The organism is Stenotrophomonas sp. GD03654 (assembly GCF_029845105.1).
Taxonomy (GTDB): domain Bacteria; phylum Pseudomonadota; class Gammaproteobacteria; order Xanthomonadales; family Xanthomonadaceae; genus Stenotrophomonas; species Stenotrophomonas africana.
The window spans coordinates 55,757-101,415 of record NZ_JAOCLC010000009.1; the positions used below are offsets into that span (position 1 = coordinate 55,757).

General features: G+C 64.4%; 39 protein-coding genes and 1 pseudogene (1 of these 40 cut by a window edge). 18 read left to right on the plus strand and 22 right to left on the minus strand.

Annotated features, from left to right (window positions below):
• Positions 1-219, plus strand: the 3' end of a protein-coding gene (locus tag N5J73_RS05745) for a retropepsin-like aspartic protease (protein WP_204315334.1). 639 nt of this gene lie to the left of the window's left edge; the window shows 219 of its 858 coding nt (coding positions 640-858); the start codon falls outside the window, past its left edge; its stop codon occupies positions 217-219.
• Between the two features lie 17 nt (positions 220-236).
• Here N5J73_RS05745 and N5J73_RS05750 read toward each other — a convergent pair whose 3' ends face one another.
• From N5J73_RS05750 to N5J73_RS05775, 6 genes are read right to left on the minus strand one after another with little or no spacing between them, the layout of a single operon-like run.
• Positions 237-1,256 carry a sugar kinase gene (locus N5J73_RS05750; RefSeq protein WP_164078470.1) on the minus strand — a complete coding sequence of 340 codons (1,020 nt, stop codon included), beginning with the start codon at positions 1,254-1,256 and terminating at the stop codon, positions 237-239.
• A gap of 10 nt (positions 1,257-1,266) precedes the next feature.
• Complete coding sequence (locus tag N5J73_RS05755) at positions 1,267-2,454, minus strand: GDSL-type esterase/lipase family protein (protein ID WP_164078469.1); 1,188 nt, start codon at positions 2,452-2,454, stop codon at positions 1,267-1,269.
• 18 nt (positions 2,455-2,472) lie between these two features.
• Positions 2,473-3,225, minus strand: a complete 753-nt coding sequence (locus N5J73_RS05760) for a glucose 1-dehydrogenase (RefSeq protein WP_164078468.1) — start codon at positions 3,223-3,225, stop codon at positions 2,473-2,475.
• A gap of 46 nt (positions 3,226-3,271) precedes the next feature.
• Positions 3,272-4,576, minus strand: a complete 1,305-nt coding sequence (locus N5J73_RS05765) for an MFS transporter (RefSeq protein ID WP_088479256.1) — start codon at positions 4,574-4,576, stop codon at positions 3,272-3,274.
• Positions 4,573-6,801 carry an oligoalginate lyase gene (locus N5J73_RS05770; protein WP_164078467.1) on the minus strand — a complete coding sequence of 743 codons (2,229 nt, stop codon included), beginning with the start codon at positions 6,799-6,801 and terminating at the stop codon, positions 4,573-4,575. Before N5J73_RS05770 ends, N5J73_RS05765 begins: the two co-directional genes overlap by 4 nt.
• Positions 6,798-8,237 (minus strand): polysaccharide lyase 6 family protein, encoded by a 1,440-nt coding sequence (locus N5J73_RS05775; protein WP_164078466.1) that lies wholly within the window; start codon positions 8,235-8,237, stop codon positions 6,798-6,800. Before N5J73_RS05775 ends, N5J73_RS05770 begins: the two co-directional genes overlap by 4 nt.
• 241 nt (positions 8,238-8,478) lie before the next feature.
• Here N5J73_RS05775 and N5J73_RS05780 point away from each other — a divergent pair, with 241 nt between their 5' ends.
• The 3 genes from N5J73_RS05780 to N5J73_RS05790 all read left to right on the plus strand — a co-directional run bounded on the left by N5J73_RS05780 (position 8,479) and on the right by N5J73_RS05790 (position 12,886).
• Positions 8,479-11,370 (plus strand): TonB-dependent receptor, encoded by a 2,892-nt coding sequence (locus tag N5J73_RS05780; RefSeq protein ID WP_088479337.1) that lies wholly within the window; start codon positions 8,479-8,481, stop codon positions 11,368-11,370.
• Between the two features lie 102 nt (positions 11,371-11,472).
• Positions 11,473-12,216, plus strand: coding sequence for a FadR/GntR family transcriptional regulator (locus tag N5J73_RS05785; RefSeq protein WP_099589581.1), 744 nt, complete (start codon positions 11,473-11,475; stop codon positions 12,214-12,216).
• 178 nt (positions 12,217-12,394) lie between these two features.
• Positions 12,395-12,886 carry a hypothetical protein gene (locus N5J73_RS05790; RefSeq protein ID WP_099589582.1) on the plus strand — a complete coding sequence of 164 codons (492 nt, stop codon included), beginning with the start codon at positions 12,395-12,397 and terminating at the stop codon, positions 12,884-12,886.
• 127 nt (positions 12,887-13,013) lie between these two features.
• Here N5J73_RS05790 and N5J73_RS05795 read toward each other — a convergent pair whose 3' ends face one another.
• Positions 13,014-14,660 (minus strand): fatty acid--CoA ligase, encoded by a 1,647-nt coding sequence (locus N5J73_RS05795; RefSeq protein ID WP_164078465.1) that lies wholly within the window; start codon positions 14,658-14,660, stop codon positions 13,014-13,016.
• Positions 14,661-14,789: 129 nt separating this feature from the next.
• On the opposite strand from N5J73_RS05795, the gene N5J73_RS05800 reads away from it, so the two are divergent.
• Positions 14,790-15,464 carry a response regulator transcription factor gene (locus N5J73_RS05800; RefSeq protein WP_107379648.1) on the plus strand — a complete coding sequence of 225 codons (675 nt, stop codon included), beginning with the start codon at positions 14,790-14,792 and terminating at the stop codon, positions 15,462-15,464.
• Positions 15,465-15,468: 4 nt separating this feature from the next.
• On the opposite strand, the gene N5J73_RS05805 is transcribed toward N5J73_RS05800, so the two are convergent.
• The 4 genes from N5J73_RS05805 to N5J73_RS05820 are packed head-to-tail and all read right to left on the minus strand — an operon-like array spanning position 15,469 to position 22,393.
• A complete protein-coding gene (locus tag N5J73_RS05805) occupies positions 15,469-18,798 on the minus strand; it encodes a PAS-domain containing protein (RefSeq protein ID WP_164078464.1) in 3,330 nt (1,109 codons plus the stop codon).
• A 36-nt stretch (positions 18,799-18,834) separates the two neighbouring features.
• Positions 18,835-19,311 carry a MaoC family dehydratase gene (locus N5J73_RS05810; protein WP_049448092.1) on the minus strand — a complete coding sequence of 159 codons (477 nt, stop codon included), beginning with the start codon at positions 19,309-19,311 and terminating at the stop codon, positions 18,835-18,837.
• Positions 19,308-20,186, minus strand: a complete 879-nt coding sequence (locus tag N5J73_RS05815) for an alpha/beta hydrolase (protein WP_010485642.1) — start codon at positions 20,184-20,186, stop codon at positions 19,308-19,310. Before N5J73_RS05815 ends, N5J73_RS05810 begins: the two co-directional genes overlap by 4 nt.
• A 32-nt stretch (positions 20,187-20,218) precedes the next feature.
• Positions 20,219-22,393, minus strand: coding sequence for a TonB-dependent receptor (locus tag N5J73_RS05820; protein WP_049448094.1), 2,175 nt, complete (start codon positions 22,391-22,393; stop codon positions 20,219-20,221).
• 221 nt (positions 22,394-22,614) lie between these two features.
• Between N5J73_RS05820 and N5J73_RS05825 the strand changes: the two genes are divergently transcribed.
• From N5J73_RS05825 to N5J73_RS05840, 4 genes and pseudogenes are all read left to right on the plus strand, one after another.
• Positions 22,615-23,619, plus strand: coding sequence for a PHB depolymerase family esterase (locus N5J73_RS05825; RefSeq protein ID WP_043395915.1), 1,005 nt, complete (start codon positions 22,615-22,617; stop codon positions 23,617-23,619).
• Between the two features lie 130 nt (positions 23,620-23,749).
• Positions 23,750-24,061, plus strand: a complete 312-nt coding sequence (locus N5J73_RS05830; protein WP_080354917.1) for an excalibur calcium-binding domain-containing protein — start codon at positions 23,750-23,752, stop codon at positions 24,059-24,061.
• Between the two features lie 134 nt (positions 24,062-24,195).
• Positions 24,196-25,010, plus strand: a pseudogene (locus N5J73_RS05835) (trypsin-like serine protease).
• Positions 25,011-25,088: 78 nt separating this feature from the next.
• Complete coding sequence (locus N5J73_RS05840; protein WP_226053474.1) at positions 25,089-25,661, plus strand: hypothetical protein; 573 nt, start codon at positions 25,089-25,091, stop codon at positions 25,659-25,661.
• Here N5J73_RS05840 and N5J73_RS05845 read toward each other — a convergent pair.
• Genes N5J73_RS05845 through msuE form a run of 3 tightly spaced genes read right to left on the minus strand, consistent with a single transcriptional unit; the run spans position 25,618 to position 28,313 of the window.
• Entirely contained in the window at positions 25,618-26,652 is a 1,035-nt protein-coding gene (locus tag N5J73_RS05845) for a methionine synthase (protein ID WP_049447899.1), read from the minus strand. The two genes, N5J73_RS05840 and N5J73_RS05845, sit on opposite strands and share 44 nt — an antisense overlap.
• Positions 26,653-26,691: 39 nt before the next feature.
• The gene (locus N5J73_RS05850) at positions 26,692-27,669 is read right to left on the minus strand and encodes a DUF1852 domain-containing protein (protein WP_279940719.1); all 978 of its coding nucleotides are present in this window, start codon (positions 27,667-27,669) and stop codon (positions 26,692-26,694) included.
• 56 nt (positions 27,670-27,725) lie between these two features.
• Positions 27,726-28,313, minus strand: a complete 588-nt coding sequence (gene msuE / locus N5J73_RS05855; RefSeq protein WP_049447901.1) for an FMN reductase — start codon at positions 28,311-28,313, stop codon at positions 27,726-27,728.
• Between the two features lie 75 nt (positions 28,314-28,388).
• Here msuE and N5J73_RS05860 point away from each other — a divergent pair, with 75 nt between their 5' ends.
• From N5J73_RS05860 to N5J73_RS05875, 4 genes are all read left to right on the plus strand, one after another.
• The gene (locus N5J73_RS05860) at positions 28,389-29,303 is read left to right on the plus strand and encodes a LysR family transcriptional regulator (protein ID WP_049447902.1); all 915 of its coding nucleotides are present in this window, start codon (positions 28,389-28,391) and stop codon (positions 29,301-29,303) included.
• Complete coding sequence (locus N5J73_RS05865) at positions 29,303-30,178, plus strand: methylenetetrahydrofolate reductase (RefSeq protein WP_164078463.1); 876 nt, start codon at positions 29,303-29,305, stop codon at positions 30,176-30,178. The genes N5J73_RS05860 and N5J73_RS05865 overlap by 1 nt, the downstream gene beginning before the upstream one ends.
• An 83-nt stretch (positions 30,179-30,261) precedes the next feature.
• Complete coding sequence (locus N5J73_RS05870; protein ID WP_049447904.1) at positions 30,262-31,095, plus strand: trypsin-like serine protease; 834 nt, start codon at positions 30,262-30,264, stop codon at positions 31,093-31,095.
• Between the two features lie 99 nt (positions 31,096-31,194).
• On the plus strand, positions 31,195-31,728 hold the full coding sequence (locus tag N5J73_RS05875) for a DUF6622 family protein (RefSeq protein WP_049447905.1): 534 nt from the start codon (positions 31,195-31,197) through the stop codon (positions 31,726-31,728).
• A gap of 2 nt (positions 31,729-31,730) precedes the next feature.
• On the opposite strand, the gene N5J73_RS05880 is transcribed toward N5J73_RS05875, so the two are convergent.
• The 7 genes from N5J73_RS05880 to N5J73_RS05910 form a co-directional block, all read right to left on the minus strand.
• Positions 31,731-32,435: a hypothetical protein gene (locus N5J73_RS05880; RefSeq protein WP_049447906.1), complete on the minus strand. Its 705-nt coding sequence runs from the start codon at positions 32,433-32,435 to the stop codon at positions 31,731-31,733.
• A 74-nt stretch (positions 32,436-32,509) separates the two neighbouring features.
• Entirely contained in the window at positions 32,510-32,701 is a 192-nt protein-coding gene (locus tag N5J73_RS05885; RefSeq protein ID WP_141097635.1) for a hypothetical protein, read from the minus strand.
• A 131-nt stretch (positions 32,702-32,832) separates the two neighbouring features.
• A complete protein-coding gene (locus tag N5J73_RS05890) occupies positions 32,833-33,996 on the minus strand; it encodes an MvdC/MvdD family ATP grasp protein (RefSeq protein WP_141097634.1) in 1,164 nt (387 codons plus the stop codon).
• Entirely contained in the window at positions 33,932-36,082 is a 2,151-nt protein-coding gene (locus tag N5J73_RS05895) for a peptidase domain-containing ABC transporter (RefSeq protein ID WP_049447908.1), read from the minus strand. The genes N5J73_RS05890 and N5J73_RS05895 overlap by 65 nt, the downstream gene beginning before the upstream one ends.
• Before the next feature lie 2 nt (positions 36,083-36,084).
• The gene (locus N5J73_RS05900; protein WP_049447909.1) at positions 36,085-37,371 is read right to left on the minus strand and encodes an HlyD family efflux transporter periplasmic adaptor subunit; all 1,287 of its coding nucleotides are present in this window, start codon (positions 37,369-37,371) and stop codon (positions 36,085-36,087) included.
• Between the two features lie 241 nt (positions 37,372-37,612).
• Entirely contained in the window at positions 37,613-37,813 is a 201-nt protein-coding gene (locus N5J73_RS05905; protein WP_143568500.1) for a hypothetical protein, read from the minus strand.
• A 233-nt stretch (positions 37,814-38,046) separates the two neighbouring features.
• Positions 38,047-39,603 (minus strand): MFS transporter, encoded by a 1,557-nt coding sequence (locus N5J73_RS05910; RefSeq protein WP_049447910.1) that lies wholly within the window; start codon positions 39,601-39,603, stop codon positions 38,047-38,049.
• A gap of 151 nt (positions 39,604-39,754) precedes the next feature.
• Here N5J73_RS05910 and N5J73_RS05915 point away from each other — a divergent pair, with 151 nt between their 5' ends.
• Positions 39,755-40,399: a LysR family transcriptional regulator gene (locus N5J73_RS05915; protein ID WP_239508830.1), complete on the plus strand. Its 645-nt coding sequence runs from the start codon at positions 39,755-39,757 to the stop codon at positions 40,397-40,399.
• Positions 40,400-40,789: 390 nt separating this feature from the next.
• On the opposite strand, the gene N5J73_RS05920 is transcribed toward N5J73_RS05915, so the two are convergent.
• A complete protein-coding gene (locus N5J73_RS05920) occupies positions 40,790-41,692 on the minus strand; it encodes a LysR family transcriptional regulator (RefSeq protein ID WP_010485668.1) in 903 nt (300 codons plus the stop codon).
• A 109-nt stretch (positions 41,693-41,801) separates the two neighbouring features.
• On the opposite strand from N5J73_RS05920, the gene N5J73_RS05925 reads away from it, so the two are divergent.
• From N5J73_RS05925 to N5J73_RS05940, 4 genes are all read left to right on the plus strand, one after another.
• On the plus strand, positions 41,802-42,923 hold the full coding sequence (locus tag N5J73_RS05925) for a 4-oxalomesaconate tautomerase (RefSeq protein ID WP_049447911.1): 1,122 nt from the start codon (positions 41,802-41,804) through the stop codon (positions 42,921-42,923).
• A 75-nt stretch (positions 42,924-42,998) separates the two neighbouring features.
• Complete coding sequence (locus N5J73_RS05930) at positions 42,999-44,057, plus strand: ABC transporter substrate-binding protein (RefSeq protein WP_049447990.1); 1,059 nt, start codon at positions 42,999-43,001, stop codon at positions 44,055-44,057.
• Positions 44,058-44,071: 14 nt separating this feature from the next.
• Positions 44,072-44,905, plus strand: coding sequence for an ABC transporter ATP-binding protein (locus N5J73_RS05935; protein WP_049447912.1), 834 nt, complete (start codon positions 44,072-44,074; stop codon positions 44,903-44,905).
• On the plus strand, positions 44,889-45,659 hold a 771-nt coding region (locus N5J73_RS05940), incomplete at its 3' end, for an ABC transporter permease (RefSeq protein ID WP_279940723.1). The genes N5J73_RS05935 and N5J73_RS05940, both read left to right, overlap by 17 nt.

Genomic DNA, 45,659 nt, shown 5'->3' on the forward strand with positions numbered 1-45,659 from the left:
AAGATCCGCGCGGTGGACGTGCGCGTGCCCGTGGCCAGCATCTCGACCCTGCAACTGAAGGGGCCGAAAGCCTCGATCACCGTCGATGACGATGGCTCCACGGACGACGGGACGCTTGGCAGCGAAGTCCTGCAGCAGTTCAATATCCTGCTGGATGCCCGTTCCGGCAGCATCTATCTGCGTCCCAACCGTCGCTTCGTCGCCACCCCGGCGGGGTGACCGTGCGCGCTCGGCATTCAGCGCTGGACATCCGCACCTCCATTGCCCAGCAGAGCCAGCACCTGCGCCTCAGCTACCGGGCTGAAGTCGCCGGGAATGGCGTGCTTCAACGCGCCCGCAGCCAGTCCGAAGCGCACGGTGCTTTCTGCGTCGAGCCCGGACAGCAATCCGTGCAGGATGCCGGCGGCAAAGGCATCGCCGCCCCCGATGCGATCAACGATACCGGGCAGCGGGCGCGGTGGTGCCTGCGCCCGCGTGCCGTCGCGGCCGAGCAGCAGCGCGCCCAGGATGTGATGGTCTGCACTCACCACATCGCGCTGGGTGCACGCCAGCCACTGCAGATGCGGGAATGCGGCAAAGGCGGCGGCCGCAGCGGCTTCGGTTCGGGCGACCGCATCGTCGTGCGGGAAGTGCAGCCCCAGCACCAGTTCGATGTCCCGATGATCGGCAAAGGCAATGTCGGCCTCGGCGAACAGCTCGCGCAGGATCGCCGCTGCGTCGCCATCCCAGCGTCGCCACAATGAGCGACGGTAATTGCCGTCGAAGGACACCTGCACACCGGCCGCGCGAGCCGCACGCGCGGCCCCCAGCACCGACTCGGCCACGTTGGCGCCCAGCGCCGGGCTGACGCCGGAGACATGCAGCAGGCGCGCGCCGGACAGCAGGGCGGGCCACGCATGGTCACTGGTATTGGTGTTTGCGAATGCAGAACCGGCCCGGTCATACACCACTTCACTGGCGCGCTGCACCGCACCGGTCGCCAGGAAGTACAGACCCATGCGGTCACCCTCCACTTCACGCACGCCGGCCACCCCTACGCCATGCCGCCGCAGCTCCGCCACGGCATGCCGGCCCAGCGCGTTGCCGGGTACCGTGCTGACCATCTGCACATCGTGGCCCAGGCAGGCCAGCGAGACCGCAACATTGGCCTCGGCGCCTCCCACATGGACCTGCAGCTGCGGCGTCTGCAGCAGCAGTTCACGACCGGGCGCACCCAGGCGCAGCAGCAACTCACCGAAACAAACGACGCGGCTCATCGGTTCTCTCTCACTCGGGGGTGGTGCAGCCCAGCATGCGCAGATCGATGGCATCGGCCATGCGCCGGTAGCCCTCGTCGTTGGGATGCAGATGGTCGCGGGTGATGTCATTGGGCAACGATTCGGCTGCCTTCGGGTCACGCAGCGCGGCATCGAAATCGATGATGCCATCGAACCCGGTCTTCCCACCGCGTGCCCACTGGTTGATCGTGGTGCGAGTGGCTGCGGAGACGGGCTCGTAGCGCTCGGAACCGCCGAATGGGGTCAACGTACCCAGCCAGGCGCGGATGCCGTGCGCATGCAGTCGTGCCGCAACCTGCTGATAGCCCAGCAGCATGTCCGCCGCATTGCGCCCGGGCAGCGGCTGCGCACCCCCTCCGTGGCGGATGTCGTTGATGCCTTCAAACAGGATCACCTGATCGGCATCGGCCACCGCGATCACGTCGCGATCCAATCGTGACAGGGCGCTGTGGCTGCGGCCATGGTCAAGCAGCTTGTTGCCGCTGATGCCCTGGTTGAGCACCACGAACCGGTTCGGGCAGGCCTGCTGCAGGCGCTGCGCCAATCGCTCCGGCCATTGGTTGAAGGTGCCGCGACGGGCGGTGGCGCCTTCCGTGATGGAGTCACCCAGCGCCACGATCACCTGTGGCCGATCTGCGCGCCGCACCATCACTGCCGAGAACACGTTCTGCTGGTAGCCCAGGCGCACGCTGTCGGCGACGGTTGTCTGCCTGCCGTCCGCTACCCGAAGCTCGGTGCGGCGCACGGCGGGGCGGGTGGGCTGCGGGAAATACGCACTCACGCTGATTTCCTGCAGCGCCACCAAGGGCATCGGCACCGGGTCGCTCAGCAGCGCGGCGCCCACCGGCACCTCAATGACCGCGCGGCCATCCACCGTTACCGGCAGTGGTGCAACCTTGCCATTCTTCAAGCCTACGCGCAGGTCTTCGACCCGCAAGGGCGACGTGCCGAGCTCGTTGCTGATGCGCAGCCGCAGCGCATCACCACGGCTGCCGATACGCATGTCCTGGCGCACGGTCTGCGCCGCGAACTGTACGGGTGCCTCGGCGGTGCCATCCTTGCGATCCGGTGCCGGCGAGGCGGTCCAGGCAGTGACCCAGACCGGTGCAGCCTGGGTGGCGGGGGCGGCCACGGCAGCGCCGAAGGCCAGCGAAAGCAGGGTGATCCAGCGCTGCATGGCAGGTATCCGCTCAGGTCAGGAGAAGTAGGTGCCGCCGTTGACGTCCAGATTCGCACCCGTAATGAACGCCGCCGCATCCGAGGCCAGGAATACAGCGGCGTCAGCGGCTTCGTCCGGCGCACCCTGGCGGCGCAGCGGGGTGGCGCCGGCAACCGCTGTGCGCACTTCCGGCTTGGTGAATTCGTCGTGGAAGCGGGTGGCGATCATGCCGCAGCACAGCGCGTTCACCCGGATACCCTTCGGCCCCAGTTCCTTGGCCATGGCACGGGTGAAGGTCATCACCGCCGCCTTGGCGGTGGCGTAGATCGATGCGCCCGGGCCGCCACCATCACGCCCTGCCTGCGAAGCGAAGTTGACGATGGCCGCGCCTTCGCGCATGTGCGGAACCACCGCGTGCGTGGTCAGGTAGGTCGAGGTCAGGTTCAGGTCCATCACGGTGTGGAAGAACGCCGGGTCGATCTCGGCCAGCGGCCGACGCTGCACCATGCCACCGGCCACGTTCACCAGCAGGTCAATGCGCTCGCCGAACTCGGCCTGTGCCGAAGCGACCAGGCCGGCCACGGCAGCGGCATCGGTGACGTCGGCGCGATGCACGATGGCCTGGCCACCGGCCGCCTGGATCTGCGCCAGCGTTTCCTGGGCACTGGCTTCATCGTTGGCGTAGTTGATGCAGACACGTGCACCGGCGGCAGCCAGCTTGATCGAGACGGCGCGACCGATATCGCGGCCGCCGCCGGTGACAATGGCCACCTTGTCCTGGAACGACATGCGGAAAACTCCTTGGTTTGCGGGGGAATGAAAGAGAACTGCAGGCTCAATCGCCGCGACGGTCGAGCTTCTGGATAGGTCCGGTCCACCACCACAGCGCGGCCAGAGACAGCGGCACCAGCGCGGCAACGAGGATGAAGATCGGGGCATAGGAATGGCGGGTCAGCACCGGCACCAGCCAGGTGGTGATCAAGGTGCCAGCCACGGCGGCCAGGCCGCCCAGGCCCGCCAGCGTGCCCACCGAGCGGCCGTCGAACAGGTCGCCCGGCAGGGTCTGGATGTTGCCGATGGCCACCTGGAAGCCAAACAGCACCGCGGCGATGGCCAGCACGGCAAGCAATGGCTGGTTGGCCAGCACCGCGCCCAGCAGGGCAGGGGCCATGATCACGCAGCCCAACGTGATGGCCAGCTTGCGGGCGCGGTCCACGCTGTGCCCGGCGCGGATCATCCGCCCGGACAGCCAGCCACCACTGAGGCTGCCCAGCATGGCACCGACAAACGGCACCCAGGCGAACAGGCCGATCTGCTTGATGTCGAAGCCGAAGGTTTCAGCGAGATAGATCGGCAGCCAGGACACGAACAGCCACCAGATCGGGTCCAGCAGGAAGCGGCAGGCGAGCATGCCCCAGCTCTGCCGGTGAGCCAGCAGCTCGCGAACGCTGGCCTTCGGCGCCGCCTCTGCCTGTTGCCCGGCCTGGTCTTCCTGGATCAGCCGCCGCTCGGCATCGCTCACCCAAGGGTGTTTGTCCGGGCCGGCGCGGTAGACAAACAACCAGGGCAGCAGCCACAGGAAACCGATTGCACCGACCAGCACGAAGGTGCCGCGCCAGCCCAGCCACAGGTACAGGCCAGCGATGGCCGGTGCGGAAACGATCGCGCCGATCGACGCACCGGCGTTGAACACGCCCTGCGCCAACGCGCGCTCGCGTGCCGGGAACCACTCGGCATTGGCCTTCACCGCGCCTGGCCAGGCGCCCGCCTCGCTGATGCCGAGCATCGCCCGCACCAGGCTGAAGGACAGCATCGAATGGGTGATCGAGTGCAGGGCAATGGAGATCGACCACACGCTGATCGACAGGGCGAAACCCAGGCGCGTACCGATCATGTCGAACAGACGGCCGAACAGGAACTGGCCGGCCGCGTAGAACAGCATGAACACCGTCACCAGCAGCGCGTAGTCATCCTTTGTCGCGCCCACTTCCTTGGCGATTTCCGGCCACATCACCGCCAGTGCGTTGCGGTCAATGTAGTTGATCACCGTGGCCACAGCGATCAGGCCGACGATCAGCCAGCGTACGGCCGAACGTACCGGGACCTTGCGCAGCTGATCCACCACCGCAGGGCCGTTCATTTCGCGTCACCCTTGCTGCGGTCCATGCGCGCGTGGCTGCCGCTCCAGCGGTAGGCGTGACCATCGACGGTCACGCTGTGCTCGCCCTTGGCGCTGCTGTCATCGGCCACGCCGAGGGCGATGCGTGCACCGCTGGCCAGGCGCAGCTCGATCACCTCGGCATCGTGGCCGCGGGTGCGCACGATGTCCTTGATGCGGCTGTCGGCGCCATGCACGTACTCGGCGGTGCCGTTGTACTCACCATGCGGCTCCAGCACGCTGAAGAAGGTCACCTCCTTCTGGCCTTCCACGCGCTGCAGCAGGGCTGGTTCGCGGCGCAGGTTGAATTCCGGATCGTTCGCACCGCTTTCCACCAGCAGCGCCTGTGCCGGCGCACTGCTGCCGAAGCGGTAAGTGTAGAAGCGCCCATCCAGCAGCCAGGCCAGCGAACGCGGCTCGCTGCCGGGTTTGCTGCGTGCATCCAGCCACAGGTGCTGGTAGCCGTTGTCCTTGCCCAGCACGGGGCGCTGGGCGGGGAAGTGTTCGGCCTCGAAGCCGGTGGTGACGATGTGGCCGTTGAAGTGCAGCGGCAGGTCGTAGCGCGCGGCCTTCTCGCCGTGCACCTGCAGCAGGTCCAGCACCACCGGCAGACCCAGGTCAGGGTGGCGCACCAGCGCCTGGGTGCGGGTAAACACCACGCCGGGATAGGCATCGCGCATCGTTGCCGAGGCAATCTGGGTATCGGCATCGGCCTGGAAGAAGCGCACCTGCGGGGCATGCTCCTCACCGCGCTTCCAGTCGCCCTTGAAGTGGCTCTGCTCGTCCACCACCAGGGTGTTGTGGGCCACGGTCTGCTTGGCCCAGCTGCGGTTCTCGGCCAGGTAGATGCCCCCACGCTTGGCTTCCACATTGAGGAAGCGGGCGGCGCCGTAGTCGGTCACCACCGGGTTGCCGTTGTCGTAGAACAGCCAGTTGAGCTTGTCGAAGTGGCCGTGTCCCATGCCCTGCATCGTGTCCTTCTGCACCAGCGCCTGGCCGCGTTCGCCGTTCATGCGCAGGATCGCCAGGCCGCCACGGTCGCCGTCGGGGCCATCGCGCAGCAGCATCGGGCGGTAATCGAAGGGCTTGGCCTTGTTGGCGGCCAGTGCCTGTGCCACCTGCAGGCCTTCGGGCGACAACAGCAGGCGTTTCTGCTGCTGGGCCACCGACAACAGGCGGTCATCACCGGTGCGCGCATAGGCGATGCCGATGCCGGCCACCAGCTCTTCGGTGTCGATGCCCTTGTCCAGGATCGCATCGTTGATCGGGAAGAACAGGCCGTCGTAGCTGGTCTGCACGAGCACATCCACGGCCTTCAACAGCACGCCGTCACGGCGCGCGAAGATCCTCCGCTGCGGCTCGTTGCGCTCGATGGCGTTGGCGAACAGCAGGAACGGCGCCAACGCATAGCGCTGGTAGTAGGGGCCTTCCTCGTAGTAGCCATCGGGCGAGAACAGCAGGTCGATCTGCCGCAGGAAGCCGAACGTGTCGTCCTTCTGGCTGCCGCGCAGGGATTTCTCCACCAGTTCCGGGTCATGCAACACGTAGCCGGTCATGCCGGTGGCGGCCACCGCCCAGGTAGCGTGGTTGTGGATCTGGTCGTAGTTCTTCGGTTCGCTCGCCAGGAACTCCGCCATCGGCCGGAACACTTTCGATTCGATGGTGTCGCGGTCCTCGGCGGACAGCGCATCACGGATCGCGTCATAGCCCTGGATGGCGTTGACCAGCCACACCGAATCGTTGAGCACCTGCCAGAACACGCGGCCGGGAATCTGGCCGCGACCCTCCGGGTGCGGGCCCAGTGTCGGGTAGAGCTGGGCGTACTGCAGCAGCATGTCGCGCGAGTACGCGACATAGGCCTTGTCGCCAGTCAGCCGGTACAGGGTGCCGGCCGCCAGCAGCGCCTGGTAATTGCGCTTGTGCTGTTCATGCGTGCGCCCGCCGCCTTTGTCCCTGGGCACCGGCACGTCGATACCGGCCTTCATCATCTTCTTCAGCGTTGCCTCGGTGCGCGCCTGCTCCTTGGCGAACCACGGGTAGCGGCTGCCTTCACTGGCCATCTGCTGCCACTGTGCGGCGGTGACCAGCACAGGTGCCGCATCGAACTGTCGCGCGACGGTGGCCGGAGCCGCCAGCAGCGGGGCGGCCGGCATCAAGGCAACGGGACAGGCCAAGGCCAGGGAGACGAACAGCGGCTGCAACCTCATCGATCAACTCCATTGCGGGTGCGTGACAGGGCAACTTCGCCCACCTTGGGATACCAGGCGACGCCAGTCGCCTCGCGCGCGGTCATCGCCAGGGCAGGATCGGCGCCCACGGCGGGCAGGGCAGGCGTGGGCACCCATAGTCCGCTGGCAGCCTGCTGCAGGATGACGCCACGGCCCTCTACGCCTCCCGGGAACACGGTGCTGGCTGTCGGCGACTGCACGTTGCCGCTGAAGGCGATGCCAGCCAGCGAACTGGCGGCATTGGGCGGGTTCCTGCTGCTGCGGTTGACGATCAGGTTGGCGCTGAAGCGACTGTCGCTGGCGGCGACCACGATGCCCTTGGCCTCATCGTGGCCCACGCCGAAACTGATCTTCGCCACGTCCACGAAGGTATTGCGGCTGATGGTGGCATTCACCACCGGCGCATAACCGGACAGCGGCGGACTGGCCTGCGCATCCGTCACCGCCAGTGCCGAACGGTTGCTGGACCCGGCCAGCCGTTCGAAGTAGTTGTTGCTGACGATCTGGTCGGCGTTGATGATGCGCACGCCACCGGTGCCGGCCTTGTCGTCACCCAGGAAGACGTTGTCAATTACGCGGTTGCTGTTGCCATGGCGCAGGGTCAATGCGCCGGCCGAACGGTAGAACACGTTGCCGCGGTAGGTGTTGCCGCCGGACTTGTTGCTGATGATCTCGGTCTCGCCGTCGCAGCCTTCGAACCAGTTGTTCTCCACCGTGCTGTTGGAATCGCTCAGTGAGCTATCGCTGGTGCCGACGCGGATCGTTTCGCCACCGTTGACGCCCAGTGCCGGGCGCGGCCCGAACCAGTTGTGGTCGATGCGGTGCTGATTGTCCAGGCCTTGGGTGGCATCGCGCACCACCACCACGGTCGGCCCGGCGTTGGTCTTGCCGCGCAGCTGGCTGTGGTCGAGGCGGTTGTGGCTGCCATAGAAGGAAACCCAGTAGTCCTGGTCACTGGCATCGGGGTTGGCGTAGTCGTCGATCACCAGACCGGTGACCCGGCTGTGGCTGGCCACCGCTTTGCTGGATTCACGGAACGCCACCACCGCATCGCCCGGCGTATAGCCGTTGCGGAACACCAGGTTGGACACCTGCAGGTAGCTCCCTGCCAAGCGCAGGTCCGATCGGCCGCTGAGAATCACGTTGCCCGGGGTCTGAGCGCGCAGCGTGATTGGTGCTGCCGCTGTGCCTTGGCCCTTCAGCAGCAGCCGGGCATCGGTCCAGGTGCCGTCAGCCAGCACGATTTCATCGCCGGGCTGCAGCGCCGAAGCGGCGGTAGCGAACTCGGCGGCATCATGGACGAGCCAGCTGGCTGGACTTGCTGCCGAAGTGGTCAGGCACAATGCCAAGCCAGTGGTCAGGCAAAAAAGCCATGAATTATTGGATCGGTGACACGCCAGCGGGTGAGTGCGCATGAAATCCTTCCAGGGACGGCCGGACCGTCGTTTCAGGGTGGGCCTGCATACCACTTTCGGGACTGTTGTAAGCCAGATTTCGCGCAAAGTCATGCTGCATGAGCACATTAAATTGTGGTCAACTGGTATGGATCAAAGGCCTTTGAGCAATCGCATACCAATTGGTTGACATTTTCATGTCGCCGTGTCGAAGCTGCGTCCCACGCCTGGCATGCAGGCGATCCTTTGGGAGGAGGAAACCATGCGGCGACCCGCCGGAGCAGTGCACAGCATCTCGTTGTCCCCCACACCCCTGATCGTGGCGTTGCTCGCCGTGCTGGCGGGCCTGCCCACGGCCCAGGCGCAATCCAGCAAGGACGCGGCAGGGCAGGATCCCACCACGCTGGACCAGGTGCAGGTCACGGGCATCCGCGAATCGATGCAGAGTTCCATCAACAAGAAGCGCGACGACACCGTCATCGCCGACGTGCTGTCGGCCGATGACATCGGCGACCTGCCCGCGCCCTCGCTGGCCGATGCGATCGAGACCCTGACCGGTGCCGCCTCGACCCGAGACAAGACCGGTGCATCGGAGATCTCGATCCGTGGCCTCGGCGCTTTCCTCAGCAGTACCAACTTCAATGGCCGCGAAATCACCAACGGCAGCGGCGACCGCTCGGTGAACTTCAACATGTTCCCCGCCGAGCTGATCAACACGGTGGCCATCTACAAGACCCAGCGCGCCGACATCATCGAAGGCGGCGTGGCTGGCACCATCGGCCTGGAAACAGTGCGCCCACTGGAGTACGGCAAGCGCTCGGCGCAGATCGATCTGCGTGGCAGCTGGGCCGAGTATGACAGGAAGTACCGCGACGACGACGGCATCGGCTACCGTGGCACCGCCAGCTACATCGACCAGTTCGAGTTCGGTAATGGTCAGAAGCTGGGCATCTCGCTGGGCTTCCAGCGCCTGGACGGTACCGATCCGGAAGAGAGCATCACCAGCGGTTCCACCTGGTATGCCTGCGATGGCACGCAGAACGTGGGTAATGCCAACTGCAATGAAGTGTCCGCGCAGGCCATCGCCAACGGTGCGCCGTACTACCTGGTGCCAAGCAGCCGCATCTACCGCCTCAAGCAGGAGCGCAACGACCGGCAGAGCGAGTTCGCCGCACTGCAGTGGCGGCCCAATGACGTGGTTGAAGTGAACCTCGACTTCGAACACACCGAGCGCAACTGGTACGAGAACCGCAGCGATCTGAGCCTGTCCAACGCTCGCCGCGGCATCACCCGGCGCGACGTGGACGCAGAGGGCATCGTGCGCCACCTGCATGGCAGCACTTCGATCGACTCCACTTCCAACCGCTACTGGCGTGGCGAGGAATACACCGGGGGTGGCCTGAACCTGATCCTGCGACCGACCCCGGCCTGGGAACTGTCCACCGATCTTTCGTACTCGCACACCAATCGCCTCGACAGCGAGCGCATGACCCGCCTGCGCGCCAACCAGCGCGACGTCAACAATGTCATCGTGCCGGGCATCAGCAGTGGTGCCACCGGCTACGTGGACTATGACTGGGACTGGCACGGCGAAGTGCCCAGTGTTGCCCTGGCGCCGAACTTCGACCCCAACAACTGGGACGCCTACACCGGCGCGGCGCGCGTCACCTCAAGCGCAACGGAGAACGACCACAGGATCAAGGCCGGCCGCTTCGATGCCAGCTTCATGCCCGAGTCCGGTTTCTTCACCCGCATCAAGGGCGGCGTGCGCGCCAGCCAGGCTGACTATCGCCTGCGCGACAACACCCTGGTAACCGACTACGACCAGCGCGTGGCGGCCGACAAGGAGAAGATCATCGCCGCCAACCAGGCCTGCCGCGCGCCGTTCCCGCAGGATGACTTCATGGATGCCGCCAGCGGCAACACGATCTCCTCGTGGGCGTACTTCGATCCGAACTGCCTGTACCAGTCGTTCCGTGGCGGCCTCGACAGTGGGTTGGATCCGGGTTTTCAGGATCCGAACAATGTCGATATCACCGAGAAGACGCGCGCCCTCTATCTGATGGGTGAATTCAGCAGCAGCCTGTTCGGCTTGCCGGTGACCGGCAACCTCGGCCTGCGCTGGGTCAAGACCGATGTGCGTTCTGAGGGCGTGCGTACCGGGCTGCGTATCCAGGACAACGGTGACGGCACGATCCGCCTGCAACCCACCGGCGAGTACACCACGCAGGTGTTCAAGGCGGGCAACGACAAGCTGCTGCCCAGCCTCAACGCGGCCTTCGAACTGCGCCCGGACGTGTTGCTGCGGGTCGGTGCATACCGCGCGATGTCACGGCCGGACATCGCTGCGCTGGGCGCCGGACGCACCATCAACGTGAGCAGCGATGCCACCTACGGCAATCTGGCCGACGCGCTGGATGACATCAGCGCCAGCGGCAACCCCGCCGCGCAGCCGCTGATGTCCTGGAACGGCGACCTTTCCCTGGAGTGGTACCCGAACCCGGACACGATGCTGGCCGGCGCGGTGTACTGGAAGCAGTTCAACGGCGGCACCGCCACGGCGCTGGTGCCGGAGACCTACACCATCGACGGCCAGAGCGTGACCGTGCCGGTGCGCCAGCAGGTAACCACCGACGAGGACAGCACGCTGACCGGCTTCGAGCTGACCGCCACCCATCGACTGTCGTACCTGCCCAAGCCGTTCGACGGGCTGGGCTTCAAGGTCAGTTACAACTACGCCGATGCCGACTACCGGACCCAGGACTCACGACTGGGCGAGCAGCTGGCCAGTGATGGCACGATCATTCCGGCGATCGTGCCGCCGGCGGGTCTCAGTGGCTTCTCGCGGCACGTCCTGTCAGGTTCGATCTACTGGGACGTCGGACGTTTCAACATCCAGGCCATCGGCAAGTTCCGCTCGCACTACTACCAGGACTTCACCGGCAATACCGCGCAGCAGAACCGCTACTACGATGACAACACCAGCGTGGACCTGCGCCTGCGCTACCGGGTGAACAAGCAGTTGTCGCTGTCGCTGGAGATGATGAACCTGACCAACGAGCCGCGCGTGGCCTACCAGCCGCTTTATGGGAACTTCCGCGAAGTGGTGACCTACGGGCGGCGTGCGTATTTCGGTGTACGATACAAGTTCTGAACAGGGCGGCGTGGCCAGTGGTCGCGCCGTCGCTCCAACCGGACCCTTGCCGGCCGCGGTGGCAGGGCAGGGACCCGGAAGGAATCGCCAAGGGTCAGCCGCATGTCCGCCAACCGCCTTTACCAGACCATCGCTGCCAAGCTCCGCAAGCTGATCGAGGACGGCGAATTTCCGCCAGGCTCGCGGCTGCCGGGCGAGCGTGAACTGGCCGAACGGTTCGGTGTCAGCCGGGTCACCATCCGCGAAGCCGAGATTGCACTGGAAGCACAGGGCTGGATTGCGATCCGCATCGGATCGGGCGTGCATGTGAAGCCGCGCCCGACGCAGGCGTCCGGCGGGCTGCCGGATGTCAGCGCCTTCGACCTCACCGCTGCCCGCGCGGTATTCGAGGCCGAGGCCGCCGCTCTGGCGGCAAGCAATCTGGACGATGCCGGCATCGCCGAACTGCAGGTGCTGGCCGAAGCGCTGTGCCGTCGCGACCTGAGCGACGCGGAAGCAGGCGAGTACGATCGCCGTTTCCATCTGACCATTGCCCGCCTGTCAGGCAATCCGGTGGTGGAGTACTTCGTGCAGCAGATCTGGCGCATGCGCAGCGAACTGCCGCGGGTGACCGAGGTCTATTCGCGGGTCTGCCATGATGATGGCGCCAGCCGTGCCGACGAGCACATGGCCATCTTCGAAGCACTGCGCGCACGCGATCCGGTGGCCGCGCGCAATGCCATGCGCCATCATTTCCAGCGTCTGTTCGAAGCGATGCTGCAGGCGACCGAAAGCCAGGCGCTGGAGGAGATCCGCCGCCGCACGCAGCAGGACCGCGAACGATTCATGGCTACGACGCGGATCTGAGTGCCGCGTCCAACACAATCGGCGCTGCGACCTTCAGCAGGGCAGATCGCGCTCGACGCCTGATGGATATGAGAAATGGGCATGACCGCGCCGATGCCCAGCCTGTCCGCAATGCCTACACTGCCCCCGGGTCATACACGGCCCGTTGAGAAAGCTGCATACACACAAGGAGCAGGGTATGAAGTTCTCGCTGTTGGGCGCGGCGCTGCCATTGGTGCTGGCACTGAGCGGAGTCCCCGGGGGAAGCGTCAATGCAGGACCGATCGCGGGCACCGCGACCGCCACTGTGGTTGCGAAGGCCACGTACGCGTCGGATTCGCTGGAAGCCGGCTACATCGTCGATTGGATCAAACGGAATTCGCCCGCCTACGCGCCGGCGTTGCAGACGGGTGAACTGGCCATCTCGCACAGCTATCAGTCTGCTGGCAGCCTCAAGCTGGCCGGTGCGGCGGGCCCGCCTGTTCCATTGCCTGCGCGTGGTGTGGAGGGCGAGGTCATCTCGATCTCCAATACCCTGCCGAGCGGCGCTTCCGAGTCGTGGACATACCGGTGGTCGAGCGGGGCGTGGAAGCTGATCAAGTACAGCTTTGATGCATGCCAGGGCCCCGCCAGCATCGGTGCGAAGGGGTCCGATAAGGCGATCGCTGCAAAGGGACCCTGCATCGACTGAGGGTGACCTGTGCTGGCAGAACAGAACCGAGTCTGCTGCAGGACAGTGGTGCCCCGGGAGATCATGGTCCCGGGGCGCCACTTCATACCTTGCCGTGCGAACATTGACCTCGGCGATCAGGCGGAGATCACCCACGGCCCGAGTCAGTCGCTGGATCATGCAACCCACGCAGCTTCTTCTTGTTGATCTTGCCCACGCTGGTGCGCTCGATCGCATCCACGAAATTGACCCGCTCCGGAATCGCATAACGTGAGATATCCCCGGCGCGGCTGCGTGCTGCGATCAGTTCGATGATCTCCGCTTCGGCCACATGGCTTCCCGGCTTCCTGACCACCAGCGGCAATGGCCGCTCACCCCATTTCGTATCGGCGATACCGATCACCGCGACCTCGCTGACCGCCGGGTGCAGCGCGATGATGTCTTCCAGCGCGAGCGAGGAGATCCATTCGCCACCGGTCTTGATCACGTCCTTGATGCGATCGGTGACACGCAGGTAGCCACCTTCGTCGATGTTGCCGATGTCTCCGGTGTGCAGGTAACCGCCCGCCCACAGCGTTGCCGAAGCCTCGGGATCGTGCAGGTAGCCCTGGGTCAGCCAAGGTGCACGCGCCACCACTTCGCCGGTGGCGACGCCATCGTGGACGACATCACCCATGTCCGGGTCGACGATGCGCAGGTCCACCAGCGGCACCGGTATGCCGGCCTTGGTGCGCAGTGACAGCACCTCATCGGCATCGGTCACGCTGTCCACGTCGATCTGGGCGATGGTGAGCAGTGGGCAGGTCTCGGACATGCCATAGCCGCCGAAGATGTCGATGCCCCGTGCCAGTGCACGCTGTGCCAGGGCACGGGGCAGGGCGGCACCGCCGATGATCACCTTCCAGCCATCCAGGTCGGTCTGCGCCGCGTCCGGGTGCTCCAGCAGCATGTGCAGGATGGTTGGCACGCAGTGCGAGAAGGTCACCTTTTCGCGGGCGATCAACGCCAGCAGCTTCGCAGGCAGGTAGCGCCCCGGATAGACCTGCCTGATGCCCATCGCGGTAGCCACGTAGGGCAGGCCCCACGCGTGCACATGGAACATCGGAGTGATGGGCATGTAGACATCGTCACGATGCAGTCGACCCTGGCGGGGTGCGCCGCCGAGCGCGGCCATCGCCGCCAGCGAATGCAGCACCAGCTGCCGGTGGCTGAAATAGACCCCCTTGGGCAACCCGGTGGTTCCAGTGGTGTAGAACACCGTGGCACGGGCATTCTCGTCGAAGTCCGGGAAGCGGACGACCGGCGTGGCACCGCGCAACCCCGCTTCGTACTCGGTGGCGAAGCCTGGCGGCAGCGGGCCACCGGCATCGTCCAGCAGGATGCGCGTGCGCAGGTCCGGCAGCTGCTCGTCGATGGCATCCAGCAGCGGCAGGAACTCGCGGTTGGCCAGGATCACCCGCGCGCCGCTGTGGTTCAGCGTGTACGCAATCTGCTCGGGGGCCAAGCGCACGTTCACCATCATCAGCACCGCACCGATCATCGGCACCGCGAAGTAGGCCTCCAGATAGCGGTTGCTGTCCCAGTCCATCACCGCCACCGTGTCGCCGTGGCTGACGCCCATCGAGGTCAACAGGCCGGCCAGCTGGCCGATGCGCGCCTGCAGGGTGCGGTAATCGAATCGGACCTGGTCGCCGTAGACGATTTCCTGTCCAGGGCTCACCGCCAGCGGCATCAGCAGCAGCTGCTTTATCAGCAGTGGATAGGCATGGGCATCGGGAGTGGGGGCGGATGACATGGCATTTCCTCGTGGGCGGCGTTGCGGTCGCCGGCCTTCTCCGCACCACACTAGCAAGCCCTTCCTGCGGTACCAGCGTACCTAGGTACCTGTTCCCGCGCGCACCCGATTTGATAATCTCGCCAGGACATGCCAACCCTGCTCATCGCCGATGATCACCCCTTGTTCCGCGCGGCACTGCATCGCGCAGCGGAAGAGGCGGCTGCCGATCTGCAGATCAGCGAGGCTGATTCGCTGGACGGCGTGCTGGAGGTGATCGAGAACCAGTCGATCGACCTGATGCTGCTGGACCTGCACATGCCGGGCAACCACGGGTTGGCCGGGCTGGCCACGATCCGTGCGCTGCAGCCGGGCCTGGCGATCATCATCGTCTCCGCCAACGAGGAGCCGCAGGTGATCCGGCGCGCCATCGACCTCGGCGCCGCGGGCTACCTGCCCAAGAGCTCGGGTTTGAACGAGCTGCAGTCCGCGCTGCAGTCCGTGCTGGAGGGCGAACGCTGGATACCGGCACTGCTGCGCGAGCCGGTGGCGCGGGTGGCTCCGTTCACCAGGGATGCCGACCTCGCCGCGCGCCTGGCCAGCCTGTCGGCACATCAGTACAAGGTGCTGGGGCTGGTGGCCGAGGGCCTGCTCAACAAGCAGATTGCCGACCGCCTGGGCGTACAGCTGCGCACGGTCAAGGCGCACATGACACGCATCATGGAGCGCCTGGGTGTACGCAACCGCGCGCAGGCCATCCGCGTGCTGCACGAAATGGGGTTGGCCGATCCGTCCCGGCAGATCGAAGAGCTGCCCGAGCCCTGAACGGTCAGCGCGTGGCAGTGGCCGCCAGCAGGTGGTTGATCGCCCAGCGCAGCGCCAAGGGCTTGAACGGCTTGTTGAGCAGGGACAGCCCAACGCCGCGCACCGCCTCGCGCGTATCGCTGCCGGTATCCGCGCTGAGGATCACCGTCGGCCGTGGCCCATGCTCGGTGACCAAACGCTGCCAGAGCGCCACGCCGGTATCGCCGTCATCCAGGTGGTAGTCGAACAGCCACAGCGCCGCGTCGTGCGCTGAGGGCCCGATGGCGTCGGCGTTGCCTGCCGCGATGACATCGCACCCCCAGGAAAGCAGCAGTTGCCGCATCGCGTCCAGTGCGTCCGGGTCATTGTCGACCACCAGTACGCAGATACCCTTGAGGGCACTGCTGCCGCCAGTCGGTGGTGAATTCCTCGGGGTCGCAGGTCGTGCTGCGCGTTGCACGCTGATCGAGAAAGTCGAGCCGTGATCGAGCACGCTGCGCAGGTGCAGCGGTGCATGCAGCAGGCCGGCGATGCGGTGTGCGATGGCCAGGCCCAGGCCGAGCCCCTGGCCGTTGCTGCGGTCGCCGCGGTGGAATTCTTCGAACACGATCGCCTGCTGCTCGCGCGCGATACCGGGCCCGGTGTCATGCACGCCAACAAGCTGTGTCTGCCCTCGGCGACGCGCGCCCAGCAACACGCCCCCGCGTTCGGTGTAGCGAATGGCATTGGCCAGGAAGTTCTGCAGCACACGGCGCAGCAGCAGCGGGTCACTGTGCACCCATGCCTGGGTCCGCACGTAACGGAACTGCAGGCCGCGCGCCGCCGCCAGTACAGCAAACTCCTGCGCAAGCGGATCCAGCACGGTGGACAGGGCCAAGGGACGCGGGTCGGCCACCAGCCCACCGGCTTCCAGCCGCGAGATGTCCAGCAGGCCGGACAGCAGGTCATCGGTGGAATCCAGCGCACCCCGGATCTGGCGCAGGAAACTGTCGAGGAATTCTGATTCGATGTGCTGCGACATCGCCTCGGTCAGCAGCTGCGCCGCATGCAGTGGCTGGATCAGATCGTGGCCGACGGCGGTCAGGAAGCGGGTCTTGGCCACGTTCGCACGCTCGGCCTCCTGTACCGCCTGCTGCAGCTGCGCGGTGCGGTCCTGTACCCGGCGTTCCAGATTCTCATTACTGCGCTTGAGCGCATCTTCCGTGCGTCGGAACGCCGTGACATCGGTGAAGGTGGCTACATAGCCACCGCCCGGCATCGGATTGCCGCGGATCTCGACGATGGTGTCATCGGGGAAGATCCGTTCGGACAGGTGTGGCGTGCCACGGCGCATATGCGCGACGCGGCGCTGCAATGCCTTGGTCGGCGTGTCGCCAGGGCCGTCGCCGATCTTCAGCTGTCCCAGTGCCCATGCCGTGAGGTTGACCACCGGCTGCCCGACCTGCAGCAGCTCCGGCGGGAACTTGAACAGCGCGGCGTAGCGGCTGTTCCAGGCCACCAGCTGCAGCTGCGCATCGACCACGCTGATGCCCTGGCTCATGTTCTCCAGCGCAGCTTCCAGCAGGCGCTGGTTGAAGCGCAGCACCTGAGTGGCCTCGCCGACGGCGCGGGTCACCGCGTCCAGCGGCGCGGCGCCGCCCTCGCGTGCGGCTTCGACCAACAGCCGTGCCATGCCTGCGCCGACCACGGCCGTCAGCTCACGCTCGACGGCGGTGACCCGGTCGTCATCCAGCATCTGCCCGGCGTGGCCCTCCAGCAGCTGGCGCGCACGCTCCTGGCCAAGGAAGCGTCCGGCGGTCCTGCGCAGGGACGCCGCAGCCACCGCATCCCGCCTCCGCGGCAAGGACGGACGCACGGCCCGCGACACCAGGGCCACGGCCAGCAGGTTGACCGCCAGGCTGGCCCCCATGCTGATGGCGATATGCCCCGGCTGCACGCGCAGCGAGACCACCGACAACCAATGCAGCCCGTCGGCGTCGACCGACGGCGTCGCGGCCGGGATCACCATCGGCAGCAGTACCAGCCACAGCCAGGCCAACGAGCCCAGCACGATGCCGGCCATGATGGCCGCGGAGGGCGTACGTGGGCGATACACCGCCAGCAGCACAGCCGGTGCCAGCTGCGAGAGGGCGGTGAAGGACATCAGGCCGAAATCGCTGAGTGCCTCGGTGTCGCTCATCGCGCGGCTGTACAGCCACGACATCAGGAACACGGCGAGGATGCCGGCACGGCGGAACGCCAGCACGCGCGGGCGCAGATCGGCGTTGGCCACGCCACCCTCGATGCCGCCGAGCAGGCGCGAACCGAATCCGTGGTTGCCAAGCATGATCGACAGGGTCAGCCCGGACAGGATCATCATGCCGGTGGCCGCGCTCAGGCTGCCCAGATAGGCCAGCAGCGCCAGCAGATGATGGCCACCGGCCTGCGGCAGCGCCAGCACGTACAGGTCCGGTGATACCGAGGCCGGCAGCTGCGCGGCACCGGCCAATGCCATCGGCACCGACGGCAGACCGATCAGCAGCAGGTAGACCGGGAACATCCAGCGTGCCGTCTTCAGGTCCGATGTCTGGCGAAGCTCGACCACGCCGACGTGGAACTGGTGAGGCAGGGTGAACGCGGAGATCGCCCCCAGCGCGACCATGGTGAGATAGTCCGGCACGATGGCCGGTGGCGGCAGTTGCGCCATCTTCTCCAGCAGCGGCGTGCCGGCTTTGTGCACGGACAGCGCCGCATACAGGCCAATGGCCAGCAGTGCGACCAGTTTCAGCACCGATTCCAGGCCCAGCGCGACCACGATGCCGCGGTTGGGCTCGGTAGCCGAGGCCTTGCGTGCACCGAACAGCAGGGTGAACGCGGCCATCGTCAGCGCGAACCAGAACGACATGTCCAGCTGCGCACCGGCAGGCGCGAACCGATCACCCAGCAGGGCACCCAGCCCCTGGCTGACGGCTTTCAGCTGCAGTGCGATGTAGGGAATGATGCCGAACAGCGCCACCAGGGTGATGGTGAAGCCGAGGCCGCGATCGGCACGCAGTCGTGCAACGACCAGATCGGCGATGGTGGCACTGTTGTGCTGCTTGGCCAGCCGCCCGAGGCGGAGCAGGAACGGCAGGCCCAACGCGAAGATCAGCGCCATGCCGGCCAGGGTCGGTGGAATGGGGAAACCCCATTGCAGCCCCTGCGAGGCCGCACCGTAGTAGGTCCACGCGGTGCAGTGCACGGCCAGCGACAGTGCATAGATGAGCGGCCAGGCCTTCGAAAGCCGGTGCCCGCGGCGCTCGCCCCACAGCGCCACGCCAAACAGCAGTGCGGTCCATGCAATGCAGGCGAAGAGGACGATGGAGGGCGTCAACATCGCTCCAGTGTAGGGAGAGAAGCGGGCAGGGTGGTGCTAGGCGGCGATCACGATCAGTGACAGCTGCTCAGCGACCAGTGCCAGCTCGCCATCGGCGACCCGCTCGACGGCCTTGCGCTGGGTCAGCAGCCACTGGCCGGGCTGGCGCGCATCCAGTGACACCAGCTGCGAGCGTACCCGCACCTCGGACCCGCTCGGCACCGGCGCCAGGAAGCGGACCTTGTTCAAGCCGTAGTTGAGCGCATGGGCGATGCCGGGGAAGCCGACGAGGGCGGCCACATCGTCCTCCACCGTCAGCGAGAGCAACAGGAAGCCATGTGCGATGGTATGCCCACCCGGCATCTGCGCCTGCGCCCGCGCTGGATCGACATGGATCCAGTTGTGGTCACCGGTGGCGTCGGCAAAAGCATCGATGCGCGCCTGGTCCACGCGGGTCACGCCACTCAGCCGCTCACTGGCGGCCCACTGCTGCAACGCCTGCAGGGCGGGAGGCAGGTCGCTGTCCGCACTCACGCCACACGCTCCAGCAAGGTCAGGATCGCGTCACGCGCCTCTGGCTCGGACAGCATCGGCGCGTGCCCCACATCGGGCACCTCCACCAGGCGGGCACTTTCCGAGGTGGCCGCCATCTGCCGCGCGACATCGGCCGGCAGAATGTCGGACAGCGCACCGCGTACCACCAGCACCGGCACCCGTGCGGTCAGCCCGCGGACCGCACGCCACAGCAGCGGACGCAACAGCCACAGCAACCATGGCCGGGTAGTACGGATCACTGCCGGGTCGTAGTCCAGTTCCAGCAGGCCATCGCTGCGCGGGCGGAAGGTGCGCACCGCCATCTGCCGCCAGTCGTCGGTGCTGAAGCGCGGGAACGCAGCCTTGCCGATGGATTCCACGTAGGCCGTGGCCTGCACCAGGTCCATCGGCGGGACCGGCTTGCCGGCGTACTTGCCGATCCGTGCCAGCGCCTCGCGTGGCACCTTGGGGCCGGCATCGTTGAGCACCGCCCCGGAAATCCGCCCGGGCGCGCGCGAGGCGAGGGTGATGGTCACCAGCACGCCCAGCGAGGTGCCGATGAACACCGCCTTGTCGACGTTCTGCGAGCGCAGCAACGCAACCATGTCATCCGCATAGGCACGCGGGTTGTAGCTGGACGGGTCATATGCGCGTTCCGAGCCTGCACGACCACGCAGGTCGACCGCGATCACGCGCCAGCCCTCGGCGGTGAGTACATTGGCAAGCGCATCGAAATCGGCACCATTGCGGGTCAGTCCTGGAATGCAGACCACTGTGCCACGCGCTGCCTGCCCCGCATCGGGTGCATGGTCGCGCGCATGCAGGCGCAATCCATCATTGCTGTTCCAGTACAGGTCGTCGTAAGACTGCGTCATGCAGAAGCTTCCTGAAGATCGTAACGGATGCGCTAGAAATCGTAACGGACGCTGAGGCTATATTCGCGTGGTGGGCCATAGAAGCCAATCAGCGTGCCGACCGCCGGGATGTTGTAGCCGGTGGTGCGGTATTCCTTGTCGGCCAGGTTGGTGCCCTGCAGCGAGAAGGTCCACGCGTCATCCAAGCGCCAGATGACGCCGGCATTGACCAGCCCGTAACCCTGCTGTCGGATCACCGGGCTGAGGTCGGTGGTCGGCCACACTTCGCTCTGGTAACTGTAGCTCACCCGTGCCGACAGGTTGCTGCCGTTGGCCAGGTCGGTGCGGTATTCCACGTTGAACGCACCAGAGAATTCCGGGGCATTGGTGAACTTCATCTGCCTGGCCACGTTGATGCCGCGGTCCATGTACTCGTCGTACTTGGTATCCAGCCATGCCAGGTTGCCGGAAATCAGCCAGTGCTGGCTGGGCAGGTACTGATACTCGACTTCCAGGCCTTTGACGGTGCCGGCGCCGGCGTTGGTGAAGTCGCCGAAGAAGGAATCGTCGATGCCATCGCCGTTGGTATCCAGGCCGGTGAACACCGACAGCTGGATGTCCTTGTACTTGTTGTAGAACGCCGACAGGTTCAGGAACAGGCGCTGGTCTAGGAAGGCCATCTTGCTGCCGACTTCGTAGCTGTCCACGGTCTCGTCATCGAACGGCTCCGCCGAGCGCGGTACCGCCACCGCGTTGGCACGGATGTTGTAGCCACCGGACTTGAAGCCACGCGTCGCCAGGCCATAGACCATGATGTCCGGGGTGATCTGGTAGTCCAGCGAGACCTTGGGCGAGACGTTCTTGAAGTTGGTCTTCTTGTCGAAATCGGCGGTCACCGCCACCGGCCGGCTGAAGCCCGGGTCGGCGTAGAGGCGGTTCAGCACGATCGCGCGCTTGTCCTCGTCGGTGTAGCGGGCGCCGACATCGAGCTTCAGTCTGCTGGTCAGGTCGAAGGTCCAGTCCGCGTACAGCGCGATGCTGTCGGTCAGCACCTTGCCCTGGTTGTCGGCGAACTGCGCACTGAAGTAGTTGTTCTGGATCTGCCCGCCAGCTTCGCCGCTGAACTGGTACAGGCCGACCACGCCGCGCATCCGGCCGCCGGCATCGTAGTTCACCTGCACTTCGTTGCTGACCTGGTCGTCGTGGTAGGTGCCACCCACGTCGGCGAGCTTGACCGGCGCGGTATCGAAGTCGATGTTGGCCTCGCTGTCCGATTCACGCTTGGCGATCACGTACTTCAGTGCGATGTCTTCGTTCGGCCGCCAGTTCACCGTGGCCGAGGCGCCCTTGCTCTCCACGTTGTTGAGGTTGCGCATGCCCGATCGGATGTCATAGCGGCTGTCCATCGGCGGGTAGGCGCGCAGGAACGGATTGGGCGCCAGCATCTTCGAGCCGCGCATGCCGGACTGATCGTCGATCCAGTCCAGTGCGAACTGCACGTCGAAGTCATCGCCCGCATACGCGCCCAGGTTCAGGCGTGCCGCGTTGATCTGCTTGTCGCTGACCGGCTGGCCGTTGAAGGTGTTCTCGCCAAACCCGTCGTGGTTCATGCTGGCCACCGCCACACGGGCGCGCAGGCCGCTGTCGGCACCGCCGATCGGGCCACCGATGGCCGCCTTCGCATCCAGCTGGCTGTAGTTGCCCACGGTGATCTGGGCGAAGCCCTCGGTCTGGGTGGGCAGGCCGCGCGAGATGTACTTGATCGCGCCGCCGATGGTGTTCTTGCCATACAGCGTGCCCTGTGGGCCGCGGAGCACCTCGATGCGCGAGACATCGAACACATCCAGCAGCGCACCCTGCGGACGCGCGATATAGACGTCGTCCAGGTAGATGCCCACGCCCGGATCGGCGCCCCAGGTGGGATCGGACTGGCCGATGCCACGGATGTAGGCGGTGACCGTGCTGCTGGCGCCGCGGGCAGCGTAGATGGTCAGGTTGGGCACCTGCGCATCCAGGTCGCTGATGTCCTGGACATTCATCTTGTCCAGCGCCTCGGAGGTAAACGCAGTGACGGCAACCGGCACCTCCTGCAGGGTTTCCTCGCGCTTGCGTGCGGTGACCTTGATGCTGTCCAGGTTGGTGGGTGATGCAGTCCTGCCCACCGTCGGCGTGGCCTGGGGCGCTTCCTGTGCCAGTACCGGCCCGGAGGCCAGCAGCGCGCCGATCATGAGACTCAAACAATTCCGTTTCATTCGGTCCTCCCCCAGGCAGATGCTTGCAGATGGCCCATTGCCACCCCTGCAGCCAAGGCTAGCGGTGTCATCGGGCAGCGGCGAGTGGACCTAGGTCCAGTCGGCAGCGGCCGCCGGATGCGGATACTGGGCGCGCCCCCAGCCGGAAGCGCATCCCGGTACCCCTTCATCCACGACTCACGCATGAGGATCTGGCCATGAAATCCGGAATCGATTCGATCAAGGTTGTACTGCTGATACTGTGCAGTTGGCTGGCGATGGCGGGCAGCGCCGTTGCCGCAGGCCCGGCCGGGCATTGGGACATTGGCCTGTACGGCAATCTGTTCGGCGCCCGCGAATACCAGGTGTGGGTGCCCGCCGGCTACGACGACACACAACCGCTGCCTCTGCTGCTGGTGCTGCACGGCTGCGTGACCGGGCCGAACCTGATGGGCGAGGCCTCGGGCTTCAACGATGTGGCCGACACCGAAGGCTTCATCGTGGTCTACCCGCGGCAGAACGTCACCTCCAATCCGGCCCGCTGCTGGAACTGGCAGCTGCCGATCAACCAGGCACGCGACAGTGGCGAGCCCTCGCTCCTGGCCGGCATCGTGGAAAAGGTGAAGGCGGCTTACAGCGTTGATCCGCATCGCGTGTACGTCACCGGCATTTCGGCGGGCGGCGCGATGACCTCGATCATGCTGGGCTGCTATTCGGACGTGTTCGCCGCAGGTGCCATCCATTCCGGTGGCATGTTCAAGGGCGCGACCACGATTTCCGGTAGCGCCTACGCACTGTTGGCTGGCAGCATCTACTCGCCGGACAGCAACGGTCGCCTGGCATGGCAGTGTTCGGGTTCGCCGTCGCCGCGACCGCTGCCGGTGCTGGTGTTCCATGGCAGCGCCGACCTCACCGTCAACCCGGTGAACGGGCAGCAGGCCGTGCGCCAGTTCCTGCAGACCAATGACCTGGCCGACGACGGCATGGACAACGATTCGGTGAAGTACGTGCCGACCAGCACCTATCACGGCCAGGTGCCGGGCGGCCGCGCGTATACCGTCGACACCTACGCGTACGGCGGCAGGACGCTGGTCCAGCACTATGTGGTGCAGGGCATGGGGCATGCCTGGAGCGGCAGCCAGTCGGGCCTGCCATTCACCGACCCGAAGGGGCCGGATGCCACGCTGATCACCTGGCTGTTCCTGAAGGACTACCAGCGCTGAGTGGTCGCCGCTGCAGCGTCAAGCCTGGCGGTCGAGACACCATGCTAGCCTTCCCTTTGGCAGGATTGCCTGACAGGGGGAAGGCATGGATACCCGGCGCCGAGATTCCATCGTATTGGCTGCATCCGGCATGCTCGCACTGGCACTGTCCGCCAATGCGCTCGCGCATCCGGGCGGGCTCGACAAGCAGTGTTGCCACACCAACCGGAAAACGGGTGAGTATCACTGCCATCGAGGCGCTCCAGCCGCCCCTCGATACGTCGACACTCCGCGCAGCAGTTTCGCCCCCGCCCCCGCGCGCGGTTCCCGGGCATTTGCCAACTGCGCGGAGGCCCGCGCCGCCGGGGTTGCGCCGGTACGGCGTGGTGATCCGGGGTATGGCCCGCACCTCGATCGTGACAATGACGGCGTGGGCTGCGAACCCTATCGGGGCCGCAGGTAGAGCATGGCCCACCTGGCTTCAACTCCCGTTTCCCCGGGTTCGTCGGCCATCGCCGGGAGTGGTCGCACGATCTCCCCGTATTGCAGGGATATCCCCTAGGCTGTTGTGATTGAACTGCAAGGATGAAAGCAATCATGAACCGCTGGATTTTCCTGGCATTGGCCACGCTCCCGTTCGCCGCCGGTGCCGTGGTCATCCGCGATGATGTTGACGATGCCAGGTACCGGATCGACGCATCGGTGTTCCCGGCACTTGCAGACATGCCGGGCGAGGGGCACGGCGTCCTGATCGCACCGCAGTGGGTGCTGACTGCCGCGCATGCCGCGCCGATGGAGGGGATGGATGCCACGATCACCATCGATGGGAAGGGCTACGGCGTCGAGCGTGTCTTCCTGCACCCCGGCTACCGGAGGATGCCCGAGGCGCTGGGCAAGGAAGCGATGGCAACCGGGAGCGCATCGAAAATCCATGCGTTTCTGGCAGCGTCGGACGACATTGCACTGATCAGACTTGCCGCCCCGGTGAGCGGTGTGCCGCCGGTCGCACTCTACCGTGGCGCCGACGAGGTCACGCAGGTCGCCTCCCTGATAGGGAAAGGCGCCACCGGCAACGTGCCGTGGGGCTGGCGCCCGGCGGGTCGCATCGTACGACGCTGCGGCGAGCCTGCAACGCGATCACCGGCGGCAACACGCGCTATCTCTGGTACCGGTTCGATCCACCTCCGCAGGGCCTTCCCCTTGAGGGCGTGCTCGGCAACGGCGACAGCGGCGGCCCGCTGCTGATCAGTAAGGAAGGGACCTGGCAGCTGGTGGGCCTCGGCTCCTGGATCACCGCCGTTCCCGAGCATGCGCTAGAGGCGGGCTTCTATGGCCAGGTGGTTTACAACGTCCGCGTGTCCCGCTACCTCAACTGGATCGAAAGCATCATCGAGCGTGATGCGTCACGTTAATGGTGCATCCGGGCAGCCTTCCGCGCAGGTGTTCGCCCGGTCTCAAGTCATGCGACGGGTGTTCGTATCCTTCCCGCCATGGCCTCTTCTTCGTTCAAATTCCCTGCGTGCATGACCGCCTCCCGGCCATCCGGGTGGGTGCAGAGCGGCGAGCGCTGGGATCTGTGGTGGAACGGCCGTTCGGTGGCCCGTATCGTGCCGCATGCCGCGCTCGGGTTCCGCCTGTACCTGGACGCACGCAAGATGTCACAGGCCAAGGTCGTGTCCGCCACCAGCACCCGTCAGGCCAAGCGCTACGCCGAGCGCTGGTGTGCTGCACGGCTCTGCCCGCAGTTGCCTCTGCGCGATGCGGTGGCGCGGTTGGTGGCTGTTGCGCCCGGCGCGGGCGCCGTGCCCTCGCAGCTGCTGACGCGGGAGCAGCGGCAGCAGGCCCGGCGCCTGGCTGAAGCCGGGGCAGGGGAGATGGGGCGGATCAAGGAAGCGCTGGCACCAAGGCCGCGCATGATGGCCGCCAGGCCCGAGGTGCAGGGACGAGGTGGAACCTGGTCTGTACCCGGCCAGGTTCCATCCTCCCCGCGCCGAAACGGGAACACATCCCCAGCCAGGACTACGCCGAGAGCTCCTCACGCACGATCCGGGCCCCTTCGCTGAGCGCACGCAGCTTGCCCCGTGCCACTTCACGGGCCAGCGGCGCCATGCCGCAGTTGGTGCTCGGGTAAAGCTTGTCGGCATCCACGAACTGCAGGGCCTTGCGCAGGGTGTTGGCTACTTCATCGGCGGTCTCCACCGTGCTGGACGCCACATCGATGGCGCCCACCATCACTTTCTTGCCACGCACCAGCTCGATCAGGTCGATCGGTACGTGCGAGTTCTGGCATTCCAGCGAGATGATGTCGAGGCTGGAGGTCTGCAGCTTGGGGAACGATTCTTCATACTGTCGCCATTCCGAGCCCAGTGTCTGCTTCCAGTCGGTGTTGGCCTTGATGCCATAGCCGTAGCAGATGTGCACCGCCGTTTGGCACTTCAGCCCTTCGATCGCACGTTCCAGCGCGGCCACGCCCCAGTCGTTCACTTCGTCGAAGAACACATTGAAGGCGGGCTCGTCGAACTGGATGATGTCCACGCCGGCGGCCTCCAGCTCCCTTGCCTCTTCGTTGAGGATCTTCGCGAATTCCCACGCCAGCTTCTCACGGCTCTTGTAGTGGGCGTCATACAGCGTGTCGATCATGGTCATCGGGCCGGGCAGTGCCCACTTGATCGGCTGCGTGGTCTGCCGGCGCAGGAACTTCGCATCCTCGACGAACACCGGTTTCGGGCGGCTGACGGCGCCAACCACAGTCGGCACGCTTGCATCGTAGCGGTTGCGGATGCGGACCGTTTCGCGCTTCTCGAAATCGACACCGCTGAGGTGCTCGATGAAGGTGGTGACAAAATGCTGCCGGGTCTGCTCGCCGTCGCTGACGATATCGATGCCGGCGTGCTGCTGTTCCTGCAGGGACAGGCGCAGTGCATCCTGCTTGCCTTCAATCAGGCCGTCGTCCTGCAGCTTCCAGGGTGACCAGAGCTTCTCGGGCTCGGCCAGCCACGATGGCTTGGGCAGGCTGCCTGCGGTGGAGGTGGGAAGCAGTTTCTTCGTCGACATTGCGTCTTGTTTCCTGGGGGCGAATGGGAAATCGATGGCTCAGCGGGCAGCCCACTGCGCAAGCACGGCGCGGTACGGCTTGATGAAGTGCTCTTCGGTGAACTTGCCCTGCTTGACCGCCAGCTGGCTGCGCTCTTCGCGGTCGTAGACGATGCGGGTGGACGAATAGTCCTGGTGCTTCAGGCTCGGCTGGTAGACCTTGCCGGCCACGGAGTTGGCGTTGTAGATCTCCGGGCGATAGATCTTCTGGAAGGCTTCCATGGTGCTGATGGTGCCGATCAGCTCCAGGTTCGAGTAATCGCCCAGCAGATCGCCCTGGAAATAGAACGCCAGCGGCGCAACGCTGCCCGGCGGCATGAAGTAGCGCACCTGCAGGCCCATCTTGTCGAAGTACTGGTCAGTGGGTGAGAACTCGCCCTGGCGGTATTCCACGCCCAGGATCGGGTGATGGTTCTCGGTGCGGTGATAGGTCTTGCTGCTGGAAACGCTGATGCAGATCACCGGCCCCTTGCTGAAGTTGGCGCGGTAGGCGTCAGACTCCAGGAAATGCTTGAACAGCTTGCCGTGCAGGTCGCCAAATCCCTCCGGAATGCCGAAGGTGGTCTTGCCCTCGTTGCTGGCCGGCAGCACCACGCTGAAATCATAGTCGCGTACATAGGACGAGAAATTGTTGCCGACGATGCCTTCGGTGCGGGCACCGGTGCGGGTGTCGACGATGGTCGGTCGCAACACCTCGATCAGCGGGAACGGATCACTGCCATCGGCACCGTCGATGTGCATCTCCACCGAGATGATGTCCAGCTCGACCGCGTAGCGGTCCGCGCTGGGGTTGTCCCAGTGCGCCAGATCGTTGAAGCGATTGTTGATCATGCTGATCGTGTTGCGCAGGTTTTCCTGGCGCGCCGCGCCGCGGGCCAGGTTGGCGAAATTGGTGGTGATGCGCGTCCCATCGGCGGGCTGGTAATCCTCGTTGAAGGGGATGCGCGTGATGCTGAAGGTGAAGGTGTCGGTCGTCATGTGAGGCGTTCCGTAGTGCGGGGCGACATCCGGATGCGGGCGAAGGCATCCGGCATTCAAAGTGCTGCGGCGGTCTCAGGTGCGGCGGTGCGATGGCGGGGCAGGGCCAGCAGTGGCATGGCCCGCCGCACCGCCAGCCGTGCCCGCTCGATCAGGGCATCGTTGTGCACGCGGCCGTCGGCGAAATCGCGGTCGGTGGCGTAGATACCCAGCGGCAGGGTGCGCGCCTGGAAGAAGCTGAAGAGCGGGCGCAGTTGATGGTCGATCACCAGCGAATGGCGCTCGCTGCCGCCGGTGGCGGCCAGCAGGATGGGGGTGTCGACCAGTGCGTCCTGATGGACGAAGTCGAAGAAGTGCTTGAACAGCCCTGTGTACGAGCCGCGATAGACCGGCGTGCTCACCACCAGTACATCGGCCTGCTCGACGGCGGCCAACTGGCGTTCCACGATGTCGGGCAGCTGCGAACGCCAGAGCGCACCGGCCAGCTGCGGGGCCAGTTCGCCCAGTTCAACCAGGTGCTGCTCGCTATGGGTCTCCTCGCCGATCAGGCCCAGTAGATGCTCGGCCAGGGTGGCGGCCTTGGAGGGGCGCTGCAGTCCGCCGGAAACGGCGACGATTCGAAGGGGGCGGGTAGGTGAAAGCATGACCCGATGCTAGCCACGCCCTTCCATGACGTAAAATGGTATTACTTCACCAATCCATGAGCGGGATTCATCATCATGCTGGAGCGGATCCACCTCAGTATCGTGCAGCAGGTCGAGCAGCAGGGCTCGCTCACCGCTGCGGCCGGCGTGCTCAACCTGACCCAGTCGGCGCTCAGCCACAGCATGAAAAAGCTGGAGCAGCAGCTTGGCACCGATGTCTGGCTGCGCGAAGGCCGCAGCCTGCGGCTGACCCAGGCCGGGCAGTACCTGCTGGCGGTTGCCAACCGGGTGCTGCCACAGCTGGACCTGGCCGAGGAGCGGCTGGGCCAGTTCGCACAGGGCGAGCGTGGCGCCCTGCGCATCGGCATGGAGTGCCACCCCTGCTACCAGTGGCTGCTGAAGATCGTCTCGCCTTACCTGGCCGCGTGGCCGGACGTGGATGTGGACGTCAAACAGAAGTTCCAGTTCGGCGGCATCGGCGCGTTGTTCGGCTACGAAATCGACCTGCTGGTCACCCCCGATCCGTTGCTGAAGCCGGGCCTGAAGTTCATCCCGGTGTTCGACTACGAGCAGGTGCTGGTGGTGGCCAAGAGCCACGCCCTGGCCAAGGTGGATTACGTGAAGCCGCGCCAGCTCGGCCAGGAAGTGCTGATCAGCTACCCGGTGCCGTTCGAGCGCTTGGATATCTACAACCAGTTCCTGCTGCCGGCTGGCATCACACCGCGCCGCCACAAGGCCATTGAAACCACCGACATCATGATGCAGATGGTGGCCAGCGGCCGCGGCGTGGCCGCCATGCCGCGCTGGCTGGTGGAGGAGTACGCCGCGCGCATGGACGTGGTGCCCGTGCGCCTGGGTGCCAAAGGTATCCCCAAGCAGATCTATCTGGGTGCACGCGAGGCGGATACCGGCATCGACTACCTGCAGTCCTTCATTGAACTGGCCCGTAACAGCTCGCCGCTTGCCGGCAATGCAAGCGGAGCCCGTTGATGCCTGCATCTGGATCACTGCGGACGGAAGCCTTCATCAACACCTTTTCACTGGAGGTCAGCGCGAAGGCCATGCCCGCGCTGCGCGCGGAGGCCGCCCGCGTACCGCATGGCACGACGATCTCCATTCCCTACCTGGCCAGTGAGGATGACGACGCACGCCTGGCTGCCGCGCGCATGGTGCGCGCGCTCGGCTTTGAGCCGATGCTACATCTGTCTGCGCGCCGCATCGGCTCGCGTGCGGTACTCGAGCGGTTCCTGGAGCGTGCTGCGAGCGAGGCCGGTGTCGAACAATGCCTGGTAATCGCCGGTGACCTCGCCACGCCTGCCGGGCCGTTTGCTGACAGTGCTTCGATCATCGAGACCGGACTTCTTGAGCGTTTCGGCATCAGAGTCGTGGGTATCGGCGGACACCCGGAAGGCCATCCAGTGATGAGCAGTGACGATCGCTGGCAGGCGCTTGAACGCAAGTGCCAGGCCATCGAAGCGCGCGGAATGGCGCCGTTGATCATCACCCAGTTCGCCTTCGATGCCGATATGGTGCTTGCTTGGCTGGCTGTACTGCGCGCTCGTGGCATCAACGTTCCGGTGCTGGTCGGTGTGCCGGGGCCAGCAAGCATTGCGCGGCTGGTGCGTTACGCCGCGATGTGCGGCGTGGGCGCAAGTGCATCGATGCTGGCCAGGTACGGCATCTCGATCGGCCGGCTGCTGGGAACGGCAGGGCCGGAGGTGTTTGTCGACCGTCTCGTGCAGGGGCTGACCGACGCTCATGGCATGATCAGCCCGCACCTGTTCCCGTTCGGCGGCATCGCGCCGTCACTGGATTGGATTGAGCGGTACCGGCTCCGGGGCCCGTTTCCCCGGGTTCGTCGTTGAATGCCGCGGCTTGGTCGCATGCCGTCCCTGCGCCGGTTGTGTTCGGCTAGGCTGCAGCCACTGACCGCAAGGATGAAGCGCCGATGATTCGCTGGTTGTTCTTGGCACTTGCTGCGCTGCCGTTCGCTGCCAGCGCTGTAGTCATCCGCCACGACGTTGACGATGATCGATACCGGATCGGCGGATCCGAGTTTCCGGCCCTGGCCGACATGCCCGGCGAAGGGCAGGGCGTTCTGATCGCCCCCAGCTGGGTGCTGACAGCGGCACACGCCGCGCCGATGGAAGGGATGGGGCAGACCATCACCATCGATGGGAAGGGCTACGGCGTGGAACGCGTATTCCTGCATCCTGGTTACCGGAGAATGCCTGACGCCTTGGGCAAGGAGGCATTGGCAACGGGAAGTCCTGCGAAGATCCACGCTTTCCTGGCCGGGTCGGATGACATTGCATTGATCCGGCTCGCCACCCCCGTGAACGATGTGCAGCCCGTAGCGCTCTATCGCGGCACTGCCGAGGTCGCGCAGGTCGCCGCCTTGGTCGGAAAGGGCGCCACCGGCAATGGATCGGTTGGACTGTTGCCGGGCGGGCCGCATCGCACCACTTTGCGGCGGGCGTACAACGCTATTACCGGCGGAAACGATCGTTATCTCTGGTATCGGTTCGATGCCCCGCCACAGGGACTTCCACTTGAAGGCGTGTTGGGCAGCGGCGATAGTGGCGGCCCACTGGTGATCAAGGATCGCGGCGTCTGGCAGCTGGTCGGCCTGGGCTCCTGGATTACCGCCGTTCCCGAGCATGCCCTTGAGGCAGGTTTCTATGGTCAGGTGGTGCACAACGTTCGGGTGTCGCGCTATGTGGATTGGATCGAGAGCACCCTGAGTGCGCCAGATTATCGTCCAGTAACACCCGAAGACTGACAGCTGTCACTGGCTACACCCCGGGCGGAAGCGAATAGTGAGCGCCAAGGCGAGGGCACCTCGCCACCACTCAGCCACCACTCACCAAGGGGACCGCTCATGAACATGCTCCAGCACCTCGCCTCGCAGACGCCGATCTGGGTCTGGCTGCTCCTGGCCTTCCTGATCACCCGTGGCATCGCCGCCATGAAGCCGGCCGAGACCTCGCTGCAGAAGCTGGCGATCGTGCCCGCCCTGTTTGCCGTCTGGGGTGCGTGGTCGATCAGCCATCGCTTCGGCGCGTCGCTGATCGCCTGGAGCGAGTGGCTCGCAGGCATTGCCACGGGCGCTGCGCTTGGCTGGCTGCTGTTGAATCGACTGAAGCTGACGCTGGACCGCAGCACCGGCAAGCTCTGGCGCAGTGCGGACTTCAGCCTGCTGCCGCTGCTGCTGGTCACCTTCCTGGTGAAGTACGGGTTCGAAGTCGCATTTGCGGTATCGCCGTCGCTGCCCGCCAATGCCGGCTTCAGTGCCGCCTACCTGCTGTTGTCGGGTGGATTCACCGGTCTCTTCATTGGCAAGTACTGCCGCTACCTGGCCTCGCTGCGACGAGGCGCGGAATCGGCCGAAAGGTCAGCATCGGCCCACCCATAGAGTTATTTGTCAGGCCGGAAAGACAGGTGCCGCTTGAAGGTGGCACTCGGCTCGCGTCCTTCATCAGGAGGAAACAAGGAAATAAGTCCAGCTTCCACAGCACGGGGACGCATCGCTATCCCTGCGCCCTCCGCCCGATCTATATCTACAGCGCTTACAGTTCCATCCCGTCGTATGTGCATGATCCACTCCAATTCGCCATTGAACTGATCAGGCGCTATTGACGAATCGTAGTTGGGCCGACCGAGGACATAGGGCATGTCAGGTGCAATGTCTGAAATGAGTGCATCGACCGTCGGAAACACATCAACGGTTTGAGATCCCACGACATGGTCCTGTCCGTTCACCCTGACCTGATAGGTCCACTTCCCGGCCGGTGCGCCGGCCGGGAACTCGGCCGGGACACATCGCTTGCGTCCATCTGCATCGTTGAAGCGCGTGCTCACGAGCTGTTTGCCGTCAGCATCCATCGCGCGTAGCTCAATACTTTTGACCTCGATGTCGGCGTTCAGAATAGCGAAGCAGACTTGGTGGTCAAACTGTCCATCCAGTGCGAACGAGCGTGTTTCCTGCCGGGCAAGCGCACCTTCTGGGGTCTTTGTCCATAGGAATTCTATGTACGCGTCCCGTGTTGGCAAAGGAGCGGCTTCCGCAACTCCGCCTCCCCAGAGAAAGGCTGGCAAAATCAAAAAGCAAACCCTGAACATGATTGACCTCGCAGAGTCAGGAACTGCTGGCGGCAGGGAAGCCCTGCCGCCAGACTCAAGCGCCGAAGTGGCGATTACTCAATTACGGGGTGGGTCGTCGGCGGGTCGCTCTTTGGTGTGCAATTGCCGCCGTCCTTCCAGGAGTCGGTTGGCTGGCTCGTACCATTGCCACCACTCACCCGGAGCACCTCTTCACGAGAAAGAATACGTCCGAGCACACGATTCTCGGATGCCTCAACACCCGCTACGTTTGACTTCTTGAACATGAACTTCTCCTTGTTGTCAGCGGCCTAGGCCGCGTGTCCGGTGCGGCAGTTGCCGCACCCACGATGGGCCGCGGGCTGCGGCAACCATTCGTTCCGAGCGTCTGCAACCTCGCAGACAAAGCACCATTCATTCATTTCGAAATCACGCCGTGTTCGAAAGCAGAGGCCGTGATGCCATTCAAAGTCAATGCATCGCTGTGTGGCGTGTAGCGGAAATCCGCCTTGCCATACTCAAGGAACTGGCAGAACGCGTCGAGAACAGGCAGGTCGGCGCACCACGTCTCGATGAAGAAGAATTGTCCGGCCTCATTGACCTCCATGAAGCACCACCTGCCTTCGGGCGTGATGATGAAATCAAATCCGCCACTGACAATTCCCAACTTGGCCATCAACGCAATGCAGCGTGCGTGGACATCATCAGGCAGGATCGCTGGTTCGCAACGCGTAATCGAGTTCTGGTCCAGCCGCCAGTCAACATCACCACTCTCCAGCGCCGATGATTCTATCCGGACCGCAAAGCAACTCTTACCGAAGAACTGTGCACGGACTTCGTAGTGCTTGTCGACCTTGTCCTGGAATATTCCGGGTGTTGTTCTAAGGATACGGTCGCAGGGCAGGTCCGCCAAAGCTACCTCAGCGGTGTACGTTTTGCGAACCACGCCATCTTCTTTCCAGATACACCCACCCAGCGGCTTGTAGATGCAGGCGATGCCCTCCGACAGGAACTGGCGGATATCTCCGGGATCATTGCTGATAAGGGTGCGAGGAATGTCGATTCCCAATTCCAGCGCATAACGGAGTTGCCGTACCTTGGACTCGCAGAGCAGTGAAGCGGCGTGAGGATTCACCCAGAATGCTTGAGAGAAAGCCTCGGGATGCGATCGCTCGGCCATCCTCAATTCTTCTGTGGCGAATTCCTGGTCGAGCGGGTCCACATAGGATGGGGCCGAAATAATGCGCCTTCTTCTGTACCAGACGACATCGACATCGTCCGATGAAATGTCACCACCGGCTGTATGAAGTCGTCCGGTCAAGGTGCCTTCAGAGAACGCAAGGCTGCTGGTGTTGCTTTCAGGTACGCGATCGCCTCGCCACTCGAGCACACGATTGCCGCGGACACGAAGGGCATGCCCGACAACCTTCGCATGGAAGTCACCTTCAACGGTGTGGATCAGAATGGTCCGCGGACCGCCGCGTTGAGCCACTGGGGAGGGCTGTTGAGCTGAGTTGTCAGGCAAGACTGCGGGCTCCTTCTTCAAGGTGTTGGTGCGGATGAGTACTTCCAGAGCGCTCATCCACCTTCATAAAAGAAGTAAGGTCAACCACGCGGTCGGCGCTGGAGATGGTTTCCTGGCGGTGCGCGAAGATGATGCGGGTCGCCCTGAGATTCGATACGTTGTGGTTGATTTCACGCTCGGTGCGGACATCGAGATGACTGGTCGCTTCATCAAGGATGAGGATCTTCGGGCGCTTATAGAATGCGCGCGCAAGCAGAAGTCGCTGCTGTTGTCCCCCGGACAGCGCTGCCCCCATGTCTCCGACCAGTGATTCATAGCCCATAGGCAATGCGACGATGTCCGCGTGGATCCCGGCCATCGTCGCTGCCTCCACGATGGCCTCGATGGTCCCATCTGAATCGAAGAACGAAATGTTGTCTGCGATGGTTCCAGCAAAGAGGGTGTCGTCCTGCATGACCACACCGACCAGATCCCGGTAGGACGCAAGGCCGAATGAGCGGATATCCACCCCGTCAATCTCCACCGAGCCCTCGGTAGGCTCCAGCAAGCCCACCATCAATCGTGAAAGCGTGCTCTTGCCGTATCCGCTGGGACCGATGATCGCCACGGATTCGCCGTCCTTGAACTCGATAGTGACATTGCGGAAAACCCACGGATCCGACTGGGAGTAGCGAAATCCGATATTGTTGAGGCGGATTCGTGCCTTCGGTGATCGGCCGCTGTGCGTACTGCTGACATTCTGTTCTTCCTCTGCCAGCGCCACGTCAGCAATACGTTCCGCATGCAGTCTCAGCATGCGGAACTCGACGATCTTGTCGACCAACCCTCCGGCCTTCTGTGCGAACTGGTCGGCATACGCCACGAACGCAACCAGCATGCCGGCAGAGAAGCTGCCCGACATCACCAGATGTGCGCCAAGAGCCACGATGAGCACGCGCTGCAGCCCGGAAATCGTGCTGCCCATGACGCCGAAGCCCAACGTGTATCGCTGCACCTGCATCGCACGCTTGTTGGCCTCCATGGTCGCGCTGGCGAGCCGAGCGCGCCGCAGGCCCTGCTTGTTTCCAAGTTTGATGGCCTGGATTCCGCGCACCGATTCCATCAGCTCACTTTGCTGGCGCGCCCAGTAAACCAGCTGCTCTTCGTTCAGATGCCAGAGCCGCCTGTAGAGAATCCAGCGCGTCAGCGTATAAACCGCCACAACGGCGCAGACCAGTAGCGCGAGCTTCGCGCTGTAAAGGCAGATGACGAACAGCGCCAGAGTGCCCATCACTCCATCGAGCACGGCTTCGATGAAATTTCCCGTCAGTGTGTTCTGGATCGCATGCACGGATGAGAAGCGCGATAGCACATCACCCATGTGCCGCTTCTGGAAGAAGGACAGGGGAAGCCGGAGCAGATGGCTGAATAGATTACTGATCCATTCTGTGTTCAGCGCCGCCCCCAGCCAACTGATGATCCACGCGCGCACAAGCTGCAGTGCTGCCGACACAAGCAGGATGACAGAGAACCCCAGTGCCATCAGCACAAGCAGGCCTCTGTCGGTCGAGAGGATGACATGATCAATCACCCATTGAACCTGGAACGGCAGCGTCAATGCCAGGACCTCGATCGCCAATGCTAGGCCAAGCAACTGCAATGCCGCCCCGGGCAAGCCGCTGACATCTCCGGCCAGCCGTTGCAAGCTGATTGAATGACGCTCCTTGATGGGGTTGAAGGTGGCCCGCGGGCTCAGTTCAAGCAGGACGCCGGTAAAGTGCCGCCCAGTCTCCGCCAGCGTCAGACGTCGAATGCCACGCGAGGGGTCATGAATTTCAAGCCCTTTGCCGCTTACACGGCGCAGTACCACGAAGTGGGTCATGTCCCAGTGCAGGATGCAGGGAAGTTGGGCGTTGGGGATATCTTCAAGATCCACCTTGATGGGCCTTGACTCGAATCCGAGCTCGTCCGCGATCCGCATGACATCTGCCAGATGCATGCCCTTCAGCGAAGAGTCGAATCTTCGGCGGAGGCTGGACAGGTCCAGCTCATGCCCATGGAAATTGGCAACCATTGCCAAGCATGCCAAGCCGCATTCCGCGGCTTCGGACTGATGAATCATCGGCAATCGACGCGACGCCATCCATTCTGAAAACGAAGTCATGCTCATCGCCTGTCGGTGTCCGCTGAGCCCACTGCTGGACGATCTTGAGCCAGTCGATAGAGCGGGTCGAAGACCCACTCAACCAGCCGCCGGGTCTCAACGCTGATGTCCGCTTCCAGCCCCATGCCGGGCTTCAATGATTCATTCCGTCCGTACACCGCCATCACCTGGCGCTCCAGCGCCACTTCAACGCGGTATCGTGGCGCATCCACTGCCGTGCCCAGCAAGCGGGACTGCGCATCAGGGGGGGCTGCGCTTCGCGAAACCGAAAGCACCCGCCCACGCTGCTGACCGAATTTCTGATACGGGTAGGCCTCATAGCGAAGGGCAACGGGCTTTCCTGCATCGACAAAGCCGATGGCACTGGATGGCACCCATAGCTCGGCCACGAGCTCCGAGTCGTGAGGCAGGAGGCTGAGTGCCGTTTGACCCGCAGACACTGCCTGCCCCGGTTTGATAAGCACACTGGTCACGGTTCCGCTTACCCGTGCTCGAAGCGTGACTGCGGCCCTTGCGGCGTTCTCGGCCAATGATTGCTCGACATCTGCCACATCTCTACGCGTCCGGTTTTCCTGACCGCGCAGGGTTGGCTCGAGCTGCGCAAGCGCAGACGTTGCCTCGTCGGCCTGCTGTACAAGAAGCCGCCGCTGAGCCTCCAGTTCAATCTGGTTCGCACGGTGCTGCAGAACGCTGTCACGCTGCTGGAGCATCTGGTATCTGCTGATCACCTCGGCACTCTCGACCCGCAGCCATTCCTGATACAGCTCATCAGCACTGTCCGCACGCTGTTTCTGCAACCCGGCCTGCCGTGCCTTCTCCTCGGCCCGTGAGTGAAGGTTACGCAGGCGCTCCTGTATCTCGTGGCGCTGCATGTCGCCCAGACTACGATGCAGTACAAGGTCTGACTGCAGGCCCTGCTGCTTGACGCGGAGCTGTTCGGCGACGAGGGCCTGGGTTTCGCCCAGCGCGACGCTGTCCTGCGGCATGGAGACTTCGACGAGCGGCTGGCCGGCGACAACGATATCCCCTTCATGCGCCAGGATCCGGGAAACAACACCGGGCCCGGCGACGCTTACAGCAATCAATCCGCTGTCAGGGACCAGGGTGCCGTGCACACGCTCATGCCGCGTATATCGGCCTGCAATCAGCAAGCCGAGGATGGCTATGGTGGAAGCGGCGCCAATGGCAAAGAATATCCAGCCGACGCGAGGGGCGCGAAACCCTATCTTTCCAAGCCTTTCGTCCTGCTTTGCCTGGAGTACTTCCCTGCGGAACAACTCATCGGACATCCATTGCCCTCTAAGGCCTGGGGTGCGACAGCATGACTTCCGTGATCTGCGTGATTTGATATCACCGCACGTCTACGCTGTCAATTTGCAGCACGGCATGCCCAGGCACTCGGCCTTGGTCTGATACAGCAACCGGGGATAGGCTGGCTCGCGATACTCGTAATCCATGACCATTGGAATTCCCAGGCTGAAAGCCACGGGGAAAAGTTGACGGCAACGCGCCCGCCATCGTGCTGAGTACCTAGGGAAACATTGGCGGGGCCTGTCGAGTCGATGCTGCATCCTGCGCCCGAACTGGTCGACGCTCGTAATTGCCATGACGTGCCTGGCAATGAAGATCGATGGTTTCCTCGCGGGAGCGTTCGTCGCGGCGCGATAAGGCCTTCGCCAGCCCCTCATCCTGAACCTTGGCTTCCGGCGTTGCCGCAAAGATCGATTTCATCGACCTTTACCTTGCTTCGGCCTCAGATACATTGAAGATCCGCGAGCAGGTGCAGGCAGTGGGGTTGCCGGTCATCGGCTGGCCGTGCAGAGAGAATGCGTCCGCCAATAGACGTGACCAGCTTCGCGAATGTGTATTTGAAACTTGCTCCTCCCCCCTGTAAAGCTGAGTGATTGTACGAAGCAGGGGGTAGGGGTGTCGCACGCTTGGGCGCAGCATCTTCTGCTCAATCCTCAGGTACCTTCTGACACTTTCGATTCCCTGCTGGACGACGTGACGCTGCGACGAACGCGCCGGAACGCAAGCGCACTGACAACGGCCAAGACACAGGCACATACGCCCGCGTAAGCCATGGCAAGCTGGTAGCCGAAGATCAGCGACTGGTGCGCAACATCGCTGGACACCACCTGGCCAGTGACCGCCAACTCATCCAGGCGCGCAGTACCTGCGGACAATCCCTCCGCAAGCGACCGCAGATGCGAAGGGGCGCCTCTGGGCAGGTTCGTTTCAAGTGCGTAGTAGGTACCTTTCACCAGAATCAACCCCGCCACGGCGATGTTGATGGCGAGGCTGATGAATCTGGCGCTGGTGTCCATGCCGGACGCCATGCTGGCGCGATCGCTGGGTACGGAGCTGGTCGTCGTGTTGGTGATGGGCGTATTGATCACCCCCAGGCCCGAGCCGGCAAGCACGCAGCCTGGCAGCAGGGTCAGCCAGCTCGCGTTTTCCGCGCCTGCACCGATCGCCATCATGAGTATTCCGCCGCCCATGACAAACATCCCGGCAGGGATCACGCGCTCGGGCCCGTAGCGCACCGCGAGACGCTCGCCATACGGCGGCAGCAGCAGCGACGGCAATGTGTATGCCAGGACGGACAGGCCGGTCGCGATGCTTGAGTAGCCAAGTCCATGCTGGAAGAACAAGGGCAGGTACACCATCAGTGGCCAGAAACTGAAGTTCATGCCCATCGAGCCCAGCAATGCGCCCGAGAAGCGCCGGTTGCCGAAGATGGAAAAATCGAACATCGGGTCCGGCACCCTGCGCTCGACCGCAATGAATACCGCCAGGCTGATGACGGCAATCAGAGCGGCCGCCATGGAAGAGGCACTTCCAATGCCCGCAGGAATGCCCTGGGTGATGTACCAGGTAAAGGAAAAGACGGCCACTGACAGCGAGACGATCCCCGCAAGGTCCAGTTTCCGTTGGCTTGGCGCCCGCGATTCGCGGATGCCCAGAACGGCAAGAACCGTCGCGCCCACTGCCAGGGGCGCATGCACCAGGAACACCCAGCTCCAGCTGCTGATGACCACGACGCCAGCACCAATGACTGGCCCGAAACCCAGCCCTATGCCGAAGACCACGCCCCATATGCCAAAGGCCTTGGCTCGCTGTGCGGAGTCACTGAACTGATGGGAAAGCACCGTAAACACGCAGACCAGCATTGCGCCTCCGGCTGCGCCCTGCAACGATCGGGCCACGATCAACGCCGTTCCGCTTCGTGCAAGGCCGCAGGCCAGGGAAGTAATGCCGAACAGCAACAGGCTGATCACGAAGATGCGCTTGCGCCCGTACCGATCCGCCAGTGCGCCGGCCGCCATCAGCACCGTCGTGCAGGCGAGGGTGTAGGCATTCATGATCCACTGCAGGCCGCTGAAGCTGCTGCCAAGCTCGGCCTCCAGAATCGGCAGGATGACCGGCACGCTCGAGATTTCCAGCCCGAACATCAGGGAAGCCAGGCATGCCGCAGAAAGCGTCAGGCTGTCTCGCACAGCAGGTGAAAGGGAAGTCATGGGTCTCCTCAGGCAGGTCCGGGCTCTGATGCGCGGCAAGGTCAAATGAAGCTGCGCGTGTCGAGTGAGGCGCCATCTTGGAGGTCCTTCGTGGATGATAAAAATGATTTGATTTAATAGAGTTGATCAATCTTCATCATGAATTGCTCCTGTGTTCTTTGACCCCGACCTGCTGCGCGCCTTTGTTGCTGTCGTAGACACCGGCGGCTTCACCAAGGCGGGGGAGCGCATGAACCTCAGCCAATCCGCCATCAGCCATCAGATCCGGAAGCTGGAAGAGCAGGCGGGCAGCGCCTTGCTGAAGCGGACCACCAGAAGCGTGACGCTCACCGAAGACGGCGAGGATTTCCTGCGCCATGCGGAGCAGATCCTTGCCGCCCAGAGCCTGCTGGTTCGCCGGTTCCAGAAGGCTCCCGTTACCGGGGCGGTGCGCCTGGGTGTGCCCGAGACCTATGCCGGCGACCGGTTGACCGCAATGCTGTCGCGCTTCTCCCGCAGATTCCCCGCGGTTCGGCTGGATGTCACCGTGGAGTCCTATGGGGCACTGAGCGAACAGATACAGGCGGGAACACTCGACCTGGCAGTGAATCTGTTCCTGCAAGAGGACGTTGAGTGGCCGCTTCTGAAGCGGACACGTTTCGTCTGGGCCATCGGTTCGGGATTCGAACACGAACCGGAAAAGGCGCTGCCGCTCGCACTCGCACCCAGCCCGTGCACGCACCGGGACGTGTGTATTGAAGCACTTGTTGACGCCGGCCTGGAGTGGCGCGTCACCTTTACCTCGGCCAGCCAGTAGGGCCTGCGATCGGCTGCAAAGTCCGGACTCGCCATCACTGTCGCTCTGCAGGATGACGTCCAGGATGGCCTGGTCGTTCCGGGCGGGGGATTGGGGCTTCCTGCGCTACCCGCTGCGAGCTTCCGGCTGATGCGCAGTTCGGCCGTCCGGACGCCTGCGATCGAGGCGTTGGAGGAGCAGTTGCTTGGCGCTGGTGATGGCGCGTGTTCGGTCCGTGCACTCAGTGCGGCGTGTTGAAGGTCCGCGACCGACCGCTACGCTTCGTGAAGCGCGGCAACGGATGCCGGCGAGAAAATGACGCTGGTCAACGGGGTTGGCTGCGTACTGAGCAGCATCATGGCGCAACCTAAAGTAGAGGCAGGATCACCGCGCTACTGCCACGCAAGGGCCTCAAGCCTCCCCGCGCCACTGGCTCATCAGCATCTGAAGAAACCGCTCGGCGGTGGGCGAGAGCAGGGCGCCCCGGCGGCGGACGATGCCGATCGTGCGCGATACCACCGGGTTGCCGATGGCACGTGTCACCAGGGTGGGGTGATCCCCGTCCGGCGTGGCCATCTTCGGCAGCACCGACACGCCGATACCTGCCTCGACCATGCCCAGCGACGTGGACAGGTGGGTCACTTCGTAGTGCCAGCTCAGCTTGAGGTTCTCGCGCGCCAACGCGCCGTCCAGCAGCGTGCGGTTGCCGCTGGTGCGATGCACGGTGATCAGCTGGTGCTCGGCTAGATCGGCCCATTCAACCTTGCGCTTGCGGGCCAGCGGATGATCGCGCCTGCACGCCAGCACAAACGGATCCTCGGCCAGCACGTCGAAGTCGAGATTCGGGTCGTTGGCGCCCATGAAGTTGATACCAAATTCGACCTCGCCGCGCTCTACCGCCTGCAGGCCTTCGGTGGCCGGGATATCGAGGATGCGGAACCGCACGTTCGGATGAGCTTCGTGGAAACGTGCCATCACGCTGGGCAGGAAGTAGAACGCCGCCGTAGGCAGGCACGCGATGGTGACGGTGGCGCCGCGGGTGTCCTCCCGGCCACGCAGTGAGAACAGCGAACCATCGAACTCTTCCAGCATGCGGCGCACCAGCGGCAGCAGGTTCTCGCCGACGGCGGTGGTGCTGACGCTGCGCGTGGTGCGCTCCAGCAGCGGCGAACCCACGGCCTGTTCCAGCTTCTGGATCCGCCGGCTGAGTGCAGGCTGGGACACATGCAGGATTTCCGCGGCGCGGTGGAAGCTGCGGGTCTCCGACACCAGCAGGAACGCGCGCAGATCCAGGATTTCACAATTGATGCTCATCAGGTATCAATCATCCAAAAATCAGCAATTCACAGATCAATTGGGGTCATGCCAGTATCGAATCACAGAGGGGCCATTCATCCCCTATACGCATCAATCTAGCACACGTATGTCCAACGATCTGCTCAGCATTCCCTGCGTGCTCATGCGCGGCGGCACCTCCAAGGGCCCGTTCTTCCTGGCTAGCGATCTGCCGGCGGACACCGCCGAACGCGATCGCCTGCTGCTGGAAGTGATGGGCTCGGGCCATCCGTTGCAGATCGACGGCATCGGCGGTGGCAACGCGCTGACCAGCAAGGTGGCCATCATCGACCGCTCGAGCCGGGCGGACGCCGACGTGGACTATCTGTTCGCCCAGGTCCGGGTGGAGCAGCAGGTGGTGGATACGTCCCCTAACTGCGGCAACATGCTGGCAGCCGTGGGCCCGTATGCCATCGAGCGTGGGCTGGTGCAGGCGCAGGATCCGCGGACCGAGGTGCGCATCCACAACGTCAACACCGGCAAACTGATCATTGCCACCGTGGAAACGCCGGGCGGCAATGTGGTCTACCGCGGCGATACGCGTATTGCCGGCACGCCGGGATCGGCCGCGCCGGTCAGGCTCTCCTTCCTTGATGCCGCAGGCGCCCGCACCGGCAAGCTGCTGCCGAGCGGCCACGCGCAGGACACCATCGATGGCGTGCCGGTCAGTCTGGTGGACTGCGCCATGCCGATGATGCTGGTGCGTGCCGAAGACCTGGGCGTGAGCGGCGATGCGTCGCCCGCTGAGCTGAATGCGAACAGCGCCTTGCTGACGCGGCTCGAAGCGCTGCGTATCGAGGCGGGCGCCCGCATGGGCATCGCCGACGCTGGCAACAAGGTCATTCCCAAGCCGGTGCTGCTGTCGGCGGCGCAACATGGGGGCGATCTGCAGGTGCGCTATTTCATGCCGCACCAATGCCACACTGCACTGGCCATTACCGGCGCGGTCGGCCTGGCCACCGCCGCCGTCACGCCGGGCACGCTGGCCCACACTTTGGTCGGATGCCTGTCCGTTCCCGGCAGCATTACCCTCGAACATCCGAGCGGGGCCCTGGAGGTGGGCCTCAGTCGCAGTTCGGGCGATTCGCCGGTGATTGCCAGCGTGGTTCGCACTGCGCGCCGCCTGTTCGAGGGGCGCGTATACGCGACATCGCCCGCGCCCGCCGCGGCCAGTGCCACCCAAGCCCGCCAATGGACGTCAGCGGCATGATCTGAAACCGGTCGGGTCGGCACAGGCGTGCCTGCCCACCACCACAACGTAGATGCTTCACTCCTGGGAGGGATGATGTACAAGCAGTTCCTGATGGTCGCGCTGTGCGCGGCCGGGCTGGCCGCGGCCGGATGCAGCAATAGCGGCCGCGCGGAAGGCGCGTCCACGGGCAGCGCTGACAACGCGCCGGTGCGCATCAGCGTCGGTTCCTACAACCTCAACAACCTTCCGTTCTTCATTGCCGACGCCAAGGGCTATTTCAAGGACGTCGGTCTCGAAGTAAAGACGGAGAACTTCGCGCAGGGCGGCTCCAAGGTGCTGCAGGCGCTGGTGGCCAACTCCACCGATGTGGCCGTTGGCTTCTACGACCACACCATCCAGATGCAGGCCAAGGGCAAGGATGTGGTCGCCTTCGTGCTGCTTTCGCGCAATTCGGGCCTGGTGATGGCCGGTCGCGAGGATGCCACCTTCGATCCGGCCCGCCCGGACACCATCAAGGGCCAGAAGGTCGGCATCACCGCACCGGGCTCATCGTCGGATTTCTTCGTCCGTCACTTCCTCGCCCAGCACGATATTCCGGCTGACAGCATCTCGCTGATCGGCGTCGGCTCGGGCGCCGCAGCGGTCGCGGCGCTGGAGCAGGGCAAGATCGACCTGCTGGTCAACTATGATCCTGCCGCCACCCTGATCACCGAACGCAAGGTCGGCAAGATCATCCTCGACGCGCGCAGCGACGACGGCGCCCGCCAGGTCTACGGCGGCCTGTACCCGACCTCGGTGATGTACGCCAACCAGAGTTTCCTGGACAAGCGCCCGGAGGCGGCCGAGAAAATTGCCCGTGCCGAGCAGATGGCATTGAAGTTCATCGCCGACAACAGTGCCGAAGAGATTGTTGCGGCGTTGCCGGACAGCTATGTCTCCGGCGACCGCACCACCTATGCCCGCGCGGTGGAGAACGCCCGCGCGATCTTCACCCGGGATGGCCGCTTCACGCCGGCCGACCTGGAGACGCCACTGAAGGTGCTGCGTGAATTCAATACGGATGTGGCCAAGGCCAACATCGACCTGTCCAGGACCTACACCAATGCCTTCGTCGAGCGTGCCAACGCTGCGGCGCCGGCCGCCCAACCGTAAGCGGAGGTAACCCCATGGCCCTCAATGCCACCGTGCGCCAGTTCAATGGCGCACCGCAGCTGGAGCCTGCACAGACCATGGTCGCCATCAACAAGGTGACCATGTCCTTCGGCGAGTTCACCGCCGTCCGTGATGTCGACATCCAGGTGGGTGACGGCGAGTTCCTTGCCATCGTCGGGCCCACCGGCTGCGGCAAGAGCACCATCCTCAATTCCGTGGCGGGCCTGCTGAAGCCGTCTTCCGGCCAGGTCAGCATCGACGGCCGCGCCGTCAGTGGTGTGCAGGAATCGGTCGGCTACCTGTTCCAGCAGGACGCGCTGCTGCCGTGGAAGACGGCTTACCAGAACGTTGAACTCGGCCTGCGCTTCCGCGGCGTGCCCGAGGCCGAACGCAAGGCCAAAGCCAATGCGTGGCTGGCCAAGGTCGGCCTGACCGGCTTCGAGCATCGTTACCCCCACCAGCTGTCCGGTGGCCAGCGCAAGCGGGTGCAGATGGCGCAGGCGCTGATCGTCGAGCCGAAGGTGATCCTGATGGATGAGCCCTTCTCGGCGCTGGACATCCACACCCGCCACCTGATGCAGAACGAGCTGCTGCGGCTGTGGCAGGAAGACCGGCGCTCGGTGATCCTGATCACCCATGACCTGGAAGAAGCCATCGCCCTGGGAGACCGCGTGGTGGTGCTGTCCTCCGGCCCGGCCAGCCGTGTTGTGCGCAGTTTCGATGTGGATCTGGAACGGCCGCGCAACGTGGCCGAAATCAAGCTGGATGACCGTTTTACCGACCTGTACCGCGATATCTGGGCCTGCCTGCGCGGCGAAGTGGAGAAGAGCTATGCACGCCAAGACTGACAAGTTCATCCAGCTGGCCCTGGTGATCGCCGTGTTCGGTGGCTGGGAAGGCGGCATCGCGCTGGGCGTGATCGATCCGTTCTTCTTCCCCTCGCCAACGGCGATCGTGCAGCAGGCCTGGACCTGGCTGTCGGATACCTCGTTCTACCAGCATGTCTACATCACGCTGACCGAAACCGCGCTGGGCTACATCATCGGTACCGGCCTTGGCGTGGCTGGCGGTGTCTGGCTCGGCCTGAGCCGGCGCTCTGCGCGCATCCTGGATCCCTTCATCAAGGGCTTCAACGCGATTCCGCGCGTGGTTCTGGCGCCGATCTTCGTGCTGTGGCTGGGCCTGGGCCTATGGTCGAAGGTGGCGCTGGCGGTCACGCTGGTGTTCTTCACCACGTTCTTCAACGCCATGCAGGGCGTGCGTGAGGTGAACCCGGTAGTGCTGGCCAATGCCCGCATCCTCGGGGCGAGCCGCAGCGACCTGCTGCGCCATGTCTACTTCCCGGCAGCGGCAAGCTGGATCCTGTCCTCGCTGCGCACCTCGGTCGGCTTTGCGGTGGTCGGCGCGATCATCGGTGAGTACCTCGGCGCCTCGGCGGGCCTGGGTTACCTGATCGCGCAGGCCGAGGGCAACTTCAATGCGGTGGGTGTGTTTGCCGGCATCATCATCCTGGCCGCCTTCGTGCTGGTCATCGACGCCCTGCTGGACGTGGTCGAGAACAAGCTGATCACCTGGCGCCCCAACGCCCAGGCACAGGCCACC

Coding starts and splice junctions, on each gene's coding strand:
- N5J73_RS05760 (WP_164078468.1), bottom strand. CDS start 3,225: ATGTCGTTCCAGGACAAGGTGGCCATTGTCACCGGCGGCGGCCGCGAT.
- N5J73_RS05775 (WP_164078466.1), bottom strand. CDS start 8,237: ATGCGCACTCACCCGCTGGCGTGTCACCGATCCAATAATTCATGGCTT.
- N5J73_RS05750 (WP_164078470.1), bottom strand. CDS start 1,256: ATGAGCCGCGTCGTTTGTTTCGGTGAGTTGCTGCTGCGCCTGGGTGCG.
- N5J73_RS05840 (WP_226053474.1), top strand. CDS start 25,089: ATGGCCTCTTCTTCGTTCAAATTCCCTGCGTGCATGACCGCCTCCCGG.
- N5J73_RS05790 (WP_099589582.1), top strand. CDS start 12,395: ATGAAGTTCTCGCTGTTGGGCGCGGCGCTGCCATTGGTGCTGGCACTG.
- N5J73_RS05870 (WP_049447904.1), top strand. CDS start 30,262: ATGATTCGCTGGTTGTTCTTGGCACTTGCTGCGCTGCCGTTCGCTGCC.
- N5J73_RS05925 (WP_049447911.1), top strand. CDS start 41,802: ATGTCCAACGATCTGCTCAGCATTCCCTGCGTGCTCATGCGCGGCGGC.
- N5J73_RS05865 (WP_164078463.1), top strand. CDS start 29,303: ATGCCTGCATCTGGATCACTGCGGACGGAAGCCTTCATCAACACCTTT.
- N5J73_RS05930 (WP_049447990.1), top strand. CDS start 42,999: ATGTACAAGCAGTTCCTGATGGTCGCGCTGTGCGCGGCCGGGCTGGCC.
- N5J73_RS05895 (WP_049447908.1), bottom strand. CDS start 36,082: ATGACTTCGTTTTCAGAATGGATGGCGTCGCGTCGATTGCCGATGATT.
- N5J73_RS05785 (WP_099589581.1), top strand. CDS start 11,473: ATGTCCGCCAACCGCCTTTACCAGACCATCGCTGCCAAGCTCCGCAAG.
- N5J73_RS05860 (WP_049447902.1), top strand. CDS start 28,389: ATGCTGGAGCGGATCCACCTCAGTATCGTGCAGCAGGTCGAGCAGCAG.
- N5J73_RS05800 (WP_107379648.1), top strand. CDS start 14,790: ATGCCAACCCTGCTCATCGCCGATGATCACCCCTTGTTCCGCGCGGCA.
- N5J73_RS05825 (WP_043395915.1), top strand. CDS start 22,615: ATGAAATCCGGAATCGATTCGATCAAGGTTGTACTGCTGATACTGTGC.
- msuE (WP_049447901.1), bottom strand. CDS start 28,313: ATGCTTTCACCTACCCGCCCCCTTCGAATCGTCGCCGTTTCCGGCGGA.
- N5J73_RS05815 (WP_010485642.1), bottom strand. CDS start 20,186: ATGACGCAGTCTTACGACGACCTGTACTGGAACAGCAATGATGGATTG.
- N5J73_RS05900 (WP_049447909.1), bottom strand. CDS start 37,371: ATGTCCGATGAGTTGTTCCGCAGGGAAGTACTCCAGGCAAAGCAGGAC.
- N5J73_RS05845 (WP_049447899.1), bottom strand. CDS start 26,652: ATGTCGACGAAGAAACTGCTTCCCACCTCCACCGCAGGCAGCCTGCCC.
- N5J73_RS05880 (WP_049447906.1), bottom strand. CDS start 32,435: ATGTTCAGGGTTTGCTTTTTGATTTTGCCAGCCTTTCTCTGGGGAGGC.
- N5J73_RS05765 (WP_088479256.1), bottom strand. CDS start 4,576: ATGAACGGCCCTGCGGTGGTGGATCAGCTGCGCAAGGTCCCGGTACGT.
- N5J73_RS05795 (WP_164078465.1), bottom strand. CDS start 14,660: ATGTCATCCGCCCCCACTCCCGATGCCCATGCCTATCCACTGCTGATA.
- N5J73_RS05780 (WP_088479337.1), top strand. CDS start 8,479: ATGCGGCGACCCGCCGGAGCAGTGCACAGCATCTCGTTGTCCCCCACA.
- N5J73_RS05875 (WP_049447905.1), top strand. CDS start 31,195: ATGAACATGCTCCAGCACCTCGCCTCGCAGACGCCGATCTGGGTCTGG.
- N5J73_RS05770 (WP_164078467.1), bottom strand. CDS start 6,801: ATGAGGTTGCAGCCGCTGTTCGTCTCCCTGGCCTTGGCCTGTCCCGTT.
- N5J73_RS05890 (WP_141097634.1), bottom strand. CDS start 33,996: ATGAGCGCTCTGGAAGTACTCATCCGCACCAACACCTTGAAGAAGGAG.
- N5J73_RS05905 (WP_143568500.1), bottom strand. CDS start 37,813: ATGAAATCGATCTTTGCGGCAACGCCGGAAGCCAAGGTTCAGGATGAG.
- N5J73_RS05755 (WP_164078469.1), bottom strand. CDS start 2,454: ATGCAGCGCTGGATCACCCTGCTTTCGCTGGCCTTCGGCGCTGCCGTG.
- N5J73_RS05885 (WP_141097635.1), bottom strand. CDS start 32,701: ATGTTCAAGAAGTCAAACGTAGCGGGTGTTGAGGCATCCGAGAATCGT.
- N5J73_RS05935 (WP_049447912.1), top strand. CDS start 44,072: ATGGCCCTCAATGCCACCGTGCGCCAGTTCAATGGCGCACCGCAGCTG.
- N5J73_RS05910 (WP_049447910.1), bottom strand. CDS start 39,603: ATGACTTCCCTTTCACCTGCTGTGCGAGACAGCCTGACGCTTTCTGCG.
- N5J73_RS05920 (WP_010485668.1), bottom strand. CDS start 41,692: ATGAGCATCAATTGTGAAATCCTGGATCTGCGCGCGTTCCTGCTGGTG.
- N5J73_RS05850 (WP_279940719.1), bottom strand. CDS start 27,669: ATGACGACCGACACCTTCACCTTCAGCATCACGCGCATCCCCTTCAAC.
- N5J73_RS05830 (WP_080354917.1), top strand. CDS start 23,750: ATGCTCGCACTGGCACTGTCCGCCAATGCGCTCGCGCATCCGGGCGGG.
- N5J73_RS05805 (WP_164078464.1), bottom strand. CDS start 18,798: ATGTTGACGCCCTCCATCGTCCTCTTCGCCTGCATTGCATGGACCGCA.
- N5J73_RS05820 (WP_049448094.1), bottom strand. CDS start 22,393: ATGATCGGCGCGCTGCTGGCCTCCGGGCCGGTACTGGCACAGGAAGCG.